Origin of the sequence: Reichenbachiella agariperforans, from assembly GCF_900142205.1 — a bacterium.
GTDB lineage: Bacteria > Bacteroidota > Bacteroidia > Cytophagales > Cyclobacteriaceae > Reichenbachiella > Reichenbachiella agariperforans.
The window spans coordinates 403,699-461,369 of record NZ_FRAA01000003.1 but is presented as its reverse complement, the minus strand read 5'-3'; the positions used below and the strand labels follow the sequence as shown (position 1 = coordinate 461,369).

Annotated in this window: 47 protein-coding genes (1 of these 47 running past the window's edge); 28 read left to right on the top strand and 19 right to left on the bottom strand. The window is 43.3% G+C overall.

The features are described from left to right. Window positions 1–38 precede the first annotated feature (38 nt). The 6 genes from BUB99_RS11080 (at window position 39) to BUB99_RS11055 (ending at window position 6,769) form a co-directional block, all read left to right on the top strand. Window positions 39–623 carry a HupE/UreJ family protein gene (locus tag BUB99_RS11080; protein WP_073122456.1) on the top strand — a complete coding sequence of 195 codons (585 nt, stop codon included), beginning with the start codon at window positions 39–41 and terminating at the stop codon, window positions 621–623. A gap of 60 nt (window positions 624–683) precedes the next feature. Next, window positions 684–2,906, top strand: coding sequence for a M1 family metallopeptidase (locus BUB99_RS11075; RefSeq protein ID WP_073122454.1), 2,223 nt, complete (start codon window positions 684–686; stop codon window positions 2,904–2,906). An 82-nt stretch (window positions 2,907–2,988) separates the two neighbouring features. Continuing rightward, complete coding sequence (locus tag BUB99_RS11070) at window positions 2,989–3,552, top strand: hypothetical protein (protein WP_073122452.1); 564 nt, start codon at window positions 2,989–2,991, stop codon at window positions 3,550–3,552. 66 nt (window positions 3,553–3,618) lie between these two features. Beyond that, the gene (locus BUB99_RS11065) at window positions 3,619–4,326 is read left to right on the top strand and encodes a response regulator transcription factor (protein WP_073122450.1); all 708 of its coding nucleotides are present in this window, start codon (window positions 3,619–3,621) and stop codon (window positions 4,324–4,326) included. Between the two features lie 3 nt (window positions 4,327–4,329). Beyond that, window positions 4,330–5,808: a sensor histidine kinase gene (locus tag BUB99_RS11060; RefSeq protein ID WP_073122448.1), complete on the top strand. Its 1,479-nt coding sequence runs from the start codon at window positions 4,330–4,332 to the stop codon at window positions 5,806–5,808. 79 nt (window positions 5,809–5,887) lie between these two features. Continuing rightward, window positions 5,888–6,769 (top strand): anti-sigma factor, encoded by an 882-nt coding sequence (locus BUB99_RS11055; protein WP_073122446.1) that lies wholly within the window; start codon window positions 5,888–5,890, stop codon window positions 6,767–6,769. Window positions 6,770–6,962: 193 nt separating this feature from the next. Here BUB99_RS11055 and BUB99_RS11050 read toward each other — a convergent pair whose 3' ends face one another. From BUB99_RS11050 to BUB99_RS11040, 3 genes are all read right to left on the bottom strand, one after another. Continuing rightward, window positions 6,963–7,877, bottom strand: a complete 915-nt coding sequence (locus tag BUB99_RS11050; protein WP_073122445.1) for a 1-aminocyclopropane-1-carboxylate deaminase/D-cysteine desulfhydrase — start codon at window positions 7,875–7,877, stop codon at window positions 6,963–6,965. Between the two features lie 60 nt (window positions 7,878–7,937). Next, window positions 7,938–8,555, bottom strand: coding sequence for a response regulator (locus tag BUB99_RS11045; protein ID WP_073122443.1), 618 nt, complete (start codon window positions 8,553–8,555; stop codon window positions 7,938–7,940). 63 nt (window positions 8,556–8,618) lie between these two features. Continuing rightward, complete coding sequence (locus BUB99_RS11040) at window positions 8,619–9,152, bottom strand: tellurite resistance TerB family protein (protein ID WP_139280978.1); 534 nt, start codon at window positions 9,150–9,152, stop codon at window positions 8,619–8,621. Window positions 9,153–9,338: 186 nt separating this feature from the next. Between BUB99_RS11040 and BUB99_RS11035 the strand changes: the two genes are divergently transcribed. The 5 genes from BUB99_RS11035 (at window position 9,339) to BUB99_RS11015 (ending at window position 22,166) form a co-directional block, all read left to right on the top strand. Then, the gene (locus BUB99_RS11035; RefSeq protein ID WP_170863782.1) at window positions 9,339–10,208 is read left to right on the top strand and encodes a DMT family transporter; all 870 of its coding nucleotides are present in this window, start codon (window positions 9,339–9,341) and stop codon (window positions 10,206–10,208) included. A 473-nt stretch (window positions 10,209–10,681) separates the two neighbouring features. Continuing rightward, entirely contained in the window at window positions 10,682–11,440 is a 759-nt protein-coding gene (locus BUB99_RS11030; protein ID WP_073122437.1) for a Ser-Thr-rich GPI-anchored membrane family protein, read from the top strand. 47 nt (window positions 11,441–11,487) lie between these two features. Further along, on the top strand, window positions 11,488–20,319 hold the full coding sequence (locus BUB99_RS11025; protein ID WP_073122435.1) for a LamG-like jellyroll fold domain-containing protein: 8,832 nt from the start codon (window positions 11,488–11,490) through the stop codon (window positions 20,317–20,319). A gap of 10 nt (window positions 20,320–20,329) precedes the next feature. Beyond that, entirely contained in the window at window positions 20,330–21,475 is a 1,146-nt protein-coding gene (locus BUB99_RS11020; RefSeq protein ID WP_073122433.1) for a caspase family protein, read from the top strand. A 352-nt stretch (window positions 21,476–21,827) separates the two neighbouring features. Further along, the gene (locus BUB99_RS11015; RefSeq protein ID WP_073122432.1) at window positions 21,828–22,166 is read left to right on the top strand and encodes a hypothetical protein; all 339 of its coding nucleotides are present in this window, start codon (window positions 21,828–21,830) and stop codon (window positions 22,164–22,166) included. Window positions 22,167–22,220: 54 nt separating this feature from the next. On the opposite strand, the gene BUB99_RS11010 is transcribed toward BUB99_RS11015, so the two are convergent. Beyond that, window positions 22,221–23,225, bottom strand: a complete 1,005-nt coding sequence (locus tag BUB99_RS11010) for a DHH family phosphoesterase (protein ID WP_073122430.1) — start codon at window positions 23,223–23,225, stop codon at window positions 22,221–22,223. A 117-nt stretch (window positions 23,226–23,342) separates the two neighbouring features. After that, window positions 23,343–24,737, bottom strand: coding sequence for a dihydrolipoyl dehydrogenase (lpdA, locus tag BUB99_RS11005; protein WP_073122428.1), 1,395 nt, complete (start codon window positions 24,735–24,737; stop codon window positions 23,343–23,345). A 400-nt stretch (window positions 24,738–25,137) separates the two neighbouring features. Here lpdA and fabG point away from each other — a divergent pair, with 400 nt between their 5' ends. Continuing rightward, complete coding sequence (gene fabG, locus BUB99_RS11000; RefSeq protein WP_073122565.1) at window positions 25,138–25,884, top strand: 3-oxoacyl-[acyl-carrier-protein] reductase; 747 nt, start codon at window positions 25,138–25,140, stop codon at window positions 25,882–25,884. 179 nt (window positions 25,885–26,063) lie between these two features. On the opposite strand, the gene BUB99_RS10995 is transcribed toward fabG, so the two are convergent. Then, window positions 26,064–26,966, bottom strand: a complete 903-nt coding sequence (locus tag BUB99_RS10995; protein WP_073122426.1) for a hypothetical protein — start codon at window positions 26,964–26,966, stop codon at window positions 26,064–26,066. A 12-nt stretch (window positions 26,967–26,978) separates the two neighbouring features. After that, a complete protein-coding gene (locus tag BUB99_RS10990; protein WP_139280977.1) occupies window positions 26,979–27,461 on the bottom strand; it encodes a hypothetical protein in 483 nt (160 codons plus the stop codon). Window positions 27,462–27,723: 262 nt separating this feature from the next. On the opposite strand from BUB99_RS10990, the gene BUB99_RS10985 reads away from it, so the two are divergent. Continuing rightward, the gene (locus BUB99_RS10985) at window positions 27,724–29,796 is read left to right on the top strand and encodes a hypothetical protein (RefSeq protein WP_139280976.1); all 2,073 of its coding nucleotides are present in this window, start codon (window positions 27,724–27,726) and stop codon (window positions 29,794–29,796) included. Window positions 29,797–29,817: 21 nt separating this feature from the next. On the opposite strand, the gene BUB99_RS10980 is transcribed toward BUB99_RS10985, so the two are convergent. From BUB99_RS10980 to BUB99_RS10970, 3 genes are all read right to left on the bottom strand, one after another. Further along, window positions 29,818–32,367: an ATP-dependent Clp protease ATP-binding subunit gene (locus BUB99_RS10980; RefSeq protein ID WP_073122421.1), complete on the bottom strand. Its 2,550-nt coding sequence runs from the start codon at window positions 32,365–32,367 to the stop codon at window positions 29,818–29,820. A gap of 102 nt (window positions 32,368–32,469) precedes the next feature. After that, on the bottom strand, window positions 32,470–33,075 hold the full coding sequence (locus BUB99_RS10975) for a WbqC family protein (RefSeq protein ID WP_073122419.1): 606 nt from the start codon (window positions 33,073–33,075) through the stop codon (window positions 32,470–32,472). Continuing rightward, window positions 33,072–33,701, bottom strand: a complete 630-nt coding sequence (locus BUB99_RS10970; RefSeq protein WP_073122417.1) for an L-threonylcarbamoyladenylate synthase — start codon at window positions 33,699–33,701, stop codon at window positions 33,072–33,074. The genes BUB99_RS10975 and BUB99_RS10970 overlap by 4 nt, the downstream gene beginning before the upstream one ends. 98 nt (window positions 33,702–33,799) lie before the next feature. On the opposite strand from BUB99_RS10970, the gene mltG reads away from it, so the two are divergent. Further along, window positions 33,800–34,837 carry an endolytic transglycosylase MltG gene (mltG, locus tag BUB99_RS10965; protein WP_073122415.1) on the top strand — a complete coding sequence of 346 codons (1,038 nt, stop codon included), beginning with the start codon at window positions 33,800–33,802 and terminating at the stop codon, window positions 34,835–34,837. Beyond that, window positions 34,837–35,172 carry an MGMT family protein gene (locus tag BUB99_RS10960; RefSeq protein WP_073122413.1) on the top strand — a complete coding sequence of 112 codons (336 nt, stop codon included), beginning with the start codon at window positions 34,837–34,839 and terminating at the stop codon, window positions 35,170–35,172. Before mltG ends, BUB99_RS10960 begins: the two co-directional genes overlap by 1 nt. Here BUB99_RS10960 and BUB99_RS10955 read toward each other — a convergent pair. Next, on the bottom strand, window positions 35,169–36,602 hold the full coding sequence (locus BUB99_RS10955; RefSeq protein WP_073122412.1) for a sodium:solute symporter: 1,434 nt from the start codon (window positions 36,600–36,602) through the stop codon (window positions 35,169–35,171). The genes BUB99_RS10960 and BUB99_RS10955 overlap by 4 nt on opposite strands. A 131-nt stretch (window positions 36,603–36,733) precedes the next feature. Here BUB99_RS10955 and BUB99_RS10950 point away from each other — a divergent pair, with 131 nt between their 5' ends. Beyond that, window positions 36,734–37,852, top strand: coding sequence for a fatty acid desaturase family protein (locus BUB99_RS10950; RefSeq protein WP_073122410.1), 1,119 nt, complete (start codon window positions 36,734–36,736; stop codon window positions 37,850–37,852). Between the two features lie 2 nt (window positions 37,853–37,854). Here the strand turns inward: BUB99_RS10950 and BUB99_RS10945 are convergent, their stop codons facing one another. From BUB99_RS10945 to BUB99_RS10935, 3 genes are all read right to left on the bottom strand, one after another. After that, complete coding sequence (locus BUB99_RS10945) at window positions 37,855–38,154, bottom strand: type II toxin-antitoxin system RelE/ParE family toxin (RefSeq protein WP_073122408.1); 300 nt, start codon at window positions 38,152–38,154, stop codon at window positions 37,855–37,857. A gap of 5 nt (window positions 38,155–38,159) precedes the next feature. After that, window positions 38,160–38,366: an addiction module protein gene (locus BUB99_RS10940; RefSeq protein ID WP_073122406.1), complete on the bottom strand. Its 207-nt coding sequence runs from the start codon at window positions 38,364–38,366 to the stop codon at window positions 38,160–38,162. A 105-nt stretch (window positions 38,367–38,471) separates the two neighbouring features. Further along, window positions 38,472–39,653 carry an O-succinylhomoserine sulfhydrylase gene (locus BUB99_RS10935; protein ID WP_073122404.1) on the bottom strand — a complete coding sequence of 394 codons (1,182 nt, stop codon included), beginning with the start codon at window positions 39,651–39,653 and terminating at the stop codon, window positions 38,472–38,474. A 131-nt stretch (window positions 39,654–39,784) separates the two neighbouring features. Between BUB99_RS10935 and BUB99_RS10930 the strand changes: the two genes are divergently transcribed. The 3 genes from BUB99_RS10930 to BUB99_RS10920 all read left to right on the top strand — a co-directional run bounded on the left by BUB99_RS10930 (window position 39,785) and on the right by BUB99_RS10920 (window position 42,821). After that, window positions 39,785–40,804 carry a homoserine O-acetyltransferase family protein gene (locus BUB99_RS10930; RefSeq protein ID WP_073122403.1) on the top strand — a complete coding sequence of 340 codons (1,020 nt, stop codon included), beginning with the start codon at window positions 39,785–39,787 and terminating at the stop codon, window positions 40,802–40,804. A 270-nt stretch (window positions 40,805–41,074) separates the two neighbouring features. Further along, window positions 41,075–42,484, top strand: coding sequence for an MBL fold metallo-hydrolase (locus tag BUB99_RS10925; protein ID WP_073122401.1), 1,410 nt, complete (start codon window positions 41,075–41,077; stop codon window positions 42,482–42,484). A 22-nt stretch (window positions 42,485–42,506) separates the two neighbouring features. Continuing rightward, on the top strand, window positions 42,507–42,821 hold the full coding sequence (locus BUB99_RS10920) for a rhodanese-like domain-containing protein (protein WP_073122399.1): 315 nt from the start codon (window positions 42,507–42,509) through the stop codon (window positions 42,819–42,821). Window positions 42,822–44,006: 1,185 nt separating this feature from the next. On the opposite strand, the gene BUB99_RS10915 is transcribed toward BUB99_RS10920, so the two are convergent. The 5 genes from BUB99_RS10915 to BUB99_RS10895 form a co-directional block, all read right to left on the bottom strand. After that, window positions 44,007–44,429, bottom strand: coding sequence for a hypothetical protein (locus tag BUB99_RS10915; RefSeq protein WP_139280975.1), 423 nt, complete (start codon window positions 44,427–44,429; stop codon window positions 44,007–44,009). 576 nt (window positions 44,430–45,005) lie between these two features. Further along, window positions 45,006–45,242: a hypothetical protein gene (locus BUB99_RS20550; protein WP_073122395.1), complete on the bottom strand. Its 237-nt coding sequence runs from the start codon at window positions 45,240–45,242 to the stop codon at window positions 45,006–45,008. A gap of 400 nt (window positions 45,243–45,642) precedes the next feature. After that, the gene (locus BUB99_RS10905) at window positions 45,643–46,251 is read right to left on the bottom strand and encodes a hypothetical protein (protein ID WP_073122393.1); all 609 of its coding nucleotides are present in this window, start codon (window positions 46,249–46,251) and stop codon (window positions 45,643–45,645) included. 208 nt (window positions 46,252–46,459) lie between these two features. Continuing rightward, on the bottom strand, window positions 46,460–46,714 hold the full coding sequence (locus BUB99_RS10900) for a hypothetical protein (RefSeq protein ID WP_073122391.1): 255 nt from the start codon (window positions 46,712–46,714) through the stop codon (window positions 46,460–46,462). A gap of 7 nt (window positions 46,715–46,721) precedes the next feature. Beyond that, window positions 46,722–47,129: a DUF1493 family protein gene (locus tag BUB99_RS10895; RefSeq protein WP_073122389.1), complete on the bottom strand. Its 408-nt coding sequence runs from the start codon at window positions 47,127–47,129 to the stop codon at window positions 46,722–46,724. A gap of 167 nt (window positions 47,130–47,296) precedes the next feature. On the opposite strand from BUB99_RS10895, the gene murI reads away from it, so the two are divergent. The 9 genes from murI to BUB99_RS10850 form a co-directional block, all read left to right on the top strand. Then, complete coding sequence (murI, locus tag BUB99_RS10890; RefSeq protein WP_073122387.1) at window positions 47,297–48,103, top strand: glutamate racemase; 807 nt, start codon at window positions 47,297–47,299, stop codon at window positions 48,101–48,103. A 103-nt stretch (window positions 48,104–48,206) separates the two neighbouring features. Next, window positions 48,207–49,226, top strand: a complete 1,020-nt coding sequence (gene nuoH / locus BUB99_RS10885; RefSeq protein ID WP_073122385.1) for an NADH-quinone oxidoreductase subunit NuoH — start codon at window positions 48,207–48,209, stop codon at window positions 49,224–49,226. A 3-nt stretch (window positions 49,227–49,229) separates the two neighbouring features. Then, complete coding sequence (locus BUB99_RS10880) at window positions 49,230–50,489, top strand: 4Fe-4S dicluster domain-containing protein (protein ID WP_084190506.1); 1,260 nt, start codon at window positions 49,230–49,232, stop codon at window positions 50,487–50,489. Beyond that, on the top strand, window positions 50,489–51,013 hold the full coding sequence (locus BUB99_RS10875; RefSeq protein ID WP_084190505.1) for an NADH-quinone oxidoreductase subunit J family protein: 525 nt from the start codon (window positions 50,489–50,491) through the stop codon (window positions 51,011–51,013). Before BUB99_RS10880 ends, BUB99_RS10875 begins: the two co-directional genes overlap by 1 nt. Next, entirely contained in the window at window positions 51,010–51,312 is a 303-nt protein-coding gene (gene nuoK, locus BUB99_RS10870) for an NADH-quinone oxidoreductase subunit NuoK (RefSeq protein WP_073122383.1), read from the top strand. Before BUB99_RS10875 ends, nuoK begins: the two co-directional genes overlap by 4 nt. Then, window positions 51,305–53,236, top strand: a complete 1,932-nt coding sequence (locus BUB99_RS10865) for an NADH-quinone oxidoreductase subunit 5 family protein (RefSeq protein ID WP_073122382.1) — start codon at window positions 51,305–51,307, stop codon at window positions 53,234–53,236. Before nuoK ends, BUB99_RS10865 begins: the two co-directional genes overlap by 8 nt. A gap of 12 nt (window positions 53,237–53,248) precedes the next feature. Further along, entirely contained in the window at window positions 53,249–54,877 is a 1,629-nt protein-coding gene (locus BUB99_RS10860; RefSeq protein ID WP_073122380.1) for a complex I subunit 4 family protein, read from the top strand. After that, a complete protein-coding gene (locus BUB99_RS10855; RefSeq protein WP_073122378.1) occupies window positions 54,874–56,328 on the top strand; it encodes an NADH-quinone oxidoreductase subunit N in 1,455 nt (484 codons plus the stop codon). Before BUB99_RS10860 ends, BUB99_RS10855 begins: the two co-directional genes overlap by 4 nt. A 108-nt stretch (window positions 56,329–56,436) precedes the next feature. Beyond that, window positions 56,437–57,671, top strand: the 5' portion of a protein-coding gene (locus BUB99_RS10850) for an amidophosphoribosyltransferase (RefSeq protein ID WP_073122376.1). 658 nt of this gene lie beyond the right edge of the window; the window shows 1,235 of its 1,893 coding nt (coding positions 1–1,235); it begins with the start codon at window positions 56,437–56,439; its stop codon lies off the right edge, out of view.

Sequence of the window (57,671 nt, the reverse complement as noted above, 5' to 3'; positions counted from 1 at the left end):
GAGGTGTTGGATATTATACAAACGGCGAGCGAATAGCGATGACAGATTTTCAGTTGTATTTTGAATTAGGGAGAGCGCATATCATGGACATCACAGCCTATGATCACATCTTGTTTGTGATGGCGCTGTGTACGATCTATCAGGTAGCTGAGTGGAAGAAAGTCTTGATTTTGGTGACGGCTTTCACGATTGGGCACTCATTGACATTGGCACTGGTGACTTTGGATTTGATCGCAGTGAACTCGGCGGTGGTTGAGTTTTTGATTCCCGTGACGATCCTGATTACGGCCTTGGGCAATATCAGAAAGCGCAACGTGGATTTTCATCAGCGCGCCTCTCGAACCAATTACTTCTTTGCTTTGTTCTTTGGTCTGATCCATGGTTTGGGTTTTTCCAATTACCTCAAAGCCTTGTTGGGTACGGATACAGATATTATTGGTCAGCTTTTTGCCTTCAACGTAGGGCTTGAGGTCGGTCAAGTTTTGATCGTCTTGATTTTTATGGGGATAGCAGCGGTACTACATTTTTTCTTTCATATCGCGAGGAGAGACTGGATACTAGCCGTCTCCTCAGCCATCGCAGGTATCGCGGTGATGCTGATGATCGAGACTAAATTTTGGTAATAGATTATTAACTAATAGGTGCGTTAGCACCGAGGATTCTACTTAAATAAATTTCACACTATGAAGAGAATAATGATGTTCGCTCTTGCTTTGATGCCGCTACTGTCGCAGGCGCAGGGTGTATGGGAGCAGAAATTTGAGCAATTGGGCACTACCCTGCCCACACCGAACCAATACAGAACGGCATCTGGTGCTCCAGGTGTAGACTACTGGCAGCAGAAAGTGGATTATACCATCGATGTAGAGCTCAATCAGGCAAACCATGAGGTGACAGGTAGTGAGGAGATTACTTACACGAACAATTCACCAGATCAACTCTCGTATCTATGGGTGCAGTTGGATCAAAACATGAGAGCTAAGGATTCGGATACACCACTCGTAGAGGCGAATGAAGTCAAAAAAGAAATGACAGGAAAGTCACTGCAAAAGTTGACCAATGGGTTTGATTATGATGGAGGATTCAAAATCAAATCTGTGACAGATGCCAAAGACGTGGGGTTGCCCTACACGATCAACAAGACGATGATGAGAGTAGATCTTCCTGAAGTTTTGAAAACAGGTGAGAGCGTTACGTTCAACATCGCATGGTCATATACTGTGCAGGACAGACTCAATATGGGAGGTCGTTCGGGATATGAGTACTTTCCAGCGGATGACAACTACCTCTATACGATCGCGCAGTGGTTTCCACGTCTAGCGGTGTATGATGATGTAGAAGGCTGGCAAAACAAGCAATTCCTCGGCAGAGGGGAGTTTGCGTTGGAGTTCGGGGATTATGAAGTTAACCTGACCGTTCCTGCGGACTTCATCGTGGCATCTACAGGTACGCTGCAAAACCCTAAAGATGTTTTAACGGCCAAAGAATTGGCTCGTTTTGAGAAAGCCAAAACGTCTTTTGATGCGCCTGTTATCATCGTGACAGAAGAAGAAGTCATCGAGAAAGAAAAGACTAAATCAACGGCAAAGAAGACTTGGAGCTACAAAGCTGAAAATGTAAGAGATTTTGCTTTTGCTGCATCAAGAAAATTTATCTGGGATGCACAGGCAGTTAAATTGGGTGATAAAACACCACTGGCAATGTCTTACTACCCTAAAGAAGGAAACCCGCTATGGGAAGATGAGTCTACCAAAGCAGTAGTCAATACACTCATCACGTACTCAAAACACACGGTAGAATATCCATATCCAGTAGCGATTTCGGTGCATACCGCAGCGATAGGGATGGAATATCCGATGATTTGTTTCAACTATGGACGTCCTGACGAAAATGGAGAGTTTTCTGATCGATTGAAATGGGGAATGATTGGTGTGATTATCCACGAAGTAGGGCATAACTTCTTCCCGATGATCATCAACTCTGATGAGAGACAGTGGACATGGATGGACGAAGGGTTGAATACATTCGTACAGTCACTGACCGAAAAGGCATATTATCCAGAGAAGCCTTTGAGAAGAGGCGAAGCGAAATTGATCGTCGATTACATGAAGGGAGACAAGATGTTTATCCGTCCGATCATGACGAATTCAGAGCAGATCATTCAGTTTGGAAACAACGCCTATGGTAAGCCAGCAGCAGCGCTTAGCGTATTGAGAGAGACGATCATGGGGCCAGAATTGTTTGACTATGCATTCAAGACGTACTCAGAGCGTTGGGCGTTCAAACACCCGAGCCCAGCGGACTTTTTCCGTACAATGGAGGATGCTTCGGCGGTAGATTTGGATTGGTTCTGGAAAGGATGGTTTTATTCAACAGATCACGTAGACGTATCGCTAGACAAAGTGACTTGGTACAAAATGGGCGTACCGGAAGAAACCGTAGAGAACAAGCCTAAGAAAGGTAAGAAGGACAAGAAAGTCTCTGAAAGTACTGAGGATGAGAAGGTGCTTGATTTTGCAGAAGAAGCAGAGATTTTCGAGTTTAAGGATACCGAAGACAAGAGCTACTTTGAGTTCTTGAACAGAGTAGACGATGCAGCAGTCAAACTGGCCAACGAGAACAAAAATTTCTATGAGCTGACGTTCTCTAACCAAGGAGGTCTAGTGACGCCATTGATCGTCGAGTGGACGTATGAGGATGGTAGTTCTGAGACGGAGTACATCCCTGCTGAGATCTGGAGAATGAATGAAAACGAAGTGAAAAAGGTCTTCGTGAAGGATAAGAAAGTCACCAATATCGTGATCGACCCTAAGGAAGAAACGGCTGACACCAATGTAGAAGACAATGTCTTCCCACGAGTAGAAAAGCCATCTGACTTTGATGAGTTCAAGTCGGACAAGAAATAATGTCAATTAGAATTAGAATCGAAACCTCTGGGAATTATCTCAGAGGTTTCTTTGTTTAGAGGGCTATAACAAATCAAAAACTATGGAATCTTTCGAATATGTGGTGGTTTTAACTTCCTTGATTCTTGGCCTAGCGATGGCTCAGATTTTAAATGGTGTCTCTGATATGGTGGCACATTACAGCAAGATCAAATTCAGCTTTGCGCATACGATTCTCATCGTCATCATATTTTTTGTTACGATTCAGGATTGGTTTTACAGTTACCAGTACTCTAAACAGATAGAGGAGTGGACTATGCCGACCGTCTTGTCGATATTGAGTTTTCCGATTTTACTGTTTATCGAAGCACGCATCTTATTCCCAACAGGTACCAGAAGCAAGGAGGTGGATATGGATGTGTATTTCTATGACAATTGGAAGTGGCTCTATACGCTTTTCACGATGACCATCATTGTGAGTATCCTCCAAAACATCTTCTTCTCTGGGTTTACGATTATCGAGCAAGTACCATTGATGCTTTATGCAGGGGTTTATTTGCTGTTTATTTTTGGAGACTTCAAAAACAAGCTCTACCATGATATATTCATGGTAGCACAGTTATTTGTGTGGTTGAGCTTCTTTATTTTAGAAAAATCTACGTTGTAGTCTTTGTGAACTTTTCGTGATCTTTTTGCCGTTTCTTTACGAGTGACTAATTCCTGATGCTTGACCATGGATAAAAAAGTACTGATCATAGAAGACGACGAGAGTATCGTAGAGCTGTTGACGATACATCTACGAGATTTACACTGCGAGGTAAGTAGCGCCTATCGGGGCAATGAAGGTGCTACTATGGCGATGACGGGAGATTATGACCTGATCGTCTTAGATATCAATCTCCCTGAGAAAGATGGTTTGGATGTATGTCGTGAGCTACGTGCCGCTACTGTACTGACGCCTATCCTGATGCTCACCGCACGCTCCGAGGAGATAGATAAGATACTGGGACTGGAAACGGGGGCTGACGACTACCTTACCAAACCTTTTAACATTCGAGAGTTTACAGCTAGGGTTAAAGCTATTTTTCGTAGATCCGATATGTCTCGACCTCAAAATCAGAAAGAGGAGCTGGCTACCATCGTATTAGGCTCGCTATCCATCGATCAGGAAAAACGCAAAGTCCTCAAGTACAATGAACGTATCGAACTGACACCCAAAGAATTTGATTTGCTAATCTTGCTAGCGCAGCACCCAGGCCGCAGCTACAGTCGCGAACGATTACTCTCACTGGTGTGGGGGTATGAATTTAACGGATATGAACATACCGTCAACTCTCACATTAATCGCCTGCGTGCCAAGATAGAAGATAACATGAATGCACCTCACTACATCCTCACCACATGGGGAGTAGGTTACCGATTCAACGACGAACTAACATAAATTATGGCTTCAGCATCCAATTACTCGACGGGTTTGTTTCTCAAACTGGCAGGGATTTTTCTCCTTCTTTTATTGTCCGTTTCTGCCCTGTACTTTTACTTTTCCCTGACGGTGGCTGACAAGCATTTTCAGGAGAAGAATCAAAAACTGAATGCCGGTGTGGCCAAGCATATCGGTACGGAGCTGAAACCGTTTTTGGACGGGAAACTTAATGAACAGGCTACGGACGATATTATGCACCACATGATGGCGATCAATCCCGCCATAGAAGTGTATCTGCTCGATACCACAGGGGCTATCCTCAACTATGTCGCACCTTACAAAAAGGTGGTTTTGGATCGTGTGGGACTCCAGCCGATAGCAGAGTTTTTGAATCCGAGTTGTGAGGCGATGATCCTAGGTGATGACCCTCGAAAAGAGGGACGAAGTAAGGTCTTTTCTGCGGCTAAAATCGAGGAGGATGGACAAGTACTAGGCTATGTCTATGTGATATTGGCAAGTGAAGAGTATGATAGTATCGGCGAGCAGCTGTTTGATAGTTATATACTGAGATTAGGGTCTGTATATGGGTTGATTGCGGTGCTGGCAGCGTTAGTGATCGGGGTGTTGGCTATTTATTTCATTACACGAAATCTGAGTACGGTGATTGATACTGTTCGCCGTTTTCAAAACGGGGAGATGAGTGCTAGGATCGAAGTGACGAAAGGGGGCGAAATCAATGAGCTCGCAGAGTCATTCAATGAGATGGCAGATACAATCGTCGGTAACATTGAAAACATGAAATCGATGGAGAACCTACGCCGAGAATTGGTCGGGAATGTGTCCCATGATTTGCGAACTCCTCTCGCGGTGATCCATGGATTTATCGAGACACTGATCATTAAAGAAAAGGGGTTGAGTGATGAGGAAAAGAGAAAATACCTGTCTAGAGCACTAGATGGAACCGAGCGTCTCAAAAAGCTAGTCGAAGAATTATTCGAACTATCCAAGCTGGAGGCAAAACAAGTTATACCCAACAAGGAAGCGTTTTTCATCAATGAACTGATAGATGATATCACTCAAAAATATGCTGTGTTGTTAGAAGAGAGAAAGCTGACCATGATACCAGTGCATGAAAACCACCCGTTTATGGTGTATGCTGATATAGGACTGATCGAGCGAGTCCTTCAAAACCTAATAGATAATGCCATCAAGTATACACCAGAGAATGGAGAAATTCGCCTAGAAATCAATGCGGTCAAGGAGCAGGTTGAGATCAAAGTCACCGACACAGGTAAGGGGATTCCTGAGGATCAGATACCCTTTGTGTTTGATCGCTATCATATCGGAGACAAACGTATATCACTAGACCAAAACAGTACTGGGCTGGGGCTGGCCATTGTTAAGCGTATTTTGGAAATCCATGATTCGTCGATTCGGCTGACTAGCGCAATGGGGCGTGGGACGACGTTTTCCTTTGATCTACCACAGTACACGGCTTAGGTTTGAAGGTTTTATGATGTCTTCGTGATAGTTCTGTGACATCCAAAAAGGATCTTTGGATAGAACAAAAACTAAAACAATGAAGAAACTAATATTATCTCTAACCCTGTGTGCAGTGTTATTCACTGCTTGTAAAGAAGACGAAGGATCAGCTATGGGAGTCTTAAGCTTAGATATATCTGGTCTAGGTGATCTGGGCGATGACTATGTGTACGAAGGCTGGATTATTGTTGATGGCAGCCCCGTATCTACGGGTGTTTTTTCAGTAAATGATGCCGGAGTGTTGGATCAAACGCGTTTCGAAGTAGACGAAGCGATCTTGGCCTCTGCGACTACTTTCGTGCTGTCTATAGAACCAGAAATGGATAGCGATCCAGCCCCTTCAGCCACGAAGATTCTCGGCGGTGATTTTTCTGGAGATGCTGCAACAGTGATGATTAGCCATACTGCTGCACTAGGGACTAGTTTTACTGAGGTCGGAGGTAGTTATATCCTCAAAACTCCTACGACGACTACAGATTCGGATGACCTGAGTGGTGTATGGTTTTTAGACCCAGCGACTGGGACACCAGCATTGATCAATTTGCCAGACCTGACGAGTAAGACAGGCTGGGTGTACGAAGGCTGGGCTGTAATCGACGGCCAGCCTGTATCGACAGGTAGATTCAACATGGATACAGGTGCGGACCAAAGCAGTGCGTTTAGTGGTCCTGAGTCTGGGCCAGGATTTCCTGGAGAGGATTTTATAACCAATGCGCCGAGTGGACTGACTTTTCCTACAGACCTAACGGATGGTGGAGTGATCGTGCTTAGTATAGAGCCAGAGCCAGACAATAGCCTTAATCCTTTCGAACTGAAACCTTTGCGTGGTGCAGTGCCCTCTGGTTTAGCTCCAGGGACTTTGCAGGCCATGGAAAATATAGCTGCGAGTACTTATGCCAGTGGTACCGTTAGTAGATGATTTTTTTTAAAAAAAGTGTAAATAGAAAATAGCCCTTAGAGGTAAGGGCTATTTTTTTGATCAAACGGGATAGCTCTTTGGGGTTAATCTTTCTTCACGTTTCGCTATGGCAGTTGAGTTTGTCGTCTTTGAGTTAAAGAAATTGACCGATTTGAGAGGGTATATTTTGAACGATTGTCAGTGGGGTAGTTATTTAAATTGTTTTCAGGTTCAGTCCATACTGTTCGTTGAATCCTGCGATACCTTGCAATCCACCTGTGTGTACCGCGACGATGGTTTTTCCTTCTTCGATTTTTCCTTTTTTGATTTGATCAAAAAGTCCGTACATCATTTTTCCTGTATAGATGGGATCTAAAGGAATGCCGTGTTGATCGTAGAAGTTTTGGATGAACTCGATGAGCTTAGGCGTATGCTTGGCATAGCCGCCAAAGTCATAGTCATGTACGATAGCTTGCCGCTCGTGAAACTCTGGAGCGAGTAGTTGTCCAACTAGTTTTTCGAGGTAGTCTTCTCCTGCTAGTGAAGCGAACCCCAAAGCTTTCTGATGAGCCTGCAGTCCAGATGCTAGTCCTGCCAAGGTGCCTCCTGTACCTACTGGACATGTGATATAGTCAAAGGGTGTATCTATTTCGCTTAGGATTTCTTTAACACCCTGTAGCGCGAGGTGATTGCTACCTCCTTCTGGGATAATGAAGGCAGAGTATTCCTGCTGGTGCATGGTGAGCCAGTGTGGACTCGTCCGAAACATGTAGTCAGCTCTGCTCACGAACAGTAACTGCATTCCGTTTTCGTGCGCTTTTTGTAACGTAGGATTAGAGTTCTCGTTGAGTTCCTCGCCTCTGATTACCCCGATTGCTTGAAAGCCAAAGCGTTTGGCAGCTGCTGCGGTCGCTGCAATATGGTTAGAATACGCTCCCCCGAAAGTGAGGATGATCTCTTTGTCCTGTTCTTTGGCTTTGATCAGGTTGTACTTCAGCTTTCGCCATTTGTTGCCTGAGATGTCTGGATCGATAAGATCTTCTCTTTTGAGGAAAAGTTTAATGTTCTTTTCTTCAAGCAATTCGTCATGAATGGGTACAAGTGGTGTTGGAGCTGATTTTTCAAACATGTCCAAATCTATGAAGGAGCGAGCAAATTAACCAACAATTCTAGCTAGATAATAGATCGGCTATTCGATCAGGTCATTGGCGTAGGCAAATTTTATTAGTCCAACTAGAGAATTTGTTTTGGTTTTCCTAAAGATGTTTTTGCGATGTGTCTCGACGGTTCGTTCGCTGATGAATAATTCATCTGCTATTTTTTTGTTGGTGTATTCTTTCGCGATCAGTTCGAGGATTTCTCGTTCTCGCTGCGATAGGAGTTTTGGCGTGGTGATATTGAGATTGTCAATCAATATACGATTAATGTCTTGGCTGACATATGACTTACCGGCAAGCACGGTTTTGATTCCTGTCACGAGTTCGTGTTGAGAATCCTTTTTGAGGATGTATCCGTCAACCCCTGATTTTAGGATTTCCTTGACGAGATGTGCCTCGTCATGCATGCTCAGAACGAGCGTTTTAGCAGAGGAGTTAGCAGCCTTTAGGTGTTTGATGAGGGTAAGGCCATCACCACCTGGGAGGTTGTAGTCTGTCACGATGATGTCATAGTCTTTTCGGGCAGTTAAGTCTTTTGCTCCTTGTAGGGTGGTGGCCTGGGCTATGGAGATGTTATCAAACTCTCGGTGGAGTAGTTGTTCTATACCATCTAGCATCATCTGATGGTCGTCTACGATTAGGAAATACACGCTTCTGTATGTTTTAGTTCAGAAATGTAGGGGCGATGTTGTTTTGGTTTGTGGGCTATTAAATTATGCGATTTCTTTAAGTATATCAGTGGTAATATCCATGACATCTGACACATCAAAAATCGGCATTTCTTTGTTTTTGAAATAGTTGCTATGGAGTTGAGCGACATAGGCTTCTGTAAAATTATCGTCCCACATAAAGTCCTTAGCCAACTGTGGAAACCTCGTGAGAATGATAGAATCTGAAATGTCCAGCATAGTACGTAGCACTCTCAGAAATTTCACTTCGTCCTCCCTTACCTCTAGGTCGGCGTATATGACATCCACGGCTACCTGAATGAGTTGTAGCTGTTGTTCTTCGGTCAAGTTTGATTTGCTCACCTTTCTGAAGTAGTCTTTGAGGTACTCGGTACCTCTCAGATTGATTTTCTTTAGCATAACTTCTAGCTCTTCGTCGATGGTGATGTCTCCGAAAATATTGTTGCCCTGCCCCATGCGCATGATGGATACAATTTCTTTCTTGTCGATGTGACCATCGCAGGTCATGAACGAAAATGCTGTGCGTAAGAGTAGGTGGGGGAATGTTGACTTGGACATAATGTGATTAGGATATTTGAAGGATAAATTTAATCATTTTGATCAAATACCTTTTGTGCGATTTGATTAATACTATCTAGAGCCAATTGAAGTTGTTGGATTATTCCCTAATATTGAATTGGAAAGTAAGTAGTGACTCGATCGCAATGACTCACTGCTTGATGGGGGTATTAGACGATGAGTAGTTTGGACAAGAGAACATTTCAGTTTTTACAATTAGGGTTGGCAATATTGGTTATGAGTTCGTCAGGGACTTTAGGTAGGTTCGTTGGGATTCCGCCAGAGCAGACGATATGGGCTCGCTGTGTAGTAGGAGCGATTGTTCTTTTTGCTTATCTCAAATTTTCGAATACTCCTACCTATTTGGGATGGGGGCGGTCGTTTAGAACCGTCAGTATTAGTGCTTTATTCTTAGGAGTGCACTGGGTGACTTACTTCTATGCTTTGAAGTATACCTCTGTGGCTATCGGTATGCTATCTCTCTTTACCTACCCGGTGATTACTGCAGTACTAGAACCTTATATTCTTGGTTACAAGCACAAGCTCGCTGACGTATTGGTTGCTTTGTTGGCATTCACAGGAGTGTTTTTTTTGGTGCCAGCTTATACCTTTGGCAACCAGGTGACGCTGGGGATTGCTTTTGGAGTAGTATCAGCTATACTTTATTCGGTTCGAAATATACTACTCAAAAAAGATATTGGAGAACATTCTGGAATTACACTCATGTACTATCAGTTGGCAATTCTCAGCATTGTCATGTTTCCTGTGATCTATCTGGGAGATGTTGGTTCAAACCTACATGGGATTGGAGGCAATTGGCAGCCCCTGTTGATACTAGGTGTATTGACTACTGCTGTGGGCCATACACTATTTGTATCTAGTTTTAGATATTTTTCCATTACCACTATTAGCATTATCAGTAGTCTAACACCACTTTTTGGAATAGGTTTAGGACTGTTGTTTCTTGGGGAGATTCCACAGCCTAAGGTTTTAATTGGTGGAGGTATTATTCTGAGCTCAGTAATCGTCGAGAGTATTCGTTCGACCAAGCGTTAATAGTTCTATATGCACCTGTCATATCTATAGCTTAAGGCCAAAAATGTTCCTAGCGTCTGACAGACTAGGTTGATAGTTTTTCCATATACCAAAGGCGGATTTCCTGATAGCTCCTTTGCCAAATGACGATCACATGTTGAGTTTTACAAATACTACCCATCCAGTTGGTTGAAGAACTCTAAATGCGTCTATTTTCTTAATTTTAGTTGCAAAAGTAGACTTTTAAGAGGGTGAAATTGAACCCAAAGGACACTGCTAAGAGAGCGTAAACCGTTCATTTATAGTGTAATAATTGGATGATTTCAATATCAATTTGCTGTATACCAATAGAATTTAAATACCAACTTTTGAGTATTCGTTTAGACGCAATTAATTGATATTTTTGACCGTTGCATAATATGTCTGGTTTACGGGAAGGGAATGATTCAGTTGCAGACATTTACATAACTTATTTAACTAACGATAGAGTTGCTATGGGGAAAACTTACTTACGAACGTTGTTTGTATTCGTATTTGTGATGGTTGGATTATCCAAAGTTCAGGCACAGAGCATCAACAATGTACAAGTGCAGGTCGATGGAGATGATATCAATATATCATTTGATCTTAAATTCAAATCCAGTATTCAAGAAAAGTACGACATAGAGATATTCTCTTCTCGGGACAATTACGCTACGCCACTTGCAGTCAAAGATGGCAAGCTAAAAGATGTAGCAGCAGTGAATGCTCGGTTGACATATGTAGTGGACGGAGCTACAGTCTTCGAGGAATTCAAAGGAGATGTCAATTTTCAGATAGTAGCGACAATGGTGTATGCACCAATCGTAATCGATACACCTAGCAAGCCGAGTAAGCACAAGAAAGGTAGTATGGTGCAGGTCAAATGGCATGGTGGAATAGAGGATGAAAAGTTCTCTGTTGATTTATACAAGAATGGTGTAAAGCAAGAGACCTTAGATGCCAACAATGAATACGGTACCTATAGCTGGGTCATGCCACGAAAACAAAAGAAGGGAAAATACAAATTAGCTATTCAGTCAGATAGCAATAGCTCTAATCGGGCATTTTCACCAGAGTTTAAAATAAAAAGTAAAGTTCCATTTATTGTCAAAGTACTGCCTGTATTAGCGGCAGGTGCTGCTGCCTACTATTTCTTAGAGGTACAAGGAGGAGAACCCGTAACGCCTCCGGGGGGAGGAGAATCCTTACCTAATCCACCTGAACTACCATGATTCGGATCAATCTAATAATGATGAGAAAATTAGAACTTTACTTAGCTATGCGAAACATTACTAAAAATAGAAACCTGCCTAATAGACGATCTGTTTTTACATTAACGTTATTAATTTTTACCCTACTTCTATCGGAGTTTAGCGCCTCTGCACAGTGGAGTACAGATACGCTTTCTGATGCCCGTAGAATTTTGAGTGCGTCTAGTGTCGGAGATAAAGTTTTATTTGCTGGAGGGTTTGACGGCACTAATTATTCTTCGGTAGTTGACATCTATGATAGCAACACTGAACTATGGAGTACAGCAGCACTTTCCCAAGCCCGAGGTGAAATGGTTGCTGTGAATGTCGGAGATAAAGTTTTATTTGCTGGAGGAGGCACTAGCTCTTCTTCTTCGGTAGTTGATATTTATGACAACAATACAGATACATGGAGTACAGGAACACTTTCTGCAGCACGTACTTGGTTAAGTGGAACGAGTGTTGGAGATAAAGCTTTTTTTGCTGGAGGGTTTAATTCTGCTGTATCTTCAGTTGTTGATATCTACGACAACAGTACAGATACATGGAGTACAGCAACGCTTTCTGAAGCACGTCGCTATTTGAGTGCTACGAGTGTTGGGAATAAAGTTTTATTTGCTGGAGGGATAAATGCTTCTGAAGCTTCTTCTGTAGTTGATATCTACGACAACAGTACAGATACATGGAGTACAGAGGTACTTTCTGTAGCACGATCTCTAATGAGTGCCACGAGTGTTGGTGACAAAGTTTTTTTTGCTGGAGGATTAGATGATGTGGGGTCTTCTTCAGTTGTTGATATATATGATAATAGTACCGATACGTGGAGTACCGCAACACTTTCTCAGGCACGTTATTTCCTAGTTGCTACGAGTGTCGGAGATAAAGTTTTTTTTGCTGGAGGGTTTAATTCTGCTGTATCTTCAGTTGTTGATATCTATGACAACAGTACTGATACATGGAGTACAACAACGCTTTCTGAAGCACGTCGCTATTTGAGCGCCACGAGTGTTGGTGACAAAGTTTTTTTTGCGGGGGGGGATACAGGTTCAGAGTCTTCTAATGTAGTAGATATCTATACTCTTGAGGAAGAAACTGAAACAGCTACCTACACAGGTGCTTTCAGTGTAGAGACTCTTTCGGGGTTGACTACTCCCCAGGATGTAGTGTTCGTAGATATAAACAATGATGGACTCAAGGATTTGATTGTTACTGATCAGATAGGGAGTGGGGCTTCTGTGCTTAGAGTTTATGAAAACGCTTCTAGCGGAGGTGTCTTCAGTTATAATGAGCTGGCTAGCATATCAGTCAACGATACCCCAGTAGTACTAGCCACAGGTGACCTAAATCAGGATGGTCTAGTAGATATTATCTGTGGTAATAGCGACAATACTTTTACTCTCCATCGCAATACTGGTTCTGGAAGCTTTGCAGCCAGCCAGAGTGTGTCCTACGGAACAGAAGTAAGTGACATAGAGATAGGAGATATCGATACCGATGGCGTGGTGGATATCGTAGTGTCTAGCTACGATGGAGAGAAATTCTCAGTGTATCTCAATAATACAGCTGCCGAAGCAACGAGCTTTGGTTTTGATGCTGCTGTAGAAGAAACAGGTATAATAGGAGCGAAAGGATTGGCCCTGGGAGATATTGACCAAAATGGGGTGCTGGATGTAGTAGTTGCTAGTCAGGATGCTAACCTGTTTCGTGTTTATCAAAACAGCTCGACGGACGGAACTGTATCTTTTGGCAGTACAGGTAGTATTGCTCAGTACAGTGTTACTACTCCTCACGACGTAGTGCTACAGGATTTAAATGAAGACAATTACCCAGAGCTGATTGCCACGACAGGTACGGGTAATGTGGTGACTCTATATGAAAATGTAGGTTCAGGGTCAGGATCTTTTATTTTTTCGAACAGGCAAAATTTATTAACAGGAGGAACGACTCCCTATGCTTTGCAAGTAGTAGATGTTGATGGAGATTACTTGGCGGATCTAGTCATGTCTAATAGTGGTTCTGATGAGGTTTCCATTTTCCTCAATGAATATGAAGGGAGCGGTATAGCACTAGGAAGCCCTGAATTATACTCTGTAGGTACAGGAGGTATGGGTATAACTGTAGCAGATTTGACAGGGGACGGCTTGCCTGAGATCGCAGTAGCCAATGAACAAAGCAATACGGTTAGTGTATTGCTAAATGCTGGGGAAGAAAGTTCTGAAAGTAATGATTTAATCGCGCAATATTTATTTGAAGGTGATGCTACTGACAGTTCGGGCAATGCTAATGATGGTGTTTTGGGTGATGGTGTCACTAGTACCACTTTCCCTACGCTCACGATAGATAGGGATGGCAATGCAGATGCGGCTTATTCCTTCGATGGAGGCGATTATATTGCAGTACCGCATGATGAAGGGTTCGACTGGGGTACAGATGTGGATGTGACCGCTATGTGCTGGTTCAATACTACGTCAACAGAACTGAGCGCCCTGCTTTTCAAAGAGGATGGATTTAATGGTTTGATCGTTTACCTAAGCGATGGTTCTATATCTCTCTATGGTGGAGAGTTTTTGGAGAGTAATACAACTGATCTCAATGACGGTACATGGCACCATGTAGCGGTTACTTTAGATAGGGATCAGGGTATGTCCATATATATAGATGGTGTTTTGGATGCTAGCAATACTGTCGCTACATCTTTATATGATTTCACTGACACAAGAGATTTTTTGATTGGATCGGCTCAGACAACTGGCAGTGTTAAGAATAGTTTCTTTGTTGGGGCGATAGACCAAGTGCATGTTTATAATCAAAGCCTAACGTTGTCAGAAATTCAGAATGTTTTCGTCATGGAAGGTGACGAAACTGCTGCCTCAGATCGTGATGCGCTTATGGCTCTTTACAATGCCACCGATGGTGCCAATTGGACTAATGTTTGGGACTTAAATGCTGAAATGAGTACTTGGTATGGTGTTGGTCTTGACGAAAACGGACGTGTGGATTCGCTCAATCTTGCTGAAAACAATCTGACAGGTAGCTTGCCAGCTGAGGTAGGAGAGTTGACAGCATTGAGACATCTCATTATTCACAATAATCAAATAGGGGGAGTTCTTCCTTCAGAGTTAGGTGATTTGGAAGGACTTGAGATTTTGAGCTTGAGTATCAATGATTTTGAAGGTGAAATCCCAGCTGAGATAGGCGCTTTGTCTAATCTGTACGAGCTCTATTTAAATCAAAATGACTTAGTTGGCAGTATCCCTGTTAGTTTAGGAAGTCTGTCTGGTTTAAATAAGTTATATCTATATGGCAATGATTTGACAGGAGACATACCGATAGAGTTGGGTGGTCTAACATCTTTAGAGATACTGGATTTAAGTAGTAATAAGTTGTCGGGTAGTGTTCCTGCCGAATTCGGTAATCTGACTTTACTGAAAGATTTACGTCTTCAATTCAATGAGTTGAGTGGTGAGTTACCTGTCGAGATAGGTAGTCTTACTTCTTTGTCTACATTGGCATTTCATGGAAATAATATCACAGGGATTCCAGATTTGACGGCATTGTCTCTTGATGCATTTGGGTTATATGTTTATGGTAATAGCATTGGATTCGGTGATATCTATGCGAATATCTCTTTGCACGAAGAAGGGGTGAATTTTTTCTATAGCCCCCAAACCATAGAGGAAGAAGAATTCTTGGAAGTTAGTGATGGACAGACTTTAAATCTAACAACGAGTGAGTCATTTACAGGAACAGTTTATCAGTGGTTTGTGAATGGTGATAGTATTCCAAATGCTACCACTAATACATATTCTTTTGTATATGCTGATGGAGACGAAGGAGTCTATACTGTTAAGATGACAAATGAGTTTGTGCCAGAGTTGATCATCTCTCGCGCGAATTATCTAGTGAGCGACGGGGTGAATGAAGCACCAAGTAAGATTAGTCTTTCAGATACTACTGTATTCGAAACAGATGCTGTGGGAACTATTGTTGCGAATTTATCAGCGACGGATGATCCTGGGGATAGTCATTCCTTTGCGTTGATTGCAGGAGATGGAGATACAGATAACGACCATTTTTCTATCAATGAGGCCAATCAATTGGTACTGGAGGAGGTAGTTGATTTTGCTACAAATGAGGTGTTATATATCAGACTACAGGCTACAGACCAGTTTGATGTTACGTATAGTGAAAATTTTGAACTTCAAATTATCCCAGATATTGTTTGTCAGAGTGACGTACTGACTGAAAGTGAAGGGGTATTTGATGACGGTAGTGCAGAGTTTAATTATGAAAATAATTTTAACTGTTCGTGGCTCATAGAAGGAGGTGAAGGAGAGCAAGTAACATTAGGTTTCAATGCATTCGATGTAGAGTTAGATTACGATTTTGTTCGCATCTATGATGGGAGTGACACGAGTGCCCCGTTATTGGCGGAGCTGACGGGTCAAATTACGCTTCCAAATGAAATTAATTCTACCTCAACTAGTCTTCTTGTAGTTTTCGAGACTGATGGAGGAGTAGTCGCTACGGGTTGGGAGGCTTATTATTCAATAGGTAGTGAAGTACTAAGCTCTATCAACGGGTATGGTGAAGCAGATGGTAGAGGAGGATTTAATGCGTCCAGTTTCTCTGACCAAGTTTCCACAGAAATGACGATTGAGTTTTTACTGAATGTAGATCAATTCCCAGAAGCAGGTGTATATAGTCAGATTTTTCAAATTGAGAATACAAATATTCAATACATTGAGAGTCTAGAAGGAGGCGATAGAAATGTAGAATTTTATACTGGGGATGGCATCAGCTCTGGTGCGTCTGATAGTTGGCTTGGTTTAAACCCAACAGAAATGGGAGGTTTTGAATCAAACAAATGGTATCACTTTGCTTTTGTCTATGCTAATGGGACGAAATCTATCTATTTGAATGGGAGTTTTGTCAAAGATGAGGCTTTCGAATGGTTGAATGCAGGCAATGTCTCAGATTTAGGGGTAATACCAAATTTTGATGCAAAGATTGATGAGGTTCGTTTTTGGAATATTGCTCGAACAGACATAGAAATACGAGATAATATGCAGACTGAGCTGGTAGGGAATGAGACTGGGTTGGTAGGCTATTGGCCATTTAATAGCTATACGGATCAAGGGGATGACAGTAGTATTACGCCAGATCTGACTGCTAATCAAAAAGATTTGAGCTTTTCTAATGCCAATGCCCAAATCATAGGAAACTTGCAAGCACCAGTTTTGAGTGAGGCCACAGAGGTTTCTTCTACAGGGTTTACGATCAATTGGGAGACAGTAGAATCAGCAACAGCTTACGATTTACTCATTGATGACAATGATGATTTTAGCTCGCCAGAGTTTACTGAGAATTTTGATGGTAGCACGATTACATTCACTGCAACAGGATTAAATCAAGAGACAGTTTATTACATTAAGTTGACTGCATCGATAGATGATGTTACCTCTGAGCCAGCCTATGGCACAGTAGCAACTTTGGGTTTAGTATCTGTCTACTTTCCCTTCAATGGAAATACCAATGACGAGTCAGGAAATGGGTTTAATGGTGTGCTAGGAGACGGAACTGCTGGGACCATGCCTGTATTGACTAGTGACAAGTTTGGTAATGCCAATCAAGCCTATTGGTTCGATGCATCTAGCGACTATATCAAAACGGATTTTACCCCTGAAGCAGGTGACCTGAGTATATCTGTATGGGTATATTGGGAAGAGAATTTGAATGATTACCGTGAGATACTTGGTTTTACGTCAGAGGATAATTCGGTGATCAACTATTTAGGAGTTAATGCTGAAGGCAATATCAGGTTCAAGGAAGATATAGATGTCGCTATGCCAGTACAGCAGTGGACGCATATTGTGGTGACTTATGACGGGACTAATACATCACTATATATGAATGGTGAGCTAAAAGCAACGCAGTTTGCGGAGGGATATACGTTTGGCCCACTTACTATTGGAGCTTTTGACCGAAACGGGGGAGAGTCTTGGAATGGAGCGATTGATGAGTTGAAAATCTATTCTCAGGTCATAGAGGGATCGACAATTATGAGCTTATACCATGAGGGTTGGGAAGGTCTGTCTGACGAAGTGGATCTCTTGTCTTTTGAACTTAGTGATCAGATCGGTGTAGCGAGGATAGAGAAGGATAGTCATGAGATTACTCATAAAATCGCAGGTTCCGCTGATATTACTTCCCAGACACTGACCTATATTTTGTCATCAGGAGCTTCACTTTACGCCAATGATGTAGAATTGGTTAGCGGAAGCAATACAATAGATTTCACGAATCCAGTTTCATTCGAAGTAATAGCATCAAATGGTTTTAGTAAATCCCAATGGACTGCTAATGTGACTAAAGAAGTTGGGCTTGCTGCATATTATTCATTTACTGCAGGTAGCCTTACTGATGGTACAGGGTTTGGCAATGATCTGATACTGGGCAATGGAGTAGAGGTCGGGTATAACCCCGTCACTATAGCTGATCGCTATGATAATGCGGGTAATGCATACATGTTCGATGGAGTGGATGACTTCATGAGTATTAATAGTGGAGCGGGCGTATCAATATCAGGAGATCTTACCTTCAACGTTTGGATCTACGTTACTCAAATTGACAATAGTGGGCCATTTATTCTTTATTCGCTAGGGGATGTAGAATACATGGATTTTAGGCTGACTAGTGAGGGCTTGCTTGCATATAGTGCTTCTAATAGTGAGAACGTGTATTCGGAAGACCCTGTAAGGATGGAAACTTGGACGATGGCGACTGTAGCGAGAGTAGGTACTACCGTGAATCTTTATATCGATGGAGAACTATCCACAACTGGAGTTACGACGCAAACAGGTGGTTTTTCTGTGACCAGTATAGGAGGTAGTACAGATGCTGTTGCTTTTGGAGGTGCGATGGATGATATGCGCTTGTATGATCGTGGATTATCTGATGATGAAGTCCGTAGAATATATGAGTCAGAAAAGGTTAACGTACAGATTAGTTTATCGGCGAACGCTATAGATGAAAATTTAGAATCGGGACATGAAATCGGCTCATTCAGCGATGAAAATGGAACATACTCTATTTTATCTTCTGGCACTGAATTTACAATTGACGGATTTAAACTGCTTGCCAACCGTTCTTTTAATTATGAAGAGCAATCTGTATATCCGATTACCGTAGGTTATGATAAAGGAAGCGGGGCGGTTATAGAACAGGATTTTGAGATCACAATTAACAATGTTGAAGAGGTACCAGTGTTTTCAAATCCCACATTTAATAGTACGATTGACTTGAATATAGTGGAATCTACTGATGTTTCGATTGAGGTGTTTGACCCAGAGGGAGAAACACTAACGGTAACTGTTAAGTATGTCAATGCTACTGAGAACCCTGAGTCTCCTAATACTCAAGCTGCTATTGTACATGTGGATGGGGTTTTTGGTTATACATTCGACGCTACTGATTTTGATCAGACCAGTTTGTCTTACGTTTTTGTAGCGAGCGATGGGATATCAGAATCGACTTCTGACACATTTAATATTGCTCCCGTTTTACCTAGTGGAGCGTTCAGCGTATCTGTTAATACAGGTTCTACTGAGAGCGATTACCGTATTGTCAGTTTGCCATTCCAAAGCGTATCTGTGACTGAGCTGTTTAGTGACTTGGTAGGTAAGGACAAAGATGAATGGAGACTTTTGCACTATAACGGTTCTAGTTATACTGAGTATCCAAGTTTGAAAACATTGGAAGCGGGTAAAGGGTATTGGTTTTTGAATACCGTCAGTTTTGATTTTGAAGTACCGAGTGCTACTGTAGTGCGTGCTACTGAAAACAGGCCTTTCGAGATTAGTGTAAGACAGGGACAAAACCAAATTGGTAACCCGTATCTCACGAATATCAATTGGAATGAGGTCATTAGTCATAATGGACTTTCAGGTACTTTGTATACCTACCAGAATGGTACTTGGAGTTCAGCTTCGTCGACTTTGCGTGCTTTTGAAGGTGCTTTTTATAGTAATTCTGATGCATCTTTAACTGAGATAGAAATACCACTGAGTGCTGTCCGTAATGCATCTGCGAGAACTACTGATGCTCCCAAATTGATGACAAGTCAAGGGGTTTTTGGATCGGACGATTGGAGTTTTGGTTTTAATATCAATAGTGGAAACAAAGGGTATTATGTATCAGCTGTAGGAATGAAGCCTGAAGCTGCCATTGGGCTGGATAGGTTTGACGCACTTCCTCTTCCTAGGTTTTCTGAATATTTGGATGTTGTGTTTACACAGCATGGTGTGACTAAGGATATCGTCTCTCCATCGGATAGTTATAGTTGGAGTTTTGACGTAAACAGTGCGAGTGAAAAGCAGGTTACAATAAACTGGGATAATAGCACCATGCAAAACAGTGATTTTGGCATGTATTTGATAGATGTCTCTAATCAAATGATCATCGATGTATCTAATAAGAGTTCATACACTTTTAAGCCTATTGCAGTTAGTACAAGTTTCGAGCTTATATATGGTAGAAAGGTAGATTTGAAAGAACAAATATCAACGATCACAGACTTAATGATAGATCCATACCCTAATCCATTTGCTGATCAGCTGGTGTTGCCTATCGCGACGACTGCTGAGTCATCTACGGTTTCTGTTATGATGTTGGATTTGTCGGGTAGAGCAGTGTATCAGATAAGTGAAGTGGGTGTGACGTCAGGCTATCATGAGTATATGCTAGAAGCGGGGCAATTGACAGATGGGGTTTTAAGGTCTGGTACCTATTTGATCCAAGTCAAAATTCAAAGCGCAAATCACCAATCAACTTTCAATAAGAGAGTGGTGTACATAAGATAATTATATAACTATGAAAAAGTTACTACTACTAATCACTATCACTTTAACAGCCATTACGGCGGGATACAGTCAGACTGTATCTGCAAAAAGTGGAACTGTGTCGTTGAACTATGTTACTAACTCACCGACATATTTGGAGTTGAGGAGCCCTGAGTATTTGGCTGAATATGATAAATCAAGAGGTTTTATTCAGAAAGTAGAGGTTGAATACATAACTATTGAAGGAGTGATCGCTGATGATGATGGTGTCAAAGGTTTATGGTTGAATAACTATGAAGTAGATATCTCAGAGAGAACGGGTAGTTTCTCTTACGATTTGCCACTGCAGGTAGGAGACAATACGCTCACCTTTGAAGCTATTGATGAGAAGGGGAATACATTTAGCCGATCATATCAGGTAGAAAGAGAGAAGCCAATACCTGTGGAAGTAGAAGAGCCAGGGAAATACTATGCGTTGATTATCGGGATACAAGATTATGATGATCCATCGATCACAGATCTAGACAACCCAATCAAGGACGCTAAGGCGTTATACAAAATGCTGACAGAGCAATATACCTTTGACGTAGAGTATGCAACGCTTTTGGAGAACCCTACGAGGGATCAGATTTATGACAAACTTGATGGACTTAGTGCTCAGGTGACGACTAAGGATAATTTATTGATTTTCTATGCAGGACATGGGTATTGGGATGAGCAAGCACAAAATGGTTATTGGTTGCCTCGTGATGCAGAAGAAGATAAGAAGCGGGACTGGATGCGAAATAGTGCAGTGACAGAGTATGTGCGTGAGATCAATTCTAAGCATACTTTATTGATCACGGATGCGTGTTTCGGAGGGTCTATCTTTAAGACGAGAAAGGCTTTTAAAGACGCAAGTATGGGTATCAATAAGCTATATGAATTGCCAAGTAGGAAGGCGATGACCAGCGGGACTTTGACGGAGGTGCCAGACAAGAGTGTGTTTATGAAATACCTATTGAAGAACCTAGAGAGAAATGAAGAGAAGTATGTGGCTTCTGAGCAGTTGTTTTATCAGCTGAAACCAGCGGTATTGAACAATAGTCCGAATACACCGCAGTTTGGTGAGATCAGAAACACAGGAGATGAAGGAGGAGACTTTATCTTCCAGAGAAGAATAATTGAGACGTATTAAGAATAGAAATGTCTAATACAGTTTTGTGAAATAAGAAAAAGCCCGATTTTGATCGGGCTTTTTCTATTAAGTAGAATCCTCATACTGCGTGTATGACAGGTTATATGCTGTCAGTGTCAGTGAAGGCAAATTAAAAGGAACTCAGTAAAATAAGGGGTGTTTTAGAAGAATATTTGGATTGAGGTGTTAATTATTGTATTTGTTGCAATTATTGTAAAGAAGAGTCTTGTTTTGCCTAATGAAATCATACTTTGAGTAGATGGAATGTAACGGAAATGATAGTTTGTTGAAAATCTTACTTTTCATTCTATATTTAGCTTACTTTGCTTCACTCGATCAATATTGATACACTATGCCAACGATTAAAATTAATAGGATACAATGCACCGTTCCTGATGAAATAGATAAGGATGAAATGTTCTTGAAATTTAAGGGAGAGAAGGTATGGCCTGTAGGGAATTTGTACTTTAGAATAGATACTGGTGATAAAGTTGATGTGGATCTAAAGCTAGAAGTAGACTTAGGCTGGGTGGATGTAGAACTATGGGACTTTGATTTTCTAAGCTTCAACGACCATCTCGGTACATTTACTTTCAATGTGGATGATACACCTGGAGAGTACTCCACGAGTATGAAGCTACTGGAGAAGAACAGTACGGCCAGTTACATTATGCATTGGGAAATTTTGTGATATTAATGCAGTGATCTCTCTGACTCGGTCGCCGAATCAGAGAGCTAGACTTTCTTATTGAGCAGGGAAGTATTTTGGGACTAAATCTATGATTTTGTCTAAGGTGTCTGCTACTGATAACTTACTCATGCCACCAGCTGCGTTGGCATGACCACCACCATCGAAGTGTTCTGCAGCCAATACGTTGACAGGGTTTTCTTCTCCTTTTGATCGAAATGAAATTTTCATCATCCCATCACGTTCCGTGAAAACGATGGCGGCTTTCATCCCTTTGATAGATAGGGCTTGATTTGCTAGGCCGTCTGTATCACCTTTTTGGTAATCGTATTGTTCTAGTTCTTCCTTGGATAGAGAGATGATGGATACATGGTAGTCTTCCATGATCACTAGTTTTTGGCTCATAGCATAGCCCTGAAGGCGCAATCGGCTAGCCGTGTTGTTGTCATTAAGTACTTCATGGACGAGATGATGTTTGACACCTGCGGCTAATAATTTGGCAAGTAATTCATGCGTACGTGGCAATACTGAGGGGAAACGGAAGCTACCTGTATCAGTTAGAATGCCAAGGTACAGTGGTGTGCCGATATGTTCGTCTAGTAGGTTTTCATGCCCTGACTGTTCGATCAGTTCTACAATCAGTTGAGCAGTAGAGGAAGCTGAAGTGTCAGATACTGCGAGGTTAGGAAAATCCTGAGGGTTGAGATGGTGATCAATCATGATTTTTTTGCAAGTAGCAGATTCTAGTAGAGCTTGCATATCAGGACCGATACGATCCGTACCGTTATAGTCTAGGCAAAAGATGAGGTCTGTTTTTTGAAATGCTGCTGTCACTTCTTGTGGTTGATCCGTCATCAGCAAGATTTGAGAAGTATCTAGCCAGAACAGGAATTCTGGTGCAATATCAGGGTGACAGATGACTGCACTTTTCCCGAGTTTTTCTATGAATCGTTGCAGTCCCAAAGAACTACCTACAGAATCTCCATCAGGTGACTTGTGAGAGGTGATGACGATATGCGAAGCATTCAGTATTTCGGATTTTATCTGTTTATAAATGTTCATTGTGGCTGTGATATTAGATAATCAAATGTAGTAAGGAGGAGGTAAGTTTGTCTGATTGTAAACAAAAAAGCCGATTCAAATCCAGTTTGAATCGGCTTGCAGTTTTATGTGTTTGTCTTACAAGTGAATTGCTTCACCATATGCATCCTCTACGGCATCTTTGATTGCTTCAGACATGGTAGGGTGTGGATGTATAGCTTTCATGATTTCGTGACCTGTTGTCTCTAGTTTTCTAGCAACAACCGCTTCAGCGATCATATCCGTGACGCCAGCACCGATTAGGTGACATCCGAGCCACTCGCCATATTTTGCGTCAAAGATCACTTTTACAAATCCTTCAGCATTGCCTCCAGCTTGTGCTTTTCCAGAAGCAGAGAATGGGAATTTACCGACTTTGATGTCGTATCCAGCTTCTTTAGCCGCTTTTTCGGTCATACCTACAGATGCGATCTCCGGCGTACAGTAAGTACAGCCTGGGATGTTTTCATAGTCTAGAGCTTCAGGATTCTCTCCGAATATTTTTTCGACACAGATGATAGCTTCTGCTGACGATACGTGCGCAAGCGCTGGCCCGTGTACGATATCACCGATGGCGTAGATTCCGGGCAGATTAGTTTTGTAGAAATCATCTACGACAATTTTGCCTTTATCGGTCATGACGCCTACATCTTCTAGCCCTATGCCTTCGATGTTGGTAGAGATGCCCACAGCTGAGAGCACGATATCACAGTCGATTTGCTCCTCGCCTTTTTTCGTTTTGACAGTCACTTTACATCCCGAACCTTTGGTGTCTACAGAAGTCACCTCTGCACTGGTCATGATGTTCATACCTTGTTTTTTGAACGATCTAGCGAGTTGCTTCGATACGTCTTCGTCCTCTACAGGCACGATGTTGGGTAGGTACTCTACGATGGTTACTTCCGTGCCAATCGAGTTGTAGAAGTAAGCAAATTCAACCCCAATAGCTCCTGACCCGACAATCACCATTTTCTTAGGCTGCTTAGCGAGAGACATCGCTTCTCTGTAGCCGATGATTTTTTTGCCGTCTATCGGTAGATTTGGTAGCTCTCTCGATCTACCGCCTGTAGCGATGATGATATGATCTGCGCTATAGGTTTCGGTCTTGTCATCTGCATCGGTTACTGTTACAGTTTTATTTGCTGCTACTTTTCCGAATCCTAGGAGTTGATCGATTTTATTCTTTTTGAGTAGAAATTGGACACCTTTACTCATCGTGTCTGCGACACCACGACTTCTTTTGACCATTCCACCAAAATCTGCTTTTGAGTCTTTTACGGTGATTCCGTAATTTTCCGCATGAGAGATGTACTCGAATACACTAGCACTTTTGAGTAGCGCTTTGGTAGGTATACAGCCCCAGTTCAGGCAGATACCACCGATTTCTGCTTTTTCTACTACTGCTACTTTTTTTCCCAATTGAGATGCTCTGATAGCCGCAACGTATCCACCTGGACCGCTACCTATCACTATTACGTCATATTTGTTTGCCATAATTTCTTTGTACTGAATAAGATGAGACCTTGTTTAGTTCAGGCCGTTAAAGAGCTGCAAATTTAACCGCTTTGCCTTGAGAAAAAAAGATAATGTTCAAGCATAAAGCCTAAACCTATAATTTTAGCATTGTGACAATGCTATCTGATTCATTGTTGATAGAAAGAGGAAAGTCAACCCTGAATAGGAGGGACTAGAGGGATTTTTTGAGGAAAAAACATCGGGATAGATTGAAAGAGTGTATTTTTGATTCAAATTTCGAAAGAAATTATTTTAAGGAAACAATCAAACGAAATGTGCAAAAGTAGTGTCGTATCGACTCGTGTCGGTAGCGAGCATTGCGGATGCGGGAGGTCCGTCTGCAGTCAGTAGACGTGATATCATAAAATCAATGACACACATGAAATTATTGGAAGGAAAAACGGCATTAGTGACAGGCGCTTCTAAAGGTATCGGGAGAGCTATAGCGATTAAATATGCAGAACAGGGAGCCAACGTGGCTTTTACTTATTTGTCAAGTGTAGAAAAGGGCGAGGCACTCGTCGCGGAACTCGAAGCGTTCGGCGTGAAGGCGAAAGGTTATAGATCTGATGCGTCCAAGTTTGATGCGGCAGAAGAACTAATCGCTAATGTAGTGGCTGACTTTGGTCAACTTGATGTGTTGATCAACAATGCTGGGATTACCAAAGACAACCTTCTCATGAGAATGACTGAAGAAGCATGGGATGATGTGATCAATGTCAATCTAAAGTCTTGCTTTAATACTGTCAAAGCAGCTACTCGTACTTTCATGAAGCAGAAAGCAGGCTCTATCATTAATGTATCTTCTGTAGTAGGTGTCAAGGGAAATGCTGGACAGTCTAATTATGCAGCTTCTAAAGCAGGTATCATTGGGTTCACCAAGTCTATAGCGCTAGAGTTAGGTTCTAGGAATATTCGATGCAATGCCATCGCTCCAGGGTTTATCGAGACGGAGATGACGGATGTGCTGGATGAAAAAGTAGTGCAGGGATGGAGAGATGCGATCCCTATGAAACGTGGAGGAAAGCCTGAAGAAGTAGCTGACGCTTGTGTCTACCTCGGTTCAGATATGTCTACCTATGTTTCGGGACAGGTTCTTAATATCTGTGGAGCAATGCTCACCTAAAGTTTAGTCTTTCAATACTACGGTAAAAAAAAGGATCAAATCCATTGGGTTTGATCCTTTTTTGTCTTTTATATTCTTAGTATATCACCTTTTTGTGAGGGTAAAATACAAACATAAATCGCTATCAGCCCAAAGACTCACAACGATCTATGTAGGTGACATAATATTGTAGATTCTATTTAGAAGTAAAAATTAGCAGTTACTTGCCCTCCAACGTTCCCGATGCCTGCATTGATTGTATAACCGCTGTTCGAAGCATTGGTGTATTCTACTACACTGTTAGATTGGGAGTCCCAAGCCTCGTAAGTATTGCTGCTAGCACCGCTGTCCGAGTAGCTGACACCCCACGTAAACTTACCTCCTAATGAGAATTTAGGAAACAAAAATGCTTCTACTCCAATGAAACCGTATGCACCAGCACCCCAGTTTGTTGAGTTTTTGGTTTGGCTAGGGCGATATCCTTGAGAAGGTATGGTAGTGCCTCCAACTGGAAACGATGGGGCTCCAGTAGAGGGAGCTTGATTAGTTTCCGTGATTTCATTGCCATAGGTGTATTTATATGAAGTGCTTGCGCTAAAGTTTACAAATACATCTGCACCATATACACCTTGAATGCGACCGCTACCTTTTCGCTTTTCAATCCCAGCCAACAAAGTGACACTAGAGTTGGTTCGCGAAAGTTTGTCCTGAACGTAATCGTCAGGGCTGCTGCCATTGTCATCCATCACGTCATAGTAGGATACATTGTTGTAGAAGTTCAAGTTGAAACCGATTTTGTACGCTGTAGTACCCGAAACCATGTATTTTCCTTGAATTACAATTGGGCTTGTTGAGCTTTGATATTGCCACCAGTCGGCATTGTTATTAGTGCCGCCAGTGAAGATGTTTCCAACATAAGTAAGTGCTGTAGATGCACCTATCCCAACAGACCAATCACCTTGCTGAGGCAGTACTTCTTGACCATGTTTGTTCTTAAACGAGGGCTCACTATCTGTGCCTGTTTGTTGAGAACTCGTTGTTTCTTCTTGAGCATAAGCACATAAAGGTAGTACCAGTGCCCATATTAAAATATATTTAATCATAAGAAGTCTAGTTTAAAATTCTGATGTGAATGTGTAGTCGATTATTACATACTTCGTCTGGCCTTCTGTTAGAGAGATGGTTTGAGGATTTGCAGAATAGAACCCTGTTTTTGTTTCTTCATCGAAATCTTCATCGTACCCTGTGTATTCTGTCAGAAAGTCTAGTCCACTTACCGTGTAGGATACATCATTAGAAATGGCAGGTACTTCTACAGTGAAGCGTCCCTCATCATCTACAGTTACATCGATCACTTTAGTGACATCTACACCATTTGGCTGAGAGAAAGATAGATCATGGGAACTGTATGATATTTTGATCTTTGCTCCTTCTGCAGCGACCATTATGTCTTCACCGTCGGTCAGGTCATCGTCAAACTGTACTTTGCCTTCTATGATAGCTATACCAACACTCGTTTCAAAAGGGTTTTCCTCTGGGCTACAAGACACCATTACAAAAATCACTAAACTCAAAAGTGATAAACTTACTTTTTTCATATTCTTTTTTTTAGATAGATAATTAAGGCACAAATGTATATATTTTTAGTACTAAACTATGTTTTATTTGTATTATTATAATTTCTATTTATTCATATTATTTGGCTTGATCATAGACTCTTTCGTGTTTTTGATGGAATTGAATTATAGATTTGTGCCTATTGAAGAAGTGGAATGCTTTTAGTCAGAAGACATTTTTTGGGACAACTTTTTTATTCCTATCTTTCGAGCCTACTTCATTTACATAGAAATTTATACACTATTGCCTGTCATTCAATTTCAATATTCGATTTGGCTTCTGCCACTGTATTTGCTGATTGCTCTGGCTTTCACCTATCTACTTTATGCTAAAAGTGGGCCATGGAATCAGCAGACCAATCGGTTACTTTTCGCGCTACGATTTGCTTTGTGGAGTGTCCTATCGATACTCCTGCTCAATCCGATGATCAATCAATACCTCGAGCAGTTAGAAAGCCCCAGGGTAGTATTAGCGGTAGATAATTCGACTTCTATCCGAAATACTATGGATTCGACACAGATCACACTACTCCATGATCAAATGTCCAAATTATCTGAGAAATTGGAAGGTCGAGGGTACGAGGTGATCAAGATGGGATTGGGTAGGGGATTTGAATCATGGGATGATATGACATTCGTCGAACCCACCACTGATCTGAGTGAGATGATGAGTAGTATCACTGCTAGTTTTGAGAATACTAATTTGGCATCCGTGTTTTTAATGTCGGATGGAAAATTTAATAGAGGCGTGTCTCCGCTTTATCAGCCGTATCAGTTTCATTTGAATACGATAGGTGTAGGAGATACAACTCAGCAACTGGACCTGGAGTTGGATAATATTCTGTTCAATAAGATCGCCTATCAGGGGAATCGTTATCCTGTTGTAGTAGAAGTGAAAAATTATGGGTTCAAAGGACATAAAACCAAACTGAGTATCAGACGTGAAGGAAAAGTCTTGGAGACTAAGGAGGTTAATTTTGACTCAGGGCAAGGGGTGACACGTGTGGTTTTTGAAGTAAAAGCTACTCATGATGGTTTGCAGCCTTTGGATGTCGTGCTTGCGCCCTTGGATGAAGAGGTAATTCAACAGAATAATTCCCAACGCATCTATGTAGATGTGATTGATGGGAAGCAAAATATATTGATCGCGGCACCCGCCCCGCATCCAGATTTGAAGGCTTTAAAAGCTGTGATAGAGAATAATCAAAATTTTGAAGTCACAGTGTATATAGCAGGAGTTGGGGATTACCCTGAAGAAAAATATGACTTAGCGATAGTTCATAATGTCTATGATGGCGCTAATCGTACTAGGTCAATATTGGCTAAGCTTGAAAAGCAGAAGGTGCCCCTTTTTTATATAGTGGGATCTCAAACTAATTTTAGAACACTCGCTCGTGAGAATAAAGTGCTACAGGTCGTGCAGAAACGAAACCAACGAGACCGAGTGATCGCCTCGCTCAATCCGGAGATGGACTTGTTTACACTAGACTCAGAGCTAAATGAACGGTGGCAAGAGTTCGTGCCACTCTCTGTGCCTTATGGAGATATTAATATCCCAGCAAATGCCAAAGTGTTGTTGAACCAGAAAATAGGATCAGTAACTGTGAATAAGCCATTGCTCTTTACAGTAGCTGCCGATGATGTAAAGCAGGCTTATCTGCTGGCCGATGGTGTCTGGCAATGGAGGATGCAAGAGTATGGTCTTTATGAAGATACACAGAGTTTTGATGAGTTCTTTCTGAAATTAGTGCAGTACTTGAGCACGAAGAATGACAAGCGGAAATTTAAATTCTATCCTACAGATACGGAGTATAATACCAATGAACCCGTACATTTTCAGGCAGAGCTCTACAATGATGTCTATGAGCGAATTTACGGGCAAGAAATCAAGATCTCTGTGGGAGAATTAGGAAAGGAAACCAAAGAGTATTCATTTGTGCCTGCTTCACAATATGCTAAGCTGGAGTTGGCTAATCTAGAACCTGCCAACTACCGTTATGAGGCTTCTACCTTAGTGGATGGGAAATCAGAAAAGGTTTCAGGTAGTTTTGTGGTGAAGGAACAGCAACTGGAACAGTTAGATCAGGTTGCTGATTTTGGATTGTTACAACAGCTAGCGATCCAGAACCAAGGCCAGTTTTATACGCTTGCCGATTGGGATGAAATGCTGGGTGATGTTGAATCGTATGATTTCAAGCCCCGTGTGCATTTCCAAGAAGAAATCTTTCCTTTGGTGAATTTGATATGGGTTTTATTCGTACTCCTAGTACTGGTATCTTCGGAGTGGCTACTCAGAAAATATTCTGGAGGGTATTAAAAAAAAGAGTAGGCTCTGGGCCTACTCTTTTTTCTCTTTCTTAGAATTCTTTTTCTTCTTGACTGATATACTCAGCGTTTCTTCTTTTTCTATATGATCTGCTAACAGCGTATCCCCTTCCTGAACATCTCCAGTTAGGATAAACTCTGCTACTTGATCTTCCAAGTATTTTTGGATAGCTCTGTTCAGAGGTCTTGCTCCGTATGCAGGGTCATATCCTTTCTCTGCTAAGAAATCTTTAGCTTTATCAGTTAGCTCTACATTGTAACCTAGTTCGATCACACGCTCTAGCAATTTGTCTAGCGTGATATCGATGATTTTATGTACATCTTCTCTTTCTAGAGAGTTGAATACAATCACATCATCTAGTCTATTGAGAAACTCTGGTGAGAAAGTTTTCTTCAGAGCGTTTTGAATCGTAGACTTCATGATGTCATCTAGATTCTCTTTCTTGTTCTGATTCATGAACCCGATCCCAGTACCAAAGTCCTTGAGGTCTCTAGCACCGATGTTAGAAGTCATGATAATCACTGTGTTTCTAAAGTCTACTTTTCTACCAAGGCCATCTGTCAATATACCATCATCCAATACTTGTAGTAGGATGTTGAATACGTCTGGGTGCGCCTTTTCGATTTCGTCTAGGAGAACTACGCTGTATGGTTTTCTTCTCACTTTTTCTGTGAGCTGTCCACCTTCTTCATAACCTACATACCCAGGAGGTGCTCCTACCAGTCTAGATACGGAGAATTTTTCCATGTATTCACTCATGTCGATTCTCACCAAAGCATCGTCTTTATCAAACATGTATTTAGACAACACTTTCGCCAATTCGGTTTTTCCTACTCCAGTTGGACCTAGAAAGACGAAAGAGCCAATTGGTTTTTTCGGGTCTTTCAGACCTACACGAGTTCGTTGTATCGCTTTTGATAGTTTAACGATAACTTCATCTTGACCGATCACTTGCTTTTTCAAGTCATCTTTCATCGTGAGTAGTTTCTTGCTTTCCTTCTGTGCTACCCTTTTTACTGGGACACCAGTCATCATTGCGATTACTTCGGCTACACTATCTTCGTCAACTACATAGCGTTGCGATTTGGTTTCTTCTTCCCACTTCGCTTTGGCTAGTTCGAGTTGCTCTATGAGCTTCTTTTCTTTGTCTCTGAGCTGAGCTGCTTCTTCGTATTTTTGGCTTTTTACAACCTGATTTTTTTCTACTTTGACATCTTCAATAGAGTCCTCAAGACTGATGATCTCGTCTGGTACATATATATTGTTGATATGTACTCTAGAACCTGCCTCATCCATGACGTCAATAGCCTTGTCTGGCAAGAATCTATCGCTGATGTATCTGTCAGATAGTGCTACACACGCTTTGATTGCCTCTTCTGTATAGTTGACGTTGTGGTGATCCTCGTACTTGTCTTTGATGTTATTTAGGATTTGCACGGTTTCATCTACAGTTGTAGCATCCACCATCACCATTTGGAATCTACGGGCGAGCGCACCGTCTTTTTCGATGTACTGTCTGTATTCGTCCAAAGTAGTTGCCCCGATGCATTGAATTTCTCCACGGGCTAGTGCTGGTTTAAACATGTTAGACGCATCTAGCGATCCAGACGCTCCGCCAGCTCCTACTATGGTGTGTAATTCGTCAATGAAAAGGATCACTTCAGGAGATTTTTCAATCTCATTCATGACAGCCTTCATTCTTTCTTCGAATTGCCCTCTATATTTTGTTCCTGCTACTAAAGATGCCAAATCAAGTGTTACCACTCGCTTGCCAAACAATACTCTAGATACTTTCTTTTGAATGATTCTCAGTGCTAGGCCTTCTGCGATAGCAGTTTTACCCACACCAGGCTCACCGATTAGAATAGGGTTGTTTTTCTTTCTTCTACTTAGGATTTGTGCAACACGCTCAATCTCCTTGTCGCGACCTACGATAGGGTCGAGTTTGTCACTCTCTGCTAGCTTGGTCAGGTCTCTACCGAAATTGTCAAGAACAGGAGTTCTTGATTTCTCTCCGCCTTTGCCTGATGGATCCTTACTTGAAGAACCGCCTGTGCCACCAGAGCCAAATAGACGAGAGTCGTCTTCGGGTTCGTCTGTATCAGAAGACGAAGACATCGGGTGCTCTGTTTGATATTCTAGCAATTCTTTGACGACATCATAGGCTACATCGAACTTATCGAGGATTTGAGTCCCTATATTGTCTTCATCTCTTAGGATAGAAAGCAATAGATGTTCAGTGCCTATGAGTTGGCTTTTGAATATTTTAGCTTCTAAGTATGTGATTTTTAGAACTTTTTCTGACTGTCTCGTCAGAGGAATGTTCGCTAGGTTCTTAACATTGTTAGTAGCAGACCCTTTGGTGGCTTTTTCTATGGAAGCTCTGAGTTCGTCTAGCGAGACCCCTAGTTTCTTTAGTAAGCTAATGGCTACACCTTCTCCCTCGCGAATCATACCGAGTATGAGGTGTTCCGTACCTATATAGTCGTGTCCAAGTCGGAGTGCTTCCTCACGACTCAATGAAATTACCTCTTTTACTCTATTCGAAAACTTTGCTTCCATGTGCTACTTCGTTGTAGTAAAAATAATTTTTAATCTAACAAAAACTAAACATTAAGATAAAAACGATCTATTCATGTAATCGTTGTAATCAGGCTTTAGTTTTTACAAATAGTTGTCGGATTCTGGCCCAGTATTACTGAGCAAATCCAGTACGCTCAAGTTGGCTGCAAATTCTTTACCAAACAGCTGTGGGTACGGGATGGGATCAAAGATCTTTGAACAAATATAATCTTTTTTGGGGTGAATCATGGACCTCATGTCTTCTAATTGACCTTCTGTATTGGATTCGTATTGTTCAGTGAAATTGATTTTCGTGCCAATATTGAGGACTTTGAGACAGAATGACAGTATCTCAGTGTTGAGATCGATGAGCCGCTCGTGTTTTGCGAATAAGATGTCGTGAATGTATGGTTCGTAAAATTCGAAGTAGGGGGACTTATTGTATGCTGAGATAATCGCCCGCCAGTGATCATTGAGCCACCGGTGTTTGTACTCGATTTTAATGTCCGAGATTTTGATTTTTTTGTTCCCGCCAATCATTGGTATGGCCAGTGGTAGGACTTGGTTAGAGCCTAAGATGTAGCAGCGATTTCTATAGGTTTGTTTGACGAAATGTTCCTGAGTTTCTATCCATACTTCCTCTTTAGATTTGAGGAAGGAAAAGTAAGCAACACACGGAAAATACTGACTGTCAATGATGGTTTTCATATAAAATCAGACAAGTCTCCCATACCTTCCCTGACGATTTCTGCTTCGCCCTCAGTGCAGTCCACAACTGTACTGGCGACATTGTTTCCATATCCTCCGTCTATGATCAAATCCACCTTGCCGTTATACTTTTCATAGATGAGTTCTGGATCGGTAGAGTATTCGAGTACTTCATCATCATGGTGTATGGAGGTGGTGATGATGGGGTTTTCCAGTTCTCTGACGATGTCTCTCGGAATGTTGTTGTCTGGGACTCGGATGCCTATTGTTTTTTTAGAAGTGTGTAGCATCTTAGGGACCTTGGTACTTGCATTGAGTATGAAAGTGAAGGGGCCAGGAAGGGCTTTTTTCATCAACTTGAAAGTCGAAGTGTCCAGAGACTTGGTGTACTCTGAGATATGACTTAGGTCATAGCAGATGAAAGAGAAGTCGACACGTTTGCTTTTGATTTCCTTGAGCTGCTTGATTCTTTCTATGGCTTTGGCATTGAATATATCACAGCCCATCCCATAAATGGTGTCCGTAGGGTAGATGATGACGCCTCCTTTTCTTAGGACTTGAACAATTTGACTAATTTTTCTAGGGTCTGGGTTCTCTTCGTACAGTTTGATGAACTCTGTTTTCATAGGATTCAAATTTAATCAAATGTCCGGTTTATAAATAGCAAAACATTATTAGTTCAAGTCGGATGCCGAAATGACTAATTGCTTATTTTTGCCGCCTTATGAATAAGAAAAAAGTGATTTTGGGAGCTGTTATCGTTTCATTCTCAGTGATGCTCTCCTCATTTGGGTTTTATTTTCATCAGGTCGTTTACGCCCCGAATTTTTTGTATGAAAAGCAACCTAAACCTTTGATCATTCCTACAGGATCTGATTTTAAGTATGTTCAAAAAGAACTTTCTAAAGGCGGGTTTTTGGACGAGGTGATTAGTTTTAGTTTTCTCTCCAAAACGATGGGGTATGATGAAAGCGTAAAGCCAGGACTCTACCTGATAGAGCCAGGGATGAGTAACCTGGAAGTGATTAGAATGCTTCGGTTGGGCAGTCAGACTCCCGTCAACGTAACATTCAATAATGTGCGCTTGGTGTCGGACTTAGCTGAGAAAATCACGAAAAACCTAGAAATATCAGAAGCGGATTTCATGGGTGTTTTGCGAAATGACTCTTTGATTCGTGCCAATGGCTTTGATAGTTTGACGATTATTTCGATGTTTATCCCCAATACCTATCAGGCCTATTGGACTACTTCTCCTGAGTCACTTTTTGCGAAGATGAAGCGGGAGTATGACAAGTTCTGGAATGAGGAGCGATTGGCAAAGGCAAAAGCACTTGGCTTGTCGACCAAGGAGGTTTCAGTGCTGGCATCTATCGTACAGGCAGAAACAATCATGTCGGATGAAAGACCGATTGTGGCTGGCTTATACCTCAATCGCCTCGAAAGAGGAATCCCGCTACAGGCAGACCCTACCTTGGTTTTTGCTGCGCAGGATTTTGAAATCAAACGTGTATTGACCAAACATACTTTGATAGACTCCCCATTCAATACCTACAAGTATGCTGGACTGCCTCCTGGACCGATCAACATGCCGAGTATCAAATCTATAGATGCAGTATTGAACCATCAGGACAATAAATTTATCTATATGTGTGCGAAAGAAGATTTTTCGGGCTATCACAATTTTGCCACGAACCTCCGTGATCACAATAATAATGCGATTCGATACCAAAGAGCACTTAACAAAGCTGGACTCTACCGCTAATGGCCAAGCAATACAGTTTTTTCGAGGATGTTTATGAAGTGGTCAAGTTGATCCCAAAAGGACGAGCGACTAGTTATGGTCTGATCGCTAACTATCTCGGAACGAAACTGAGCGCGCGCATGGTAGGTTGGGCGATGAATGCAGCGCATGGATTGCCAGACGTACCTGCCCATCGAGTAGTCAACCGAGAGGGGCTATTGACTGGTAAGGTGCATTTTGGGTCTCCCTCGCGCATGCAGGAACTACTGGAGGCGGAAGGCTTGACAGTTGTGGAAGATAAGATTCAGCATTTCAAAGAGATCGTTTGGGATCCGATGAAAGAACTGGAGAATTAACTCTTTCGGCTAATGATCGCTAGTCCGACGAAACTCAGAAGTCCGTTGAGCAGTAAAAGCTCAAACCCGAATTGATATCCTCCGAACCATGTGGCAGAATAAGAGTTGATTACGTAGGTCAATATCGGAGCGACTAGGCATACCACAGGAACCAGCTCATCTTTGACAGCTCGTTTGGTAAACAGCCCGAACGAATATAGTCCTAAAAGTGGTCCGTAAGTGTAACCAGCTACTTTGAAAACCTGATTGATCACACTGTCGTCGTTGATGGCCTTGAAGATTAAAATGACTACTAGTATCAGTACTGAGAATCCAAGGTGGATCCAGCGTCGCTGGTGTGTGGCGGATTCGTTGGGGTCTTTCCCCAAGAAGTCTATATAAAAGGAAGTCGTCAGTGCAGTGAGTGCTGAGTCAGCACTAGAGTAGGCAGCTGCAGTGATGCCGAGTAAGAAAATAACCCCTCCCAATAATCCAAAATGATTGATGGCTAGGTATGGAAAGAGTGCATCGGTGGTTTGGGTAAGGTCAATGTTTTTGACTTCTACAAAGTGATAAAGTAGTGTCCCTAGCCCCAAAAAGAACAGGTTAACAAATACGAGTACGATGCTAAACCAAAGCATGTTTTTTTGCGCGTCCTTAAGGGATCGGCACGTGAGATTTTTTTGCATCATGTCCTGATCCAGTCCAGTCATCACGATAGCAATGAATGCTCCAGCAAAGAACTGCTTGAAGAAGTTTCGGGGAGCTTGCCAGTCCCAGACAAACATCTCAGAGGTAGAACTATTACTGATGATGTCTATGATTTGGCCCGGGGAGTAGTTGAGGTCAGAGGCGATGATCCAGATGCTGATGCCGACGGCTAGTAGCATAAAAAGTGTCTGCAGAGTGTCTGTCCAGACAATCGTTTTGATACCTCCCTTGAACGTGTAGAGCCAAATGAGAGCGATGGTCACAAATACGGACACAGCAAAAGGGATGTCAAATGCATCGAAAAATGCGACTTGTAGTACGGTAGCAACTAGAAATAATCTAAAAGCAGCACCGATGACTCTAGATATGAGGAAGAAAAAAGCACCTGTTTTGTAAGATTTTTTTCCGAATCTGGAGTCTAAATATTGATAGATGGATACCAAATTCATCTTATAATATAGAGGAAGAAGTACACTGCCTATCACCCAATAACCCAGAAGGTAGCCCAAGACAATTTGGAAGTAAGACCAGTGACTACTCCCTACTTCACCAGGGACAGAGATAAAGGTGACACCAGACAAAGAAGCACCGATCATTCCAAAAGCAACCAAATACCAAGGGGACTGTCGATTACCTGTAAAGAAGCTTTCGGCAGTAGAACCACGACTGGTGAGTTTAGCGATCAGCATCAATACAGCAAAATATCCAGCGATGATAAGGAAGACGAGTAGTGGGCTCATAGAGAATCGAATGTTGAATGTTGCCGCAAACATATTAAATTTTGTCGGCTATTTTGGTCTAGCTTTGATTGATGGTGTTAATAGGGGGTGGGATTAGTAAGTGAGCGTTATTCCTGTTATTTTTGCCGCCTATGCAAGAGAGAGCTACCGCGGAGAAGGTATCATTCAATCATGAAGATGCTACTTCGAAACAATTCGTTCAGACATTGAACAAACGAGTGAACGAATACTTCCAGTCAAAGGGGATTTCCAAACATGGGAATGTGACCTTGTACATCAAGACCGTAGTGATGCTGTCTATGTTTATTGTGCCCTACTTTGTGGTCATTCTGATGGAGCCACAAGGTCTCGTAGCTTTAGGTCTGATGATCATCATGGGGATGGGGATGGCTGGAATCGGATTGTCGATCATGCATGATGCGATTCATGGGGCGTATTCTTCTAACCGTACGGTCAACAAAATCCTCGGCTATACACTCAATCTCGTAGGAGGCAATGCCATCAACTGGCGTATCCAGCACAATGTCAAGCACCACACCTATACCAATATCGAAGAGCATGATGAAGATATAGAGCCGAAGGCTATTTTGAGATTTTCTCCAGGGACGAAGTTGAAACCTATTCATAAGTACCAGTATTTGTATGCATGGTTTTTCTACGGGCTGGGGACTTTCTTTTGGGTGACGTTCAAGGATTTTGCTAAGATCACGCGATACAACAAGGAAGGCTTGTTGGCCAAAAACACGAAGAGTATTGCAGGAGAGTATGTGATATTGATCCTAACGAAGGTCGTGTATTATATCTATGCGATCGGTGTGCCGGTCTATTTCACTTCGTATACGGGATGGCAGATATTCGGTGGGTTTATGCTCATGCACTTTGTGGCAGGTATGGGCTTGGCGGTGATTTTTCAGCCTGCACACCTGATGAATGAAGTGGATTTTCCAGCACCAGACAAAGACGGTAACATGGAGTATTCGTGGACGGTACATCAACTGTACACCACCGTGAATTTCGGGAATCAAAACCGAATATTGGATTGGTACGCTGGTGGGTTGAATTTCCAAATCGAGCACCATTTGTTTCCGCATATATGCCATGTGCACTACAAGCATCTGGCTAAGATTGTCAAAGAAACAGCTGCGGAGTACAATTATCCCTACTACGCAGAGCCGACATTTAGATCGGCACTATTGGCACATGGGCGTATGCTCAAAGCCTTAGGTTTGCCTGCAAAGGCTGCAGCGTAGCGCTAGCGGGTTGTCCAAAGATCAGAATCTCTGGAGGTGTGAAATACAGCTACGATTAGTATCGTAGAATTACTCTTGTCGATTCGAAAATGAACACCGTAGGGGAATTTCTTCAGGTAGATGATTCGGGTTTGCTCGAATCGGGTTTGTGATTTGAACGGAAATGTATGGATGTTATCTACGGCTTGTTGGAGTCTAATTTCAAAGGCATGTCCTAACCCGTTGTTTTGTTCGGTGTAGAATAAATAGGCATCACGAATATCTTCTTCAGCAGCCTTTGTGATTTCTACAGCGTACGCCATGCTGCCTATTTTTTAAACAAATCCTTTTTTGCACTGTCCCAACTCCTCGTTTTCATTTCTCCACTATTGACAAGTTCTAGGCGCTTAGAAACTTCTTGTTGTTGCCATTCGGGAACAGGTTTTTCTTCGTTGATAGATACGTAATCTAAGGTCTGAATTAAATCCATAAAGGTGTCAAACCTATTGTCCTGTATGTCAAGTGTGATTTTCATGAGACATGATTTAAAGTCCTAATAAAGAATACAATAAGGCTTTTTTGAATCGGAAAAACAAATGGATGATCAAAAATCAATATTGTTAAATAGTACTTATGAGGTTTACTTACACTTTGCGAAAGCAATGTCTAGGTCCGCTTGGATGTCTTCGATGTGTTCTAACCCTACGGAGAGACGAATCAAGTTGGCGGTGATGCCGGTTGCTTCACGCTCTTCATCGGTGAGTTTGGCATGAGTCGTCGAGGCAGGGTGCGTTACGATGGTACGCGTGTCACCGAGATTGGCACTGAGCGAGCACATCTCTACACCTTCCAAGAAAGTCTTGCCTGCTTCTAAGCCTCCTTTGATTCCAAACGAAACCATACCGCCGCCCGTACTCATCTGTTTTTTGGCAATTTCATGCTGCGGATGTGAAGGAAGGAAAGGATAACGTACCCATTCTACCTGCGGATGTGCTTCTAGATATTCAGCCAGTTTGAGCGCGTTTTCGCTGTGTCGATCCATACGTACGGCGAGGGTTTCCAAGCTCTTGGATAGAATCCATGCGTTGAAAGGAGACAAGGAAGGTCCGGTACTTCTCGAAAAAGTAAAAATGTCTGCGATCAAGTCTTTGCGACCGAGTACCATGCCACCCATCACGCGACCTTGACCATCGATGTACTTGGTGGCAGAGTGGATGACCAAATCTGCCCCAAACTCGATTGGACGCTGAATATATGGTGTAGCAAAACAATTGTCTACGATCAATATTAGATCATGCTTTTTGCAAAACGCGCTCGCAAAATCTAGGTCGATCAATTCAATCCCAGGATTAGTAGGTGTCTCTAGGTATAGCAACTTAGAGTTAGGTTTGACAGCTGCGTCCCAGCTACTGGTGTCGTTGAGGTCGACATAGTCACTGCTGATGTTGTACTTGGGCAGAAACTTGCTGAAAATCGTATGCGTCGAGCCGAAGATCGATCGGACGGAGAGCATGTGATCACCCGCTGACAATATCGTCATGAAGGTGGTGAAGATCGCCGACATCCCAGTAGCTGTAGCGAATCCCGCCTCTGCTTTTTCCAACTTGCACATCTTATCGATGAGTTCGCTGGTGTTGGGGTTGGTAAATCGGCTGTAGGTATTGCGATCGATTTCGTTGGCAAAAGTCGCACGCATTTCTTCCACATCGTCAAACAAAAAGCTTGACGTCAAGTACATCGGCGTAGAGTGCTCCTTTTCTGGAGTTGTTTCTATCTGTGTCCTAATGGCTTCTGTTTCGAAATGCTTATTGACTTTACTCATCTTCTATCTAATCAATTGACGAATTGCCCTGTTTTGAGCAAGGTGCAAATATGGCTTTTTCTTCCCTGAAATTGAAGGAAGAGCGATGACTATTATCATACATTTACTTAGGTTTGCGGTCGCGTAAATTTATGAGTGACAAGCCACAAATACTGAAGATTGAAAAAACCTTTCCGCTAGAGCGGGGAGGGGAGTTGCCTGCTTTGGAGATTGCCTACCATACGTGGGGTGAACTCAATGAGGCCAAGGACAATGTGGTCTGGGTATTTCATGCGCTTACTGCCAATTCTAATTTGGCGGATTGGTGGGGCGATATCCTCACGGACGAATCAGCCCTCAGTCCTCAGAAGTATTTCATTGTATGTGCCAACATCCTCGGTTCACCCTATGGGACCTCTAGTCCGCTGACCATCAACCCAGAGACGGGTGCACCATATTATTCGGATTTTCCGATGTACACGATACGTGACATGATCGCTGCGCACCAGTTGCTGAGGGATCATCTCGGAATCAAAAAAGTAGCCATTGGGCTCGGTGGTTCGATGGGTGGTTTTCAGGCCTACGAATGGGCGGTACAAGAACCAGAGTTTTTCGAAAAACTGATCCTAGTAGTGACTGGGCCGAAGGAGTCGCCATGGAGACTGGCCGTACACAGTGCGCAACGCATTGCCATAGAGGCTGATCCGACTTGGAGAGACCATGACATGCGTGCGGGTGAACATGGAGTCGCTGCGGCGCGTGCCATTGGGATGTTGTCTTATCGCAACCACACGATCTTTAATCAGACCCAAGCTGACGAGATATCCAAGATGGATGGTTTTCGGGCAGACTCTTATATGAGGTACCAGGGCAAGAAGCTGATTGATCGCAAGTTTCAAGGCTATCTCCTTTGGTCGATGACCAAGGGAATGGACTCGCATGATATCGGCCGTGATCGCGGCGGGGTAGAGGCGGCACTGCAACTGATCCAAGCGGAGGTGCTCCAGATTTCTATAGACTCTGATATCCTATTCGCCTGCGATGAACAAGAGTGGATCGCCTCACACATCCCTAAGGTCACTTACCGTGAAATCAAATCCCTCTATGGACACGATGGTTTCCTGACCGAATTCGGTAAGATCAACGTCCTGATGAAGGAGTTTTTAGGCTAGTAGTTAGATGCTGGTATTTAGATTTTAGTATCTAGATCAAAAAAAGAAACCTTTTCTGCCCAATTTCTAGTGTCTAGCGATCTAAGGTCTTGATTCGTTAATGTAGAGATTTTATTCTCCACTTAATCTGTAGTGCTTTCTGTATATAGTCGTTTAAGTCCCTCTTCTTTGTTAATTTTCTGTACTTGTAACTATTGTTACAATCCCAAGATGATCAGAGCCGTACATTTGTTGTATAGTTTAAATGAAGAACTTTAAAAACATTGACTCATGAAGATAGAACAGATATATACTGGGTGTTTGGCGCAGGGAGCGTACTACATCGAGAGCAAGGGAGAGGCAGCCATCATTGATCCGCTGCGTGAAGTGGACTCGTACATCGCTAAGGCGAAAGAAGACGGTGCTACCATCAAATATATTTTCGAAACACACTTTCATGCAGATTTCGTGTCTGGGCATGTGGATCTTGCTCAGAAGACTGGTGGGCAGATCGTCTATGGTCCGAATGCAGAGACGGCTTTTGAGAGTCACATCGGTACGGATGGTGAGGTTTTTGAGCTTGGAGATGTTAGGATCAAACTCCTGCATACCCCAGGGCACACGATGGAGAGCAGCACCTATTTGCTCTACGACGAGTCGGGTAGGGAGCATGCGATATTCTCGGGGGACACTTTGTTTATCGGGGATGTCGGACGACCTGATCTAGCGGTGAAGACGGATTTGACGCGAGAGGATTTGGCGAGCCATTTGTTTGATAGTTTGAGAGACAAAATCATGACTTTGCCAGACGAGGTGATAGTCTATCCAGCGCATGGTGCTGGGTCGGCCTGTGGCAAGAACATGTCCAAGGAGACGTGGGATACGCTGGGCAACCAGAAGGAAGTAAACTACGCACTCAGAGCAGACATGACGCGCGAGGAGTTCATCAAAGAGGTGACTTCTGGGATTTTGCCTCCTCCACAGTACTTTGCCAAGAATGCCATGATGAATAAGTCAGGCTATGACAGCATCGATGAGGTAATGGCCAAAGGAAATGTAGCCTTGGATGTAGATGTTTTCGAAGCGATGGCCAACCACGAAGGTGCATTGGTGTTGGATACGCGTAGCAAGACGGATTTTGTGGCGTCACACATTCCTAATGCTATATTCATCGGGATCGATGGGAGTTTTGCGCCATGGGTAGGTGCTTTGATTACGGACTTGAAACAACCGATCGTATTGGTGGCTGATGAGGGGCGTGAAGAGGAAGTCCTCACCAGGCTTTCCCGCGTAGGGTATGACAATACGCTCGGATACCTCAAGGGAGGAATGACGGCTTGGAAACAAGCGGGTAAGGATACCGACAGTATCGAATCGGTCACTGCTGAGGAGCTAGGACAGCGCATGGCTAGCGAGTCCATGACTGTGATGGATGTGCGCAAGCCTGGAGAGTACAGTTCTGAACATGTCGATGGGGCTTTGTTTTTTCCATTGGATTTCATCAATGACAATATGGACGAACTGGACAAGAACGAAAAATACTACATCCACTGTGCGAGTGGCTATCGGTCTGTCATCGCCAGCTCGATTCTCAAATCACGTGGTTTTCACAATATCGCAGACGTGGCAGGTGGATTTAAAGCCATACAGGAGACAGGAATCAAAAAGTCAGATTATGTTTGCCCTTCGACATTAAAGTAGGATCAATCAAAAGTTATTTACCATGTACGAAAATATTGATGAAGAAGAATTTGCTGAGAAATTGGCCGCTGATGACAATGCTGTCTTGTTGGACGTAAGAACGCAGCAGGAATGGGATTCGGGCTATATCAAAGATGCGATCTTGTTGGACTTTTTCAATCCAGAATTTCCTAAGGAAGTAGAGAAGCTAGACAAAGCCAAAAACTACTACATCTACTGCCGCAGTGGCAACCGCAGTGGGCAGGCCTGTGGCCTCATGGAAGGCATGGGATTCACCGGAGAGCTATACAATCTAGAAGGTGGTGTGATGGCATGGACTGGCGATCTCGAAGAGTAATGCCTCAGCGTCTCCTTTGATAGAAAAGGATAAGCGTTAGATAGCACCTAGATTTCTGGGTGCTATTTTTTTTGTCCTGAACCATTCGATTAAGGAGTATTGAGGTCGTCAGACAGGTTAGTGTCTGATAAATGCTTGCTGGTGTGGACGATCATGGTCGTGTAGCTTTCTCTGAAAAGGTATCTTTTTGTAGTCTTTCTTCATCAGCTTTTTATTATGGTGAAAAAAAAAGAGCGTTGGGAGGGGGGGTGAGACCTGATCTCTCCAACCTAAGCTTAGTTCGGCTCCCATGTTGCCTTACCTCAGGGTCAAGGTAAGCTTAGTTCCACCCTGTAGTAAGCTTAGGTTGGGGCTCTGGTAAGCTTACCTTCAGACTCAGGTAAGCTTAGCTTTTATCCAAAGTGCATAAAGCCTGCTCAAAAGCTTGTTTTGAAGGTTTTTGAGTGATGAATAACCCCCTGCTGATTTCTGATTTGATCCCCTGATGAACGCATGGTTATGGCTGGATATTGAGCCAATGAAGATCGCTAAATAAGACTAAACAAGTCTGAAGACTTGCCCTGTAATATAGACTTTCAAGTTTCGCTTTGCGCTAAGACGTAAAAGAGCGGGGTTTTCTCTTCTCGAATGATGCTGCGGGAAGCCGACTGCTGATCGACTTGGTGAGACCAAACTAGTATTTTCTGTCGATATTTCCCAAGGCTACAGGCAAATCCCTTCGAATATCACAAAACGCTATGAGGTGGGTGCTATATTTTGGGTTGGGAGGGGGATGAGACCTGACCTGTCCAACCTAAGCTTAGTTCGGCTCCCATGTTGCCTTACCTCAGGGTCAAGGTAAGCTTTGTTCCACCCTGTAGTAAGCTTAGGTTGGGGCTCTGGTAAGCTTACCTTCAGGCTCAGGTAAGCTTAGCTTTTGTCCAAAGCGCATAAAGCCTGCTCAAAAGCCTTTTTTGAAGGTTTTTGAGTGATGAATAACCCCCTGCTGGTTTCTGATTTGATCCCCTGATGAACGCGTGGTTATGGCTGGGTATTGAGCCAATGAAGATCGCCAATTAGAACTAGGCAAGTCTGGAGACTTGTCCTGTATACATGCTTTCAAGTCTCGCTTTGCGCTAAGGCTTAAAAGAGCGGGGAATCCTACGATCTGAGAGGCTGACAAGTAAGCAATAATGTCGAATAGCTCTAGAGGAAAGAGTCTCGAAAGGTCAGTTCGAACTCACCCAATACTGGAACAGGGGCTGATAATGTTTCAGTGGTAAGCAATAAATCAAAAGCACCACAAACATGCATCTCAAAATCATTGCCATGCGCCCCATAAATATGAAAAAAATTAGAATTAACATCGCCATAGTAAACTAGCCATTCTGAGGATCCATTAATAATAATGGTAAACTTAGATCCCAATCCTCCATTTGGAATGTTTTCACTGATTAAATAGGATCCGGGCTTGATAAGCTTTGATAGCTCATTTTCTTCTGACTGACTCAACAACTGAAATTGGTATGTGGTTATTTTTTCTATATTATCTCCTGATAGTTTATACTCACTCAGCCCCGCACCTACTCCTCGTAAACCATATTCCTCATATAGTTTGATTTGATTCATAGTGTCAGATATATAAAGTACACTATCAGGGAATGTTAACTTTACGAATGATATTTTTTCATCCGAGCAACTCTGATTGTCGAATAGCTCTAGCATGTAGTTTGGTACTATGGGCTCTTCCTGATGACAAGCGTTAAAGACTATGATTGAAGTAAGCAATAGGAAATGATTTCTCATAGCTATTTGGGTTGGGGTAATAAAAAATACAATGCTTAAACTAGGTAAACCAAGACCTGCCAACAATGAAACAGTGTTATTTTTTTATCTTATTATTTTTAGTGTTTTACAGCAGCCAAGCCCAGCTTGTAGACCTATAAAAAACAAACTTCCACCAAGCCTTTTCTTCCGCATACTGCCGTCGGGTAAAAACATCTACCCATTCTACGACTGCAAATGTGGTGAAATAAATCCTCTGCTGATTTCTGATTTGATACCCTGATGGTTATTGAGCCAATGAAGATCGCCAATTAGGATTAAGCAAGTCTGGAGACTTGCCCTGTATAGATGCTTTCAAGTCTTGCTTCGCGCTAAGACTTAAAAGAGCGGGGTTCATTTCCGTTATCCAGTTCGTTGGAGTTAGCCGTATCTCTTGGTGTTAAAGTACTTCACCTTGTTCGCCTGTCCAGAGTTGATCGCCTGATATACCAAAAATGGAACCGTTAGGATTCCGACTGCTCCAGAAATCGCATAAACGGAAGCTATTTGAAAAATGTAAGGCCAGAGGTAAATTAACAATGCAGTTGTTCCACCGAGGAAAATGAGCACTGAGATGATTCCAACTATTCTGCTTTCCTCAGCTTTCAAGTTGTTCACATGATATTTCTTGGTTGATCCGCAAGATTCGCAATTCAATTTGATTCGTTCGCCTCGTCTCTTCGCCAGGACAAACCTATCTGATGCACTTGTTCGGAAGTTAATTTCGGATTTACAGTTGATGCAGTTCGTGTAGAGTCTCATGGGAGTTGCAGTCTATGCTGGGTAACGCCTGTGTAGGACGATGTGCCCTCACGGCTTGACTAAGGCTCTAAAGTAGCCGATACACCCCAAACCGCCAAAGCTAGTCTAGTCGATCAGTTTCATCAGGCGCTTATCGGCCTACGAATGACCATTCCACGGTATTCTACTGCTTTCCGAGTGAATCGGCGGAGCATGTTATGGCATTGTCTTGGTATGCTCGCAAGGGCATTCGTGCCTACACCATGTTGTAGGGCTTTTACTTTCCTATCCAGATATCACCTTCGGGGTTGAAGTAGATTTTTTCTTCATCTTTTTCAACAACATGAAACTCCATCTTTCTAATTCTGTTATAAAGACGTTGATCCTTATAGAATTCCTTTGGGTTTGCATAGCGTTCGACTGGCCAATTCATTTCCCATTCATAGTAGGGTTCTATATCAACTTTCCTTGTCCATTTAAGAGTGTTTAATTGATTTTCGAATTGGCCATATTGGTTGGTATGAATTCTGTTGGGCTTCTTAGAGCTTAAAAATGCTTCGTCTTCATAGTAGGTGATTTTGTCACCAATAGCACAGACTACCTCAGATTTCAAAATTCGTGGTTCATATAGCCAAATCGCTAAATAATAAGGTTCGTTTAATTCGTTATTAAGTGTCTGTTGCCAACTGTTCTTGATTTCAAGAAGTTCACGAATGATGGTCTTTCTCAGTTTTTTGTGTTGACCTATATTATCGCCATACCAATCTTCTATTTGAAAGTTGAAATAGGATTCTTTTTTTAAAAACGCTAGGTCTAAAGTAGAATCTTCAGGAATCGATCGCTCGATTTGCTTAATGATCCGATGGCTGTGTCTTAATTTTTTCATTCAGATGGTCATGCCCTACAACGCCTGCCTATCATCTGTGGCATTGACGTCTAATTTGTTTCGGGTACAATGTAGGAAAATCTTCGATTTTGATCGCTACATTTTTTGACTCAGTGAGGAAAATCGAAGATTTTCCGGTGCAAGTAGAAAGCAGAACTGCCCAAGCTGACAGAGACTGCCATGGATGGATAGGCTATGTTGTATACCTTTATTTAAGATCTGTTTTTAAAATCCACAAAGCATTTGGTTTTTGGTTGTGACACTCCAATTCTAATTTTTGAACATCAATATCAAATTGAAACAGTACTCTGTTTTTATCTGGAAAGTCCTGTTCCTCAGCTGAACTTATTACTCTTCCAGTTTGACCGATGAGTTTCCAATAGTTCTCGTTTTCCGAGACTGCTTGCTTTGTTTTTAAGGTGCCATTAAAGGATTTTAGCTCGTATTTCCTGTCTTGTTTCATTAACTAATTACGATAGGGATGACCAAATAACTATACCGATTATCAGACCAATGATGACGTATGAGATGATGATGTCAATTCTATATTTTGGCAACTTATGCTCAGGATATTTTACGTTCCATTTTTTTGTTTCAACTGCATCAGCTAAGAGTTTAGGTGTTACTGGAATCCTGTCTACTCTTGCATAAGGAGGTTTAAAGAAGAAGCTTCCGAGATTTTGACCTTCTTCATCTGCATGAAAATACCACAAGTAAGTTGACATATCTATATTGTAGTTTCTAGCAAAGTTTTCAATCATTTCATGAAAGTCATCTCCGACAATGCCGTGCTCTTTAAATAGATCAGAATCAGGGGATAGTTGCTCTATCTCGGTATAGTCCTCAAGAAAATTTGTGATTTCATCTAGCCAACTCATATTTTAAGCATGGTATACAACATTTGTGTAAAGTGCACAGTGCACTTTACCCGCACTGCATCAATCCAAAGCTAACTGATTTGCGCTCCTTGTCAAATCCATTTTGCCTTCAAATCTCCATTCTCAAGTCAATACTTTTCAACAATAAAATCCATATTTGCAGCCGTATGGATAGAAATGCACCCATTGGGATATTTGATAGTGGTACGGGCGGACTGACAGTCGCGAGAGCGGTCAAGGATATGCTGCCGGACGAGGACATGATCTACTTCGGAGATTCGGCGCACTTGCCCTATGGCGACAAGTCAGCCACGACGATCCAGTCCTACTCCATCAAAATCACCAACGCCCTGTTGGAGCGTGGGTGCAAGGTCATTCTCATCGCCTGCAACTCAGCCTCTGCCGCTGCCTACGAACTGGTCAAGGAATATGTCGGCAGCAGAGCAAAAGTGTACAATGTAATCGATCCTGTGATAGACCTACTGGCCCAAAGATTCGTAGACAAGAAAGTCGGACTGATCGGGACCAAACAGACGGTCAACTCTCAGGTGTTTGATCAGAAGATCAAACAACGACAGATAGAGGTGTCGCTGGTGTCGCTGGCTACTCCGCTACTCGTGCCGATGATCGAGGAGGGATTCATCAACAACTCGATCAGTCATGAGATCATCGCCCAGTATTTGGGAGACGAACGTTTCGAAGGGATCGAGGCATTGATTCTAGGGTGTACGCACTATCCGATTATCAAAGATGCCCTAAAAGATTTCTACAAAAACGAGGTAGAGTTGATCGATTCGGCTAATATTGTGGCTCAGAATCTCAAACAACAGTTAATAACCCAAGACTTAACTAGAGAGAAAAACAAAGGCAATGACCAGTTTCTTGTATCTGATATTACCCCTGCTTTCGAAAAGGCCGCCAGTCTTTTCTTCAATCAAGATATTCATCTTGAGAAGTACCCGCTATGGGAGTAATTGCTGTTGTTGTTGATTGATTGATACCCCCTCGAAAACAAGCCAAATTCTTGCGCTGTTTTCCCTTGTTATTTTTTTAAATTACGATTTTTAAAATCAATCAATGATAGCGTTTCTCATCTATCTTCCTTTTCTACTCGTCTTTGTCATTTTCGCGGTATACGCGGAGAGGAAAGTGTCTGCGTTCATGCAGGACAGGATAGGCCCTATGGAGACGGGCAAGTTCGGGATACTGCAGTCCTTTGCCGATGTACTCAAGATGATGCAAAAGGAGGATATCATCGCACTGGCTGCCGACCGCAAGCTCTTCTTGATGGCTCCCCTCGTGATATTTGTCTCGGTATTTACCGGATATGCCGTGCTGCCCTTGTCTGCGGATATACAGGGGTCTGCTGCAGAGACGGGGATCTACTTTCTCCTGGCGGTGATCTCGCTCGACGTGATCGGGATACTGATGGCCGGCTGGGGCTCGAATAGCAAGTTTTCGCTCTTTGGTGCGATGCGCTCCGTGGCGCAAATCGTATCCTATGAAATCCCGCTTGGGCTAGCCATCCTTTGTGTGATCATGCTGATGCAGACGCTGAGTCTACAAGAAATTTCACTCCAGCAGGTAGGAGGCCTAGGCTTCATCCACTGGAACATCATCCAATATCCCTTCCTCATCGTGCCATTCGTGATATACTTCATCGCGTCGTTGGCTGAGTCCAACCGGACCCCTTTTGATTTGCCAGAGGCAGAGTCAGAGTTGATCGGCGGGTTTCATACGGAATACTCCGGGTTTCGATGGGCGGTGATCATGCTGTCGGAGTACGGGATGATGCTACTCGTGTCGCTCATCGCGGTGATCCTGTTCTTTGGGAGCTGGAATACCCCACTGCCCAACCTAGGACCTGTGCGCTTGGCAGACTGGACTTCAGGGACGGTCGGACAACTGTCCGCCGATGTATGGGGGACGTTTTGGATCCTGTCCAAGGCGATGTTGATGATTTTTGTGCAAATGTGGGTGCGGTGGACTTATCCAAGGATTCGTGTCGATCAGATGATGTCATTGAGTTGGAAATACCTCACGCCGATAGGTTTGTTTATGGTTTTTGTGTCGGGATTTTGGAAACTTTGGATGTAAGCTGTGAAGACCTATTTTAAAAATATCATCAAAACAACTGGCGGGCTGCTCTATGGCTTGAAGATCACCTTTAGGCACTTCTTGAAGGCGCGCACTTCGCGCAAGCCGATAGGCGTGGCAGACAAGGACTACTTCGAGCACAAGGAGGGCATCTTTACCCTCAAGTACCCCCAAGAGGAGTTCCCCGTACCGGACAATGGCCGCTACCAGCTGCACAATGAGATCGACGACTGTATCGTCTGTGACAAGTGTGCCAAGGTCTGCCCGGTCAACTGTATCGATATCGAACCCGTACGAGCGACCGAGGAGATCGGCAAGACCTCCGACGGGACATCCAAAAAAATATATCCGGCGAAGTTTGACATAGACATGTCCAAATGTTGCTTCTGTGGTCTCTGTACGACGGTATGTCCTACCGAGTGTCTGACGATGACCAAGGAGTACGACTTCAGTGTGTTTGATTTGAAGGCGCACAATTTTGAGTTTTCGGACATGACGGCTGATGCGGTGGAAGAGAAGAAGAAGGAGTTGGAGATTTTCAATGCGGAGAAAGAAAAGGCCAAGGCAGCCGCCGCAGCAGCGAAAGCCAGTACGGCGAAACCTGCAGCCGCCAAGCCGTCTTTCAAGCCGCGAGTGAAGCCTGCCGCTACGGAGGGAGAAGCTACGCCAGAGAAGAAACCCGCTGCGAGACCCGCTTTCAAACCGAAGGTGAAGAAGGTAGATTCGGAGAGTCAAGAACCGAATGTAGATACCGAAAGCAAAGAGCCAAAGGCCAAAAGCCAAAAGCCAGTTTTCCGTCCGAAGATCAAAAAGTCAGGAGACGATGGTCAGGAGTCGAGAGAGGCAAAAGCGGATGGGGCAGAGGGGAAACCGAAAGCTGCAAAGCCGGTCTTCCGTCCGAAGATTAAGAAGGTAGATACTGAGAGTCAAGAGCCGAATGTAGATACAGAAAGCGAAGAGCCAAAAGCGAAAAGCCAAAAGCCAGTTTTCCGTCCAAAGATCAAGAAGGCTGGAGGCGAGAGTCAGGAGGCGGCAAATTCAGAGACAAACTCAGAAAGCGAAGAGCCAAAGGCCAAAAGCCAAAAGCCAGTTTTTCGTCCAAAGATCAAGAAGGCTGGAGGCGAGAGTCAGGGGGCGGCAGATTCAGAGACAAACTCAGAAAGCGAAGAGCCAAAAGCGAAAAGCCCTAAGCCAGTCTTTCGGCCTAAAATAAAGAAAAAGAAAACAGATGACGGGGAGTCGTCTACCCAGAGCGAAGAATAGTGGAACAGATCAATTTCAACATATTGGCATTTTATGGCTTTGCGGGGCTAGCGGTGATATCGGCGCTGATGATTTTGATGTCCAAAAACATCATCCATTCGGTGTTTATGTTGGTGCTGGTATTCTTGTCAGTAGCGGCGATATATATCATCACCAATGCGGAGTTTGTCGGTGTGACGCAGATTATGGTTTACATCGGAGGGATATTGATCCTGATGATGTTTGGCGTGATGCTCACCAATCGCATCGATGGAGGCAAGATGCTCACCGAACATAGGCGCATCATACCTGCGGTACTTTTGGGCTTAGGTTTGGCGTTTGTATTCTACAGTACGCTACAAACGAAGTTTCCTTTGGCGGAGTTTGGTCCGCAATCCGAGCTGGACAAATCAGTGACCGAGACGATCGGGATCAATTTCATGACGCATCAGTTGGTGGCGCTAGAGTTGACCGCTGTTTTGCTACTGATGGCACTGATCGGAGCGGCCTTCCTTGCAGGATCTAAATTCGAAGACAAGAAATGATACCGATAGAACACTATATCGTCTTGAGTGCAGCGCTGTTGATCATCGGTCTGATGATCATCATCATCAAGCGAAACGCCATCATGGTGTTGGTAGGGGTGGAGCTGATCCTCAATGCCGCCAATATCAATTTGGTCGCTTTCGCGAAAAACGACCCACTGCTCACTGGGCAGATGATGTCGCTCTTTGTGATCGTGATTGCGGTAGCAGAGTCTGCCGTAGCACTGGCGATCATCTATCAGGTGTACAGACACCAACAAGTATCCAACATAGACGAACTAGACGAATTGAATGGTTGATTTGAATTCCATATTGATGCTCGCTATTCTCCTGCTGCCCTTGGTCGGAGGTTTGTTGGCCTACATGGCGGGCAACCGAGGAGGAGGCGTGACGATCGCGACGGTCTTTGCTGCAGTGCTCGGGATAGCCGTTTGGTCGTTTTTGACCATCCCAGCAGGAACCAACCTGCAGGCAGATTGGATTCGCTTGGGTGAATATAGTTTTGCCGTGGGGCTGTGGTACGATCAGTTGACAGGGATCATGGTGATGGTCGTGGCACTGATAGCACTACTGGTGGCGGTGTTCTCGATGGAGTACATGAAGCATGATGAGAGTCGTGCACGATATTTTGGCTTACTGGGACTGTTTGCTTTCTCGATGTACGGGATCGTCCTGTCTTCCAATTTGCTATTGACCTTTGTGTTTTGGGAGTTGGTAGGATTCTCTTCGTATCTATTGATTGGATTTTGGTTTGATCAGGTCAAGCCACCGCTTTCATCCTTCAAGGCCTTCGTGATGAACAAGGTAGGGGATGCAGGATTCCTCTTGGGTATATTCGTGCTGTACGCCTATTTCAAGACGTTGAATATCGCGGAGCTATTGGTACTGGCGGAGGCTGGGCTGGATATCCCTGATGCGATGTTATTCATGGCGGGCTTGGGGTTGTTTTTGGCAGCCGTGGGCAAGTCTGCACAGTTTCCGTTGCAGACCTGGTTGCCCGATGCGATGACAGGGCCTACACCCGTCTCTGCGTTGATCCATGCCGCGACGATGGTAGCCGCTGGGGTGTATCTATTGGTGCGTGTATTCCCATTACTGTCGCCAGACGTACTGCAGTTGATCGGAGTGATTGGCGGGGTTACAGCCTTTACAGGTGCTTTTGCCGCATTCGCGCAAAATGATATCAAAAAGATTTTGGCCTACTCCACGGTATCCCAACTGGGATACATGGTGATGGCGATAGGTGCTGGGTTTCCAGTAGCTGCATTTTTCCACCTTGTGACCCATGCTTTCTTCAAGGCGGGCTTGTTCCTTTGTGCAGGGAGTATCATCCACTATTTTCATGAGACCAATCACGACCATGATTTTGATGCTCAGGACATCCGCAACATGGGTGGTTTGCGCGCTGTGCTCCCGATTACATTCGTCACATTTACGATTTGCACCTTGTCTTTGGCGGGCATACCGCTGTTCTCGGGTTTCTTGTCCAAGGAATTAGTTATAGGAGGGATTTTATCTTCTGACCTTCCTAGTATAGTGTCAATTTTTGCATTGGTGTCGGTTTTTATGACGGCTGCTTATATGGGACGACTGTATTTTAGAGTCTTCTTTGGTACGCAAGTGAAGAGCCGATTTGTGGAAAATATAAAAATGAAATTGCCACTGATGGTATTGACTGCATTGTCGTTTTGGGCTGTGTTTACCCTCAATCCATTTGGCTCGCATAATGGCGTGACCGACAGTCTCGCACAAATCATTTTCAATCCTGAAATGGCTCACTATACGTGGCTACCGATACTGTCTGTAGTACTGGCAGTCTCTGGAATTTTGGTGGCTTACCTCTATGTAGAGAAAGGAATGTTGGTCAAACCGGTCAGCGCATCTAAGAAGATATGGGGCGGGTTGTCTGCCAATAATTTTTACCTCGATTACTTTCATCGAAAGATCGTGGCTGGAGGTGCCATGAAGGGCGCCTCGTTCTTGTTTTTCTTTGACAAGAAAATATTGGATCGTTTGATTGATCTATTGGCGAAAGCCGAAGTAGTCTTTGCACATTTTGTGGGATTGATTGACAAGCACGTCGTGGATGGGCTGGTCAAGTTGCTGGCTTGGACGGCACGTTTTGCGGGTGGTCGCACCCGAAAACTACAGAGTGGTAATGTGCAGATGTATTTTGTGTGGGCTTTGTTTGGCCTATTGATCATTGTTTATTTTTTGACTTAATTATCTAGGTATATGCTCCTTGATCACCTATTGTCATGGTTAATATTCGTTCCTTTGATCGCTGGAGGAATCATGCTTTTCGTCCCCAGTGACAAAGAGCAGGCATTCAAAGTCATCGCTTTGGTGGCTATGCTTGTCGAGTTCGTGCTGACGATGGTACTGATGTGCTCGTTTGATCGTTCGCTTGTGGGCTATAGCGCATCGAGCCTGCAGTTTGCCCAAAAGCTTGAATGGATCAATTTGAATATCGGATCGTTTGGGAGTATCCTTATACAATATTATGTAGCAGTAGATGGCGTGAGTATCCTGATGGTGCTGTTGACAGCCATCGTGATGCTGGTCGGTGTGATCTCCTCTTGGAACATCAAGAAGAGTGTCAAGGGTTATTTTGTGCTGTATATGGTTTTGACGACCAGTGTATTTGGCTGTTTTGTGTCCATAGACATGTTCTTGTTCTATCTCTTTTTCGAGTTTATGCTGCTGCCGATGTATTTCTTGATAGGCATCTGGGGTGGCAAGCGTAGAGAATATGCATCGATGAAATTCTTCATTTACACCTTGGTGGGATCGTTGTTCATTCTCATGGTGATGATCGGGCTCAACCTGTCAGTGGTCGAGGCACCAGGTAGTTCGGTACATACCTTTGATATCATGAAGATGATGGACCCGTCCAATTATCTTGGCGAGGCTATGTTGGGGTTCAGTACACAGTGGATGGGAGTCAGTGTCAGAGTATGGGCTTTCTTGTTTCTGATGATTGGCTTTGCCATCAAATTGCCAGCTGTACCCGTACATACGTGGTTGCCTGATGCACACGTGGAAGCGCCGACACCTATATCGGTCGTGCTCGCAGGGGTCTTGTTGAAGATCGGGGGCTATGGTTTTTACCGCATTGCTTATTCGATCTTCCCAGAGTCAGCGGTGGCGTATGGATGGTACATTGCACTTGCAGGAGTGATTGCCATCATCTATGCTGCATTGGTAGCGATGGCACAGTCTGATCTTAAGAAATTGATCGCATACTCTTCTGTTTCGCATATGGGCTTTGTGCTGTTGGGCTTGGCTTCTTTGACGATCGAAGGAGCGTCTGGAGCGATGTTTCAGATGTTTAGTCACGGGGTGATCTCCGCGTTGCTCTTCATTTTGGTAGGTGTACTTTACGATCGTACCGGCAACCGTGAGATAGCCAACTTCAGTGGATTGGCGACCAAGATGCCGTATTATTCTGCTGCCGTATTGGTTGGGTTCTTTGCTGCGCTGGGCTTGCCTGGATTCTCTGGATTCATTGCGGAGTTTTTGGTGTTGATTGGTGCGTTCGACGGAGCGGTCAATGGTAGCATACTCAGTACATGGATGCCGATAGTGGGACTGGTAGGATTGGTGCTGGGTGCTGCGTACTTTTTGTGGACGCTACAGCGGATGTTCTTTGGCAAGTTTTGGGTCAAAGACGAGTCGTGGCAATTGCCCGATCTTAACCGCAGAGAGTGGCTGATGATTTTGCCACTTGTGGTGTTGGCGGTGCTCTTCGGTATTTTTCCCAACATCCTACTCGATTATTCTAACGAAACGATTATTGGCTTTGTAGATTATATCCAATCGCAGAGTGAAGCCAATACCATACTAATCCAAGCAGGGAATTGAAGCAGTCAGAATTCATAGCGTACATCACCACACTGATTGGGGAGTTTGGGTATTTGTTGCCAGAGATGACCCTGATAGCAGGGAGCTTGTTTCTAGTGGTACTTGACCTGCTGTACAAAGGGACAGCTGCAGCGACGGTTAGGACGCTCGCGACGTTGGTTGTTTTAGCAGCCACTTCGTTGGCGATTGATGCGGCACCTATCGAAGGGGCGTACCTCAATGGTGTCTTGGCGCAGACGGCCGTTACACCTACTTTAAAATATTTCTTTGTCCTGATGACAGCTGCCGTTTTGCTGTACCCCAACAGTCGAGTACAGCGTAGGACGGGCGAATATCAGTACTTGATCCTGATGGTGTTGTTGGGTACATTCTTTTTGATTCAAGCACAGAATTTACTCTTGTTTTATGTGGCGTTGGAGCTCGTGTCGATTACTTCTTATGTATTGATTGCCTTCTCTTTTCAGAGAAAAGGGTTCGAAGCAGGAATCAAGTACCTGCTATTTGGCGCCATGTCCTCTGGTTTGATGCTCTATGGTCTGTCGTTGATATATGGCCTGTCTGGGAGTTTGGATCTCGCGTTGATCCCGCAAATGGTGGCTCAGAGCAGTGACCCTACCTGGCTCAATCTCGCGCTGATGCTGTTCTTCGTTGGGATCTTTTTCAAACTGGCCTTGGTGCCGTTTCATATTTGGTCTCCAGATGCCTACGAGGCTGGGCCTACGGCTGCCATTGCTTTGATCTCTGTCTTGCCCAAAGTTGCCATCTTGGTGTTTTTCTATCAGTTTACTCAGCTGTTGGATACAACTGATGTGGAGCTATTCAATTGGCAATATGCACTTAGCATCTTGGCGATAGGGTCGATGTTCGTGGGCAATCTCTCTGCACTACGGCAAAACAATGCCAAGCGTATGATGGCTTATTCTTCGATTGCGCATGCGGGGACACTGCTGATCGGTGTGATCGTAGGGACAGCGTTTGGGTACGAAGCGATGCTGTTTTATGCAGTCGTCTATGGCGTCATGAATGTAGGGGTGTTCTATTTCATCGATTGGATGGAAAAAAATGAATTGGAAAATATCTCAGATCTTGCGGGGCTGGGGCGGCAGTTCCCAGCTGTCGGTGTGTGTATGACCGTCCTGCTGGTGTCGCTTGTAGGATTGCCACCTACAGGTGGTTTTTCGGCCAAGCTGTTGGTCTTTTCTTCGCTGTGGGATGTGTACCTGCAGTCTTCGGATAGCTACCTGCTGTGGCTCTTTGCACTAGGAATTCTCAATTCCGCCATCTCTTTGTTCTATTACCTCAAAATACCATACTACTTATTTCTCAAAACAACGAACTCTACACAGCGCTATCGTGTTGGTGCAGTGAGTGTAGTCTTTTTGGCATGTACTGCTTTGTTGGTTTTGGCAATCTTCTTTATGGCAGACCTTTTGTTAGAAATGCTATTCTAGCATAAGCTATTTGGAGGAAGTTTAATCTATAGACTCCCTCTATTTAGGTGTTCAATAAGTTGAATTATCACATGGAATCCATGTAACTTTGTATTTTGAAACTGAGCAATGAGTGACCCTATCAAGCATGAATGTGGTATAGCCCACATTCGACTAAGAAAACCTCTCCAATTTTACATTGACAAATATGGTACGCCTCTTTATGGAGCCAACAAGCTGTTGTTGCTCATGAAGAAGATGCAGAACCGTGGACAAGATGGAGCGGGTATCGCCAATATCAAATTGGGACTAGAGCCTGGATACCGATACATCAGCCGCTACCGGTCGATCGATCCCAATCCCCTCAATAAGATTTTTGAGAAGGTAGGAAAGAAATTTGGCAAAGCCCGCAAAGAAGGAACGGATGAGCAGTTTCACTCTGAGGAGTGGCTCAAGAAGAATTATGGATTTACGGGTGAAGTATGGTTGGGACACTTGCGCTATGGCACACATGGTAAGAATGGCCTAGAGAGTTGCCACCCGTTTTTGCGTCAAAACAACTGGCGCAGTAGGAATTTGGTCGTTGCGGGTAACTTCAACATGACCAATGTGGACGAACTGTTCGATATCTTGGTTCAGTTGGGACAAAATCCTAAAGAAAAGACCGATACCGTCACCGTGATGGAAAAGGTAGGACATTTTCTAGACGAAGAAAATCAGTTGTTGTTTGATGGGAACAAAGACGAGTATAATAATCTTGAGATTACTCAAAAGATAGAAGAAGAATTGAAAGTGATCAATATCCTCAAGAAGTCTTTCAAGGATTTTGATGGAGGGTATGCGATGTGCGGAATGATGGGACATGGAGCCTCGTTCGTGGCACGTGATCCTGCGGGGATTCGTCCTGCCTACTACTACGCTGATGACGAAGTGATCATGGTCGCTTCTGAGAAGCCTGCGATCAAGACGGCTATCAATTGTAATTATGATCAGATCAAAGAGGTCAAACCAGGGCATGCCCTGATTATCGATAAGGATGGAGACTGGACAGAGGAACAGTTTGTAGACAATATTCTACCTAAGAAGTCCTGTACCTTCGAGCGAATTTACTTTTCTCGTAGTTCGGATCCAGATATCTACCGTGAGCGTAAGAAACTCGGGGAGTTACTCGTCCCAAAGGTGCTCAAAGCAGTCAATTTTGATCTGAAGAATACGATATTTTCATATATACCTAACTCGGCAGAGACTTCTTATCTCGGTCTGATGAACGGGATTGATGAGTATTTGATCCAAAAGCGTAAGGAGATCATCATAGATGGCAAGCCCAGTACGGATGATTTGGATGAGCTGTTGTCGTTTCGCCC

Coding starts and splice junctions, on each gene's coding strand:
- BUB99_RS11080 (WP_073122456.1), top strand. CDS start 39: ATGACAGATTTTCAGTTGTATTTTGAATTAGGGAGAGCGCATATCATG.
- BUB99_RS11075 (WP_073122454.1), top strand. CDS start 684: ATGAAGAGAATAATGATGTTCGCTCTTGCTTTGATGCCGCTACTGTCG.
- BUB99_RS11070 (WP_073122452.1), top strand. CDS start 2,989: ATGGAATCTTTCGAATATGTGGTGGTTTTAACTTCCTTGATTCTTGGC.
- BUB99_RS11065 (WP_073122450.1), top strand. CDS start 3,619: ATGGATAAAAAAGTACTGATCATAGAAGACGACGAGAGTATCGTAGAG.
- BUB99_RS11060 (WP_073122448.1), top strand. CDS start 4,330: ATGGCTTCAGCATCCAATTACTCGACGGGTTTGTTTCTCAAACTGGCA.
- BUB99_RS11055 (WP_073122446.1), top strand. CDS start 5,888: ATGAAGAAACTAATATTATCTCTAACCCTGTGTGCAGTGTTATTCACT.
- BUB99_RS11050 (WP_073122445.1), bottom strand. CDS start 7,877: ATGTTTGAAAAATCAGCTCCAACACCACTTGTACCCATTCATGACGAA.
- BUB99_RS11040 (WP_139280978.1), bottom strand. CDS start 9,152: ATGTCCAAGTCAACATTCCCCCACCTACTCTTACGCACAGCATTTTCG.
- BUB99_RS11030 (WP_073122437.1), top strand. CDS start 10,682: ATGGGGAAAACTTACTTACGAACGTTGTTTGTATTCGTATTTGTGATG.
- BUB99_RS11025 (WP_073122435.1), top strand. CDS start 11,488: ATGCGAAACATTACTAAAAATAGAAACCTGCCTAATAGACGATCTGTT.
- BUB99_RS11020 (WP_073122433.1), top strand. CDS start 20,330: ATGAAAAAGTTACTACTACTAATCACTATCACTTTAACAGCCATTACG.
- BUB99_RS11015 (WP_073122432.1), top strand. CDS start 21,828: ATGCCAACGATTAAAATTAATAGGATACAATGCACCGTTCCTGATGAA.
- BUB99_RS11010 (WP_073122430.1), bottom strand. CDS start 23,225: ATGAACATTTATAAACAGATAAAATCCGAAATACTGAATGCTTCGCAT.
- lpdA (WP_073122428.1), bottom strand. CDS start 24,737: ATGGCAAACAAATATGACGTAATAGTGATAGGTAGCGGTCCAGGTGGA.
- fabG (WP_073122565.1), top strand. CDS start 25,138: ATGAAATTATTGGAAGGAAAAACGGCATTAGTGACAGGCGCTTCTAAA.
- BUB99_RS10995 (WP_073122426.1), bottom strand. CDS start 26,966: ATGATTAAATATATTTTAATATGGGCACTGGTACTACCTTTATGTGCT.
- BUB99_RS10990 (WP_139280977.1), bottom strand. CDS start 27,461: ATGAAAAAAGTAAGTTTATCACTTTTGAGTTTAGTGATTTTTGTAATG.
- BUB99_RS10980 (WP_073122421.1), bottom strand. CDS start 32,367: ATGGAAGCAAAGTTTTCGAATAGAGTAAAAGAGGTAATTTCATTGAGT.
- BUB99_RS10975 (WP_073122419.1), bottom strand. CDS start 33,075: ATGAAAACCATCATTGACAGTCAGTATTTTCCGTGTGTTGCTTACTTT.
- BUB99_RS10970 (WP_073122417.1), bottom strand. CDS start 33,701: ATGAAAACAGAGTTCATCAAACTGTACGAAGAGAACCCAGACCCTAGA.
- mltG (WP_073122415.1), top strand. CDS start 33,800: ATGAATAAGAAAAAAGTGATTTTGGGAGCTGTTATCGTTTCATTCTCA.
- BUB99_RS10960 (WP_073122413.1), top strand. CDS start 34,837: ATGGCCAAGCAATACAGTTTTTTCGAGGATGTTTATGAAGTGGTCAAG.
- BUB99_RS10955 (WP_073122412.1), bottom strand. CDS start 36,602: ATGAGCCCACTACTCGTCTTCCTTATCATCGCTGGATATTTTGCTGTA.
- BUB99_RS10950 (WP_073122410.1), top strand. CDS start 36,734: ATGCAAGAGAGAGCTACCGCGGAGAAGGTATCATTCAATCATGAAGAT.
- BUB99_RS10945 (WP_073122408.1), bottom strand. CDS start 38,154: ATGGCGTACGCTGTAGAAATCACAAAGGCTGCTGAAGAAGATATTCGT.
- BUB99_RS10940 (WP_073122406.1), bottom strand. CDS start 38,366: ATGAAAATCACACTTGACATACAGGACAATAGGTTTGACACCTTTATG.
- BUB99_RS10935 (WP_073122404.1), bottom strand. CDS start 39,653: ATGAGTAAAGTCAATAAGCATTTCGAAACAGAAGCCATTAGGACACAG.
- BUB99_RS10930 (WP_073122403.1), top strand. CDS start 39,785: ATGAGTGACAAGCCACAAATACTGAAGATTGAAAAAACCTTTCCGCTA.
- BUB99_RS10925 (WP_073122401.1), top strand. CDS start 41,075: ATGAAGATAGAACAGATATATACTGGGTGTTTGGCGCAGGGAGCGTAC.
- BUB99_RS10920 (WP_073122399.1), top strand. CDS start 42,507: ATGTACGAAAATATTGATGAAGAAGAATTTGCTGAGAAATTGGCCGCT.
- BUB99_RS10915 (WP_139280975.1), bottom strand. CDS start 44,429: ATGAATCAAATCAAACTATATGAGGAATATGGTTTACGAGGAGTAGGT.
- BUB99_RS10905 (WP_073122393.1), bottom strand. CDS start 46,251: ATGAAAAAATTAAGACACAGCCATCGGATCATTAAGCAAATCGAGCGA.
- BUB99_RS10900 (WP_073122391.1), bottom strand. CDS start 46,714: ATGAAACAAGACAGGAAATACGAGCTAAAATCCTTTAATGGCACCTTA.
- BUB99_RS10895 (WP_073122389.1), bottom strand. CDS start 47,129: ATGAGTTGGCTAGATGAAATCACAAATTTTCTTGAGGACTATACCGAG.
- murI (WP_073122387.1), top strand. CDS start 47,297: ATGGATAGAAATGCACCCATTGGGATATTTGATAGTGGTACGGGCGGA.
- nuoH (WP_073122385.1), top strand. CDS start 48,207: ATGATAGCGTTTCTCATCTATCTTCCTTTTCTACTCGTCTTTGTCATT.
- nuoK (WP_073122383.1), top strand. CDS start 51,010: ATGATACCGATAGAACACTATATCGTCTTGAGTGCAGCGCTGTTGATC.
- BUB99_RS10865 (WP_073122382.1), top strand. CDS start 51,305: ATGGTTGATTTGAATTCCATATTGATGCTCGCTATTCTCCTGCTGCCC.
- BUB99_RS10860 (WP_073122380.1), top strand. CDS start 53,249: ATGCTCCTTGATCACCTATTGTCATGGTTAATATTCGTTCCTTTGATC.